Annotated in this window: 30 protein-coding genes, 3 tRNA genes, 1 other RNA gene and 1 pseudogene (2 of these 35 running past the window's edge); 11 read left to right on the top strand and 24 right to left on the bottom strand. The window is 28.8% G+C overall.

Going from position 1 to position 57,671, the window contains the following annotated elements:
- A protein-coding gene (gene larB / locus Q0984_RS00675; RefSeq protein ID WP_299522045.1) for a nickel pincer cofactor biosynthesis protein LarB crosses the window boundary here: on the bottom strand, window positions 1-279 show its 5' portion. 480 nt of this gene lie to the left of the window's left edge; the window shows 279 of its 759 coding nt (coding positions 1-279); it begins with the start codon at window positions 277-279; its stop codon lies beyond the left edge, outside the window.
- A 49-nt stretch (window positions 280-328) separates the two neighbouring features.
- Between larB and hypF the strand changes: the two genes are divergently transcribed.
- Entirely contained in the window at window positions 329-2,581 is a 2,253-nt protein-coding gene (gene hypF / locus Q0984_RS00670; protein ID WP_299522042.1) for a carbamoyltransferase HypF, read from the top strand.
- 31 nt (window positions 2,582-2,612) lie between these two features.
- Here hypF and Q0984_RS00665 read toward each other — a convergent pair whose 3' ends face one another.
- On the bottom strand, window positions 2,613-3,197 hold the full coding sequence (locus Q0984_RS00665; RefSeq protein WP_299522039.1) for an ArsR family transcriptional regulator: 585 nt from the start codon (window positions 3,195-3,197) through the stop codon (window positions 2,613-2,615).
- Between the two features lie 240 nt (window positions 3,198-3,437).
- Between Q0984_RS00665 and Q0984_RS00660 the strand changes: the two genes are divergently transcribed.
- The 3 genes from Q0984_RS00660 (at window position 3,438) to dnaJ (ending at window position 7,203) form a co-directional block, all read left to right on the top strand.
- Entirely contained in the window at window positions 3,438-3,995 is a 558-nt protein-coding gene (locus tag Q0984_RS00660; protein WP_299522036.1) for a nucleotide exchange factor GrpE, read from the top strand.
- 45 nt (window positions 3,996-4,040) lie between these two features.
- Entirely contained in the window at window positions 4,041-5,921 is a 1,881-nt protein-coding gene (gene dnaK, locus Q0984_RS00655) for a molecular chaperone DnaK (RefSeq protein ID WP_299522033.1), read from the top strand.
- 130 nt (window positions 5,922-6,051) lie between these two features.
- Window positions 6,052-7,203: a molecular chaperone DnaJ gene (dnaJ, locus tag Q0984_RS00650; RefSeq protein WP_299522031.1), complete on the top strand. Its 1,152-nt coding sequence runs from the start codon at window positions 6,052-6,054 to the stop codon at window positions 7,201-7,203.
- A gap of 206 nt (window positions 7,204-7,409) precedes the next feature.
- On the opposite strand, the gene Q0984_RS00645 is transcribed toward dnaJ, so the two are convergent.
- The 9 genes from Q0984_RS00645 to Q0984_RS00605 all read right to left on the bottom strand — a co-directional run bounded on the left by Q0984_RS00645 (window position 7,410) and on the right by Q0984_RS00605 (window position 36,992).
- Window positions 7,410-13,274 (bottom strand): S-layer family protein, encoded by a 5,865-nt coding sequence (locus Q0984_RS00645; RefSeq protein ID WP_299522028.1) that lies wholly within the window; start codon window positions 13,272-13,274, stop codon window positions 7,410-7,412.
- 184 nt (window positions 13,275-13,458) lie between these two features.
- The gene (locus Q0984_RS00640; protein ID WP_365906963.1) at window positions 13,459-19,746 is read right to left on the bottom strand and encodes an Ig-like domain repeat protein; all 6,288 of its coding nucleotides are present in this window, start codon (window positions 19,744-19,746) and stop codon (window positions 13,459-13,461) included.
- A gap of 153 nt (window positions 19,747-19,899) precedes the next feature.
- Window positions 19,900-25,596, bottom strand: coding sequence for a NosD domain-containing protein (locus tag Q0984_RS00635; RefSeq protein WP_299522341.1), 5,697 nt, complete (start codon window positions 25,594-25,596; stop codon window positions 19,900-19,902).
- A gap of 222 nt (window positions 25,597-25,818) precedes the next feature.
- On the bottom strand, window positions 25,819-30,294 hold the full coding sequence (locus tag Q0984_RS00630; protein ID WP_299522022.1) for a right-handed parallel beta-helix repeat-containing protein: 4,476 nt from the start codon (window positions 30,292-30,294) through the stop codon (window positions 25,819-25,821).
- Between the two features lie 159 nt (window positions 30,295-30,453).
- Window positions 30,454-35,190 (bottom strand): cobaltochelatase subunit CobN, encoded by a 4,737-nt coding sequence (locus Q0984_RS00625; protein WP_365906962.1) that lies wholly within the window; start codon window positions 35,188-35,190, stop codon window positions 30,454-30,456.
- Between the two features lie 397 nt (window positions 35,191-35,587).
- An RNA gene (gene rnpB, locus Q0984_RS00620) (RNase P RNA component) lies at window positions 35,588-35,869 on the bottom strand.
- Window positions 35,870-35,883: 14 nt separating this feature from the next.
- Window positions 35,884-35,958: transfer RNA gene (locus tag Q0984_RS00615), tRNA-Met, on the bottom strand.
- Between the two features lie 95 nt (window positions 35,959-36,053).
- Window positions 36,054-36,581: a hypothetical protein gene (locus Q0984_RS00610; protein ID WP_299522017.1), complete on the bottom strand. Its 528-nt coding sequence runs from the start codon at window positions 36,579-36,581 to the stop codon at window positions 36,054-36,056.
- A gap of 9 nt (window positions 36,582-36,590) precedes the next feature.
- Entirely contained in the window at window positions 36,591-36,992 is a 402-nt protein-coding gene (locus tag Q0984_RS00605) for a hypothetical protein (protein WP_299522014.1), read from the bottom strand.
- A gap of 92 nt (window positions 36,993-37,084) precedes the next feature.
- Here Q0984_RS00605 and map point away from each other — a divergent pair, with 92 nt between their 5' ends.
- A complete protein-coding gene (gene map / locus Q0984_RS00600) occupies window positions 37,085-38,005 on the top strand; it encodes a type II methionyl aminopeptidase (protein ID WP_299522011.1) in 921 nt (306 codons plus the stop codon).
- 26 nt (window positions 38,006-38,031) lie between these two features.
- On the opposite strand, the gene frhB is transcribed toward map, so the two are convergent.
- Genes frhB through frhA form a run of 4 tightly spaced genes read right to left on the bottom strand, consistent with a single transcriptional unit; the run spans window position 38,032 to window position 41,436 of the window.
- Window positions 38,032-38,889 carry a coenzyme F420 hydrogenase subunit beta gene (frhB, locus tag Q0984_RS00595; RefSeq protein ID WP_299522008.1) on the bottom strand — a complete coding sequence of 286 codons (858 nt, stop codon included), beginning with the start codon at window positions 38,887-38,889 and terminating at the stop codon, window positions 38,032-38,034.
- Window positions 38,890-38,901: 12 nt separating this feature from the next.
- Window positions 38,902-39,726: a coenzyme F420 hydrogenase subunit gamma gene (gene frhG / locus Q0984_RS00590; RefSeq protein WP_299522005.1), complete on the bottom strand. Its 825-nt coding sequence runs from the start codon at window positions 39,724-39,726 to the stop codon at window positions 38,902-38,904.
- Window positions 39,726-40,199 carry a coenzyme F420-reducing hydrogenase, FrhD protein gene (frhD, locus tag Q0984_RS00585; protein WP_299522003.1) on the bottom strand — a complete coding sequence of 158 codons (474 nt, stop codon included), beginning with the start codon at window positions 40,197-40,199 and terminating at the stop codon, window positions 39,726-39,728. Before frhD ends, frhG begins: the two co-directional genes overlap by 1 nt.
- Window positions 40,200-40,218: 19 nt before the next feature.
- Window positions 40,219-41,436: a coenzyme F420 hydrogenase subunit alpha gene (frhA, locus tag Q0984_RS00580; RefSeq protein WP_299522000.1), complete on the bottom strand. Its 1,218-nt coding sequence runs from the start codon at window positions 41,434-41,436 to the stop codon at window positions 40,219-40,221.
- Window positions 41,437-41,691: 255 nt separating this feature from the next.
- Between frhA and Q0984_RS00575 the strand changes: the two genes are divergently transcribed.
- The 5 genes from Q0984_RS00575 (at window position 41,692) to Q0984_RS00555 (ending at window position 44,988) form a co-directional block, all read left to right on the top strand.
- Window positions 41,692-42,231, top strand: a complete 540-nt coding sequence (locus tag Q0984_RS00575; protein ID WP_299521997.1) for an endoglucanase — start codon at window positions 41,692-41,694, stop codon at window positions 42,229-42,231.
- Between the two features lie 91 nt (window positions 42,232-42,322).
- Window positions 42,323-42,396 (top strand) — tRNA-Arg (locus Q0984_RS00570).
- Between the two features lie 58 nt (window positions 42,397-42,454).
- Window positions 42,455-42,528 (top strand) — tRNA-Arg (locus Q0984_RS00565).
- Window positions 42,529-42,635: 107 nt separating this feature from the next.
- Window positions 42,636-42,986, top strand: a complete 351-nt coding sequence (locus tag Q0984_RS00560; RefSeq protein WP_299521994.1) for a helix-turn-helix transcriptional regulator — start codon at window positions 42,636-42,638, stop codon at window positions 42,984-42,986.
- Window positions 42,976-44,988, top strand: a complete 2,013-nt coding sequence (locus Q0984_RS00555) for a cation-translocating P-type ATPase (RefSeq protein ID WP_299521991.1) — start codon at window positions 42,976-42,978, stop codon at window positions 44,986-44,988. The genes Q0984_RS00560 and Q0984_RS00555 overlap by 11 nt, the downstream gene beginning before the upstream one ends.
- 60 nt (window positions 44,989-45,048) lie before the next feature.
- Here the strand turns inward: Q0984_RS00555 and Q0984_RS00550 are convergent, their stop codons facing one another.
- The 9 genes and pseudogenes from Q0984_RS00550 to pcn all read right to left on the bottom strand — a co-directional run bounded on the left by Q0984_RS00550 (window position 45,049) and on the right by pcn (window position 51,097).
- Window positions 45,049-46,236 carry a TIGR00375 family protein gene (locus tag Q0984_RS00550; protein ID WP_299521988.1) on the bottom strand — a complete coding sequence of 396 codons (1,188 nt, stop codon included), beginning with the start codon at window positions 46,234-46,236 and terminating at the stop codon, window positions 45,049-45,051.
- A gap of 16 nt (window positions 46,237-46,252) precedes the next feature.
- A pseudogene (locus Q0984_RS00545) lies at window positions 46,253-46,853 on the bottom strand (DUF2112 family protein).
- A 63-nt stretch (window positions 46,854-46,916) separates the two neighbouring features.
- Entirely contained in the window at window positions 46,917-47,687 is a 771-nt protein-coding gene (locus tag Q0984_RS00540; protein WP_299521983.1) for a proteasome assembly chaperone family protein, read from the bottom strand.
- 4 nt (window positions 47,688-47,691) lie between these two features.
- Entirely contained in the window at window positions 47,692-47,865 is a 174-nt protein-coding gene (locus Q0984_RS00535) for an RNA-protein complex protein Nop10 (RefSeq protein WP_299521980.1), read from the bottom strand.
- Between the two features lie 6 nt (window positions 47,866-47,871).
- Complete coding sequence (locus Q0984_RS00530) at window positions 47,872-48,666, bottom strand: translation initiation factor IF-2 subunit alpha (RefSeq protein ID WP_299521977.1); 795 nt, start codon at window positions 48,664-48,666, stop codon at window positions 47,872-47,874.
- Window positions 48,667-48,745: 79 nt separating this feature from the next.
- Window positions 48,746-48,925: a 30S ribosomal protein S27e gene (locus tag Q0984_RS00525; protein WP_004032804.1), complete on the bottom strand. Its 180-nt coding sequence runs from the start codon at window positions 48,923-48,925 to the stop codon at window positions 48,746-48,748.
- 10 nt (window positions 48,926-48,935) lie between these two features.
- Window positions 48,936-49,214 (bottom strand): 50S ribosomal protein L44e, encoded by a 279-nt coding sequence (locus Q0984_RS00520; RefSeq protein WP_004032803.1) that lies wholly within the window; start codon window positions 49,212-49,214, stop codon window positions 48,936-48,938.
- 231 nt (window positions 49,215-49,445) lie between these two features.
- Window positions 49,446-50,303, bottom strand: a complete 858-nt coding sequence (locus tag Q0984_RS00515) for a hypothetical protein (RefSeq protein WP_299521973.1) — start codon at window positions 50,301-50,303, stop codon at window positions 49,446-49,448.
- Window positions 50,304-50,362: 59 nt separating this feature from the next.
- The gene (gene pcn, locus Q0984_RS00510) at window positions 50,363-51,097 is read right to left on the bottom strand and encodes a proliferating cell nuclear antigen (pcna) (RefSeq protein ID WP_299521969.1); all 735 of its coding nucleotides are present in this window, start codon (window positions 51,095-51,097) and stop codon (window positions 50,363-50,365) included.
- Window positions 51,098-51,598: 501 nt separating this feature from the next.
- Between pcn and Q0984_RS00505 the strand changes: the two genes are divergently transcribed.
- Window positions 51,599-57,671: the 5' portion of a transglutaminase domain-containing protein gene (locus Q0984_RS00505; RefSeq protein ID WP_299521966.1), read on the top strand. It continues 1,148 nt past the right edge of the window; only the first 6,073 of its 7,221 coding nucleotides appear in the window; it begins with the start codon at window positions 51,599-51,601; its stop codon lies off the right edge, out of view.

The raw sequence follows: 57,671 nt of genomic DNA, 5'->3' as shown, positions 1-57,671 counted from the left end.
TAAATCATCAACTAATTTTCCATATCTTTCACAAGATAATTTAGTTATAATTAGATTTTCAGGATTGTCTGAATTAAAATATTCCTGAACTATTAACAAAAGATCATCATAATCCTTACTTGGAGAAAAAACTGCTTCTGGAAAACCTGTCCTTGAAGAACGTGACTTATCAAATTTAGCAACTTCATCAAATTCTAAAATAGTATCTGCTTTTAAAAGTCTTTCACATTCTTCAAGACTAATTTCTTCTTTGATTAATTTTTCAAGAATTTCTCTCATATTATCATAACTATTTTATACAATAATTATATTTAAATATATATTGACTATGATAGCAAAAAAGATTTTAACTCAAGGAATTGTTCAGGGAGTAGGATTTAGACCTTACATTTATAGACTTGCAAAAGACTTAGATTTAAAAGGTTATGTTAGGAATCTGGGAAATGTGGTTGAAATTATCCTTGAGGGTGACAATATTAATTTATTTATTGATAGGTTGCCAAAAGAATTACCTCCAATAGCTAAAATAGAATCTATGAAAATAGAAGACATTCCAAATAAACATTATACTGATTTTACAATAATGGAAAGTTCTGATGAATTTTCAGGAGTATCTGTAATACCTCCAGACATAGCTATCTGTGATAAATGTCTTGATGAAATTAGAAATCCTACCAATAGACGTTATAAATATCCATTTAATGCTTGTACGGATTGTGGACCTAGGTTTACAGTTATTAATGAAGTTCCATATGATAGAATTAGAACATCAATGGAAGACTTTCCATTATGTGATAAATGTCTTGAAGAGTATAGAGAACCTTTAAACAGACGTTATCATGGGGAAGCTATTTGTTGTGGTGATTGTGGGCCTGAAATGAAAATATATAAAGGTTTAACTGAAATTACCACCAGAAATCCAATTAAAATAGGTGCAGGTAAATTAAAAGAAGGAAAAATATTAGCTATCAAGGGGATTGGAGGAACACATTTAGTAGTTGATGCATATAATGATAAAGCTATTAAAAAATTAAGAAAACGTTTAAATCGTGAAAATCAAGCTTTTGCAGTTATGAGTAAAGATTTAGATACTGTTAAAAATTATGCTAAATTAAGTGATAATGAAGTAGCTACAATCACATCTAACAAAAGACCCATTGTAGTTTTAAAGAAAAATAAAAATTATAATTTTCCAGAATCTTTAGCTCCAGGATTACATAATATTGGAGTTATGTTACCTTACTCCCCAATGCATTATCTGCTTTTTGATGAAGGCAATATTGATACTTATGTAATGACTTCAGCAAATACTCCAGGAGAACCTATGATGATTACAAATGAAGAAATATTAAATTTAAACAATATTTCAGATTACTCATTAATTCATAATCGCAGAATATTAAACAGATGTGATGACTCAGTTATCAGATTTAGAAATGGTAATCTTTCATTTATTCGCAGATCCAGAGGTTATACTCCAGAACCTTACAAAATCAATTATGAAGTAAATGATTTGAATGTGCTTTCATTAGGTCCTGAACTTGATGTGACTTTTGCAATAGCTAAAGATAACATGGTTTATCCTTCACAGCATATTGGAAATACAAATAAAATAAAAACTTTAGATTTCATGAAAGAAGCTATTGAAAATATGGAAAGAATCACTAAAATAAATGACTTTGACATGATTGCATGTGATTTACATCCACATTTCTTTACAACAAAACTAGCTCATGAATTTAGTGACAAATTTGACTGTGATGTAGTAGGTGTGCAGCATCATCATGCACATAGTGTTGCATTAGCTAATGATTATGGTCTTGATGAAATGATTGTAATTGCAGCAGACGGTGTGGGTTATGGAAGTGATGGTACAAGCTGGGGAGGAGAAATATTATACACCAACATTAATAATTTTGAAAGATTAGGTCATTTACAGCCACATAAAATGCCTGGTGGAGATATAGCAACAAAATATCCTATCAGAATGCTTTTAAGTATTATCGATGATGACGAGTTAATCAAAAACTATGTTAATTATTTCAAATATGGTGAAATTGAAATTAAAAACATTTATAAACAAATAGAAAAAGGAATTAATGTTGGTTTAACAACAAGTACTGGAAGAGTTTTAGATTCAATATCTGCTGCTTTAGAAATATGTAATGAACGAACATATGAAGGAGAATGTTCAATGAAATTAGAATCTGTTGCATATTACTCTAAAAATGACTTGGAAATTCCATTTGAAATTAAAAACAACATATTAAACACTCGTGAAATCCTTCGTGAAGTTGTTAGATTATATCAAAAAGGAGAAAATAAGTCAGATATTGCAAATGCAGCTCAAAAGACACTGGCTAGTGGACTTTCACAATTAGCTATTGAAAATGCAGATAAAAAAGGAGTTAATGTTATTGGAGCTACAGGTGGAGTATTCTACAATGAAGCAATAACAGATACATGTAAACATTACATTGAAGAAAATGGATACCAATTTATCCAACATAAAAATACTTGTGCTGGAGATGGTTCTGTTTCATTAGGTCAAGCCATTGTAGCTAAAACAAAAAAAGAATAAAAAAAAAGAATAGATACAAACAATAGCCAAGTTATTTGTTTTTAAGAGTTCTTTCTAAGATATATTCTGCTCTATCTTTAAGATTTTCATATAATCTTATTTGATTCATAAGTTCTGAAATAGCTTCTGTTTGACCATTATCAATTCTTTTTTCGATATCCAATAATTTAGACCATTCATCACCAGATGGCAATTGTGGAGTATTTAATATATCCTCATTAAAGTTTACATTAAATGTATTCTTATTAATAGTAATATGAATATTAACTTCATGATCCAAATCATAATATTTACGCGGTCTACCTCTAAGAATCTTTTTATATGAAGAACTTAATATTCCAATGTTTTCCATTGCTCTTAAGTGTTCTATAATCGCTTTTTGACCTATGTTAAGTTCATTAGAAATTTCACTTACAAACATAGGTTCTTCCCTTAAAAGATTTATAATATCTCTTCTTGTTTTACAACCCATTACGTCAAGTATATCCTCTTTATCAATTTCATAATCTGGATTTCCATAATCACCATTGATTTCAATGATAGATACTGAATTAGAGTAAGGACTACTTTTTTTAGAATTCCTTTTATTTTTTTCAATTTCGTTTGTATCTTCCATAAATATAAATTATACCGAAACCTTTATATAACTTTTTGTTACTATAATAAAATACGAGAAAGATAACTTTTTGTTACTTTAATATTTGGTGCAAAAAACTCTTAATAATAATCCTTGTTTTTTGAACCATTTTCCTATATGTCCATAAATTCCAAAATATCCGAATATTAAGTGCAAAAAATAAGAATTCTCTATACAAGGGTTATTATAGAGTTTTTAAAAATTCGAAAAGGTGAATGAATGGCTAATGATAACAAAGAAAGTAAGAAAAACGAAGAAACTAAAACTCTTCAAGAAAAATATGATGAACTTCTTGAAGAATTAGATTCAAAAAATGAAGAATTAGCTAAATTAAATGAAGACCTTGAAAAACAAAGCGAAGAAACTCAAGAGTATATTTCATTATCTCAAAGACTTCAAGCTGATTTCGAAAACTTCAAAAAAATTAATGAAAAACAAAATAAAGATATCATCAAATTTGCCAATGAAAATCTCATTAAAAATATTTTAGATAGTTATGAAGATTTAGAAAGAGCACTTGAAAATTCTAAAACTGAAAAAGAATTAAGAGATGGTGTTGAATTAATATACTCTAAAATAAAAGATATTTTAACTAAAGAAGGTTTAGAAGAAATTCCTGCTAAAGGAGAGAAATTTGATCCATTTAAACATGAAGCACTAATGGTTGCAAAAGATGAAAATGTAGAAAATGGATATATTATTGATGAATTGATGAAAGGATATACCTTAAAAGGTAAAGTTATCAAATACTCTAAAGTTAGAGTTTGTAAAAAATAATGTTTATTAAATTATATTATACAATCAAAATAAAGGTGATTAATTATGTCTGATACTAAAAAAGAAAAAATTATAGGTATTGATTTAGGAACAAGTAACTCTGCAGCATCTGTACTTGTTGGAGGTAAACCAACTGTTGTACCATCTGCAGAAGGTGCAAGTCAATATGGTAAAGCATTCCCAAGTTATGTTGCATTCACTGAAGATGGACAAATGTTAGTAGGAGAACCAGCTAGAAGACAAGCAGTAACTAACCCTGAAAATACCATCAGTGCAATTAAAAGAAGTATGGGTACTGATTATAAAGTTACTATTCACGGTAAAAAATATTCCCCACAAGAAATCTCTGCATTTATCTTACAAAAAATTAAAAAAGATGCAGAATCATTCTTAGGAGAACCTGTAGAAAAAGCAGTTATTACTGTACCTGCTTACTTTGACGACAACCAAAGGACTGCAACAAAAGATGCAGGAACTATTGCAGGTTTAGATGTAGTAAGACTTGTAAATGAACCTACTGCAGCTAGTTTAGCATATGGTATTGATAAACAAGAAGAGGATGATGTAAACATTATGGTATACGATTTAGGTGGAGGTACCTTAGATGTAACCATCATGGAATTCGGTGGAGGAATATTTGAAGTAAAATCCACTAGTGGAGACACCCAATTAGGTGGTACCGATATGGATAATGTTCTTTTAAAATATTTATCTGATGAATTCGAAAAAGAAAATGGCATTAACCTTATGGAAGATGATCAAGCTGTACAAAGATTAAGAGAAGCAGCTGAAAAAGCAAAAATCGAATTATCAACCACTTTAACCACTGAAGTAAACTTACCATTTATTACAATGGGTAAAGATGGATCTCCTAAAAACTTAATCATATCTCTTACAAGAGCTAAATTAGAAGAATTAGTAGATAGTATTGTTAAAAAATCTGGTAAACCAATGCAACAAGCATTAGATGATGCTAAAATGAGCAAATCAGATATTGATAAAATCATCCTTGTTGGTGGACCTACCAGAATGCCAATTGTACAAAAGTATGTAGAAAAATTCATTGGTAAAACTATTGAACGTGGTATTGACCCAATGGAATGTGTATCCATGGGAGCAGCTATCCAAGGAGGAGTTTTAGCTGGGGAAATTAAAGACTTAGTTCTTTTAGATGTAACTCCATTATCTTTAGGTATTGAAACCTTAGGTGGAGTATCAACCACATTAATCGAAAGAAACACAACAATTCCTACTAAAAAAAGTCAAATCTTTTCTACAGCTGCTGATAACCAACCATCTGTAGATATTAATGTTCTCCAAGGAGAAAGAAAAATGGCTGCAGACAACACTTCACTTGGAAGATTCCAACTTGTAGGAATCCCACCTGCACCAAGAGGAGTTCCTCAAATTGAAGTTACCTTTGATATTGATGCAAATGGTATAATTAATGTATCTGCAAAAGATAAAGGTACTGGTAAAGAACAAGCAATTACAATTACTTCCTCAACTAAATTATCTGATGAAGAAATCGAACAAAAAATCAAAGAAGCAGAAATGAATGCTGAAGCAGATAAACAAAAACAAGAAGAAATTGAAGTAAGAAACAATGCAGATTCTTTAATTTACACATCTGAAAAAGCTTTAGATGAATTAAAAGACAAAGTATCAGATGATGAAAAAGAAAAAGTTAATGGTCTTGTTGAAGAATTAAGAGAACTTGTAGCTGGTGACGATATTGCAGCTATTAAAGAAAAATCTGATGAATTATCCGAAGTAGTTCAAGGAATTAGTGCAAAAATCTACCAAGAAGCACAACAACAAGCACAAGCACAACAACAAGCTAATCCAAATGCAGGTGCTCAAGATAATTCAAAAGATGATGACGACGGAACAATTGACGCAGATTACGAAGTAAAAGATGATTAGATTAAATAATATATGTTTTATTATTTCTAAGTAGGTTACAAAATCAGAATCAAAATAAACTAACAATGAAATATAAAACAAATTATTTATTCTATTTTTTATTTTTTTAAATACTTAAAAAGGTGACTAAATGGCAGAAAAGCGAGATTATTATGATGTTCTAGGAGTAGATAAAAATGCTTCAGAAAAGGACATTAAAAAAGCTTATCGTAAACTAGCTATGAAATACCATCCAGACGTAAGTGAGGAAGAAGGAGCTGAAGAAAAATTTAAAGAAGTAAGTGAAGCTTATGCCGTCTTATCTGATGATGAAAAACGTCAAAGATATGATCAATTTGGTCATGCTGGTATGGATGGATTTAGTGCAGAAGACTTCTACCAAAATGTAAACTTCGAAGATATCTTCCAAGGTTTTGACATAGGCAATATATTTGACATGTTTGGATTTGGAGGTGGCGGTCAACGTGGACGTGGAGGTCCAAGTGGCCCTCAAAGAGGATCAGACATATATACTGAAGTTAAAATAACTTTAGAAGAAGCTTACAGTGGTGCAGAAAAAGAAGTAAAAATACGCAGAAGCAAAATCTGTCCAACATGTAACGGAAGTAAATCAAAACCAGGTGTTGAACCAAAAACTTGTCCAACATGTAACGGAACAGGACAAATAAAACAAGTAAGCAACACAATACTTGGTCAAATGATGAATGTAAGACCATGTAGAGAATGTGGTGGTACCGGTAAAATAATTACTGACCCATGTGAAGAATGTCATGGAAAAGGTAACATAAGAGAAAGTAAAACCATAAAAATTGAAATTCCTGCAGGTGTTGATGAAGGAGACCGTTTAAGAGTATCTGGTGAAGGTAACTGTGGAGACCAACCAGGATATGAAGGAGATCTTATAGCTAGTGTCCACATTAAAAGAAACAAAGAGTTCCAACGTGAAGGAGACCACCTTTACTACGAACAGCAAATTAGTTTCCCACAAGCAGCATTAGGAGATGTAATCCAGATACCAACTATTGAAGGTAAAAAGGTTGAGTTTAAAGTAACTCCAGGAACTCAAAGCGGAACGGTATTCAAACTTAAAGATCAAGGAATGACTTCAGTAAGACATAAAGGTAGGGGAAATCTTTATGTAACTGTAAAAGTTGTTGTTCCTAAAAAATTAAACAATAAACAGAAAAAATTATTAAAAGAATTCGACGAAGTAAGTGGAAATGAAATCCACCATGTTGAAAAAGGACTTTTTGACAAAGTCAAAGAAGTCATCAATAGTTAGTTAAATAATTTTAACTAATTATTCCCTCTCTTTTTTCTCATGAAAATTATTAAAAATATCCCAAAGTAAATAGTAATTTATTCTTCTTTTTTAAAAATTTAGATTAAACTTTTAATTAAAATCATACTTACTCTAAAAAATAAGATATATGAGTTAAGTAATCTACATGTAAAAATAAAAAAAGTTAAGAGAATATTTAAATTCCCTTAAATAATAGTAATTTTATTTCCAACTTGGAAGTCATTCCAGATTGAAGTAATGACGTATTCACCTGCAATTAAATTAATGTTTAAACTTGCAATACCATTAGCATCAGATACTTTATGGTAGAATACACCATTTACGTTGAATGTTACATTTTGATTAGCTAAAGGCTTACCTTGACCATCAACTGTTTTTGCAGTGAATTTACTGCCATCACGGAACTTCATAGAGAGATCCTTGGTTTCAAGAGTTGGTAAAACATTAACATTATTACCCATCTCTAATCCATCATACATAGTAGTAATAGTATAGTTTCCTGGTCTTAAGTTAATAGCTAAGCTAACTACACCTTTATCATTAGTAGTACGTTTATAGAACACACCATTAATGTTAAATGTAACTTCTTTGTTAACTGCAAGACTACCATCTTTGTTGTAAATAGTTGCTTCGAATTTAGAAGCATTCTGGAAGTACTTAGTTAAATCACCAGCTTCAATTAAACTTCTAACAGTAATATTGAAACCTTGTTCTTCACTGTTAACTGGGTTAATTGCAGTTAAAATGTATTTTCCAGGTCTTAAGTTAATTGCTAATCTTGCAACACCATCTTTATTGGTTTCACGAGTATAAAATACACCATTGATATTAAATGTAACATTAGTGTTAGATAACAAGTTTCCATTTTTGTCGAAGAATTTAGCAAAGAACTGAGTTCCATTCTGATACATTTTAATAATATCTACTGATTCAATAGTAGATCTAATAATTACAGTAGTGTTTTTAGCTACTTTACCATATTTATCAGTGCCATTGAATAAAACAGAAGCATTATAAATTCCTGCTTTTAAGTTTAAAGCCATAGAAGCACTACCATTAACATCAGTAATTCTAGCATATGTTACACCATTAATTACAAAGTAAATAGTAGCATTAGCTATTGGATTACCTTTATAATCAGTTAAAACAGCAACTAATCTAGTACCATCGTGGTAAAACATTACAATATTATTTACATCAATATTTACGTTTTTATTAATTTCTACTGTTAAATTAGTGTTGATTACTTGTTTTTCATAGTTTTTATCACCAGAATAAACAATATTGACATTGTAAAATCCGTCAGTTAAATCTTTTAAAGTTAAACTAGCCGATCCATTAACTAAAGCAACATTATAATTCTTATTATTAACACTTATTGTTATGTTTCCTGTTGCATCATTAGAGCCTGCAACGTTGATTATTACATCTTCACCTGCAACACCAGCAGATATATTAACTTTCATATTATTCTTAGCTTTGTTAATTATTAAAGATGATGAATTAGTAGTTTCAGATATTACTTTATCCCCACTTATGGAATAGTCTAAAGTGTAATTTCCAGGAGCTAATTGCTCAATCACGAAACTAGCAACACCATTCTCATCAGTGACAACATGATAAACCTTACCATTTACTCTCAAAGTCACATTAACATTAACTAAAGAATTACCTAAATCATCCCTCAATGTCGCATTAACAATTATAATCTCATTATAATCCATAACAACATCATTAACTTCAATAATAGCTTTTCCTAAATAAGCACTACCACTTAAAGTTACACTTTGACCATCAACAGTAGCTATAATAGTATAATCACCCTCATTAGCTTCAAAACCAGAAATAATAATATTTGTAATTGTACCATTAACCATACTCAAAGTACCGTTAACCATAGACATATTAAAATTACGTGCAGGTAAGCTACCAGTATAATCAGTTAAATTAGTTCCATTAAATACTTTAAATGCTAAAATAACCTCTTGAATTAAACCTGTTTTATTAGTAACATCTAAAGTTAAAACCAACCAGGTATTTGGAGTAGCATTAACTTTACTTACTTCATTTATAGATGGGTTCATTCCATTCACATATCTAATAACTGCTTCATAATAAGTTCCATTATTATTTCCCCACCAGTTATTATCTAAACTAATATTTAAATTAACATTAGCAACTTTACCAACTTTAGTTTCACCGAGAATAACAGAATTTTTAATAGTTAAAGAATCTCCAGCACCTGCAGTAATTACATCTACTAAATAATCAACATTATCAAAAATACATCCATCAAATATCCTTGTAGAGTTTATTTTAAGATAATATACATTTACAGATTTTAAATTAGCAAATGTAGAATTATATACATGAATATCTTTAGGAGTCTGGGATCTACCACCAGTTTCAACCCAACTGTTGAATCCACCAAAGACATAAGATCCAGAAGTAGTTGATCCGTTTCCATCAACAGTTACATTAATAAATATAACTTTTTCAGAACTTCCAATACCTAAACAGGTAACAGATCTATCTCCTTGATAAAGATTATCAGAACCAACAATATCCACTGGTGTCCTACCAGTTAATAAAATTTTAGTATTTTCAAGAGTGATATTTCCAACTTGACCTAAATTATAAGAAGCTATAACTCTTAAATCCATATTTAAACCAGGAGCAGAGATACTATCAATAATTTGAGAATTATTCATGTATAAATTACCTTGGTTTGCAATAGTTGAAGCTCTGGTTGCATGGTTTGCTTCAAAAGTAGTATTATCAATTCTTAAAGTACCACCATTATATATAGCTCCACCAGCAATTGCATTTTGACGTTTATCTGCATTTGCATAACCATTATTGAAGAAATATGAGTTTTTAATAGTTAAAATACCATCAGAGTAAATTGCTCCACCTAAATTACCTTTTCCATTAATAAATTCAACTGTATCAATAAGTACATGAACATTTTCTTCAATATATAACATAGAGTTTAAATAATCTCCAACTCTATCAATAGTCATATTAGCTATTTTAAGAGAACTTTTACCTTGTAATGCTTTAATAAAGTATTTAGCAGTAGCATCAGATATTATAGTTTTGTTTTCACCAGCACCAATAATTGAAATATCAATATTTACTTGAATATCCAAGTTAACATTAAGATTACCAGAATAGTTACCTTCCAACACATTAACAATAACAGTTCTAGATTTAGATTGAGCATATTCTAATGCTGCTCTAATTGATTTAAACGGTTTAGCTAAAGATCCATCTGCAGTACTATCATTACCTTTAGCATCAGATACATAAACAGTTATACTATCTAATATTCCACTAATAGCAACAGTAATAGTTCCATTTTTATATATGTAATTTTTACCATTTGCATTATAAGTTCCGCTTAAACTGTATTTACCATCTTCAAATCCAACATAATTATAAGTAGCTACACCATTAATTACATCACTAATTCCTGCATATTTACCACCAATAAAGAATGTAACTGTATTTCCACTAATAACTGCTCCACTAGCATGAGTTACTGATGCAGATAATTTATCTGCTAAAGCAGTGACATGTAAATCATTGAAAGTAATTGTAAGTCCAGTTACATTTGCAATACCTTCATTAGCAACAGGTGTTGAGATATATATATCTTTACCTTCAGGAGCATTATTATTTTCAAATGAAGAATCATCAGAAATAGTTAAATCTTGAATATTATTGTTTTTACCATTTGTTACAGGAACTAAGTAAATAGCTCCACCAATATCAGCATGATTATCTTTAAAAGTAACTTTATTAAATGTAGCGCCAGAAACAGCAGCTGCTCCACCTTTAGCTCCAGTATTGTTTATAAATTTAACATTTTCAAAGATTACAAGAGGGATAAAACTGTTACTACTTCCATAACTATATACTGCACCACCTTCACCAGCAGCACGGTTGTTTATAAAAGTATCATTTATAAATGTTGCTTTTTCACTACCAGATATATAAACAGCTCCACCTTTAGTTCCAGCATGATTTGAATCATAGATATTATTTATACTTATAATATCTTTAGCATAAATAGCTCCACCTTCAGCATTACTGTTTTTAGGATTAGTATTATTTATGAACTTAGAATTAGTAACAGTTAGAGAGTTAGTTCCCCTTATAACTCCACCAAGACTATTACCTACATTATTTGCAAAATAAGAATTATTTATTGTTGCATAACCTAACCACATATTACCATTGTTGTTAATATAAGTTAAATTATTAAAGACTAAATTTGAGTTTTGAGTATCTACATCATAAACTATATTACTAACAGAACTACAATTCATGATAATACAATCATTCATAGTCATTAAAGCACCATAAATAACTCCTCTATTCCAACCAATATTTCCTGCAAGACCATTAGCAAATGTTAAATTAGTCATAGTTACAATCATTTCTTTATTGAAAGAGAAGAAATAATTTTTATTTTGACCATCAATTATAGTGTTACCATGAGTTTCACCAATTAAACTTAAAATAGCTATTCTTTCATATTTTAAGTTAACATTACCTGTACCATTATATGTACCATCCATAATATGAATTGCAATATTTATAGATTTGTCTAAAGCTGCAGTTATTGCATGATCAATAGTATTAAATGGGTTTAATTTACTTCCATCACCAGTAGTATCATTACCTTTTGTAGAAACCCAAAATTCTACTAAAGTTCTATCAATATCAATATCAAGAGTTCCTTTATGATAAGTATTTAAATTACCAGAATATGCACCATCAATAATGTATTTACCATTGTCAAATAACTTAGAGACAGTTATTGATGCAATACCTTTATTTACAGTACTTTCACCTACTTTTTTACCACCCATATTAAATTCCACTTCATAAGGAGAAGATATGATATTTCCCATATCATCAGTTACAGTAGCATTTAAAGTAAAAGTAGTTTTAGTAGTTGATGTATTTGCAAATGTGACAATTGCATTCATAGCCCCATTATTATAAATTAATCCCATGTTAGAAGAAGAATTTATAAATTTATTACCTTTTAATAAATTAACACCCTTAATGTAAATTACACCATATTGAGCCCAATAACCAGTATCAGTATTGGTATTAGTACAATTAATAAATGTATTATATTCAATTTGACCATTACTACTATCAATTTGAAGTGCAGCATCATTATAATTAGCAGAAATATCTTTAAATGTATTTCCAGTTATTTTAGCATTTTTAGAAGAAGAAATATAAACAGATGCTCCACATGAATATCCTGTATTAACAGAGTTAGAAAATGTTGAATTAGTTATAACAACATCCCCATTATTATTATTGAAACATATATCCGGTCCTTGGTTTGAAGCAGTGTTATTTCTAAATATTGAATTTGTTACTTTAAGACTCATTCCTTTAGCAACAATAGTTCCTTGAGAACCAGTAGCATAATTGTTTTCAAATAAACAATTATTAATAGTTAAATTACCACCACAAGTAATCATGCTTCCTGAATTGGATTTACCATTAATAAAAGAAATATTTATTAAAGTTAAAGCAGTATCTCCACTGACAGATTTAATAAATGAACCTACTCCTTCACCATCAATTTTTGTTTTATCAGTTCCTTGACCAATAATAGTTAAAGAACCACCATATTTTCCATGAGCTAAATTAATATTTAACTCAGTATTATTATCTCCTGCGAATGTTCCTTCACTTAAATAAATAATTGTATTGTCAGAAGCATTTGCACTTGAAATACCTTTATTTATTGTAGCATAAGGACTTTTTTGACTACCAGCACCTGAATCATCACCAGTAGTATTCACATAAATTTCATTAGTATTTGCGACATTTCCTTCGGCAGTAATGATATCTGAATCTGAAAATGTAGTATACAAACCACTGAAATCAGGATTTGTAATAATATTACTAGAAGAGATATCACCTACTTCCAAATCTTCAGAAGCACTAACAGCTCCTAAAGCCAAAGTAGCTAGTAAAAAAATACTAACTAAAATTAATTTATTTAATTTCATTGAAAAATTCACCAAATTAACATGTACTTATTACATCTGAAAAATTATCAAATGTAACATAATAGTTTATGTTTAAAAATATATTTAAAATTTATCAAATAAATTTTATAAAAAAGAAAGATAAGAGAATGTTAAACTCCCTTAAACAAATGAAATTTACTTTTAATTTGAATTATAGAATAAATTATAATTTATTCACTAGAACCGTGTTGGATGTAGCATAATCATCATAAATAGACGTTATAATATATTTACCTACAATCAAGTTAATGTTTAAAGTAGCTATACCATTAGCATCAGTAACTCTATGATAAAAAACACCATTAATATTAAATGTTATAGTTTCATTAGCTAATGCACGACCAGTACCATCAACTAAACGAGCTTTGAATTTACTGCCATCATGATAGTTCATAGTTAAATCACTACCTTCCAATGTTGGATATACAGTAACCTTACTACCTACTTGAAGACCATTATGGTGGATAGCAGTTAAAATATAATCCCCAGGACGTAAATTAATAGTTAATTTAGCTACACCTTCCCAATTAGTTTGACGTGTGTAAAATACACCATTAATATTAAATTTAATATCAGTATTTGCTAATGGTTTACCAGAATCATCTAAAAATTTAGCATAGAATTGAGAATCATTATGATAATATTTAACTAAATCATTAGCTTCAACAGTTGATAAAACTGTAATATTAAATGCCCTTAATAAACCATCATATGGATTGTGTGCTGTTAAAATATATTTTCCAGGAAGTAAATTAATATTTAATCTAGCTATTCCTTCACTGTTAGTTTCACGAACATAAAATACTCCATTAATATTCATTGAAACATTAGTATTAGCTATAGGTTTACCTGCACCATCAATTATCTTAACATAAAATTGAGATCCGTTTCTATAATACTTAATCAAATTATCTGCTAAAATTGTTGGCAATACTTTCACCATAGCTTTTGAAAATGCATTATCAGATTCTGTTGGACCATAATATGCACATAACACTTCATATTCTCCAGGCTGAAGATTAATATTCATAGTTGCCCAACCATTTTCATCAGTAGTACGATTATAAGTTCTACCATTAATTGTTATAGCAATTGTACGATTAGCTAATGGTTTTGAATAAGAATCCAATAATTGTACATGGAATTGAGTTCCATTACGATAATTCTTAGTACAATTTAAAGCAAATAAATATGTTGAATTACCTGAAATAACCAATGTAGTTTTTACAGTTGATTTTTTGTATGTATCATCACCATCAAATATTGCTTTAATTTCATGGAATCCTGGAGATAAAATAACATCCAGATATGCTTTACCAAGATAATCTGTAAGTGTTTCATATGTTTCATTACCTATTACAAATTTAATGGTTTTTCCAGGCAAAATAGTTCCATTTTCGTCAATTAAAAGAACATAATAATCCTCACTATCTCCTAAAGATGAATCTCCTGCAATTAAGATTGTTTTTGTAGTGTTACTTACAGAATCTATACTTATATAATTAACTGTATAACTTCCAAGATAAGAATTACTTCCAGAATAATATGCTGAAACAATATATTTTCCATAATCTAAATTAAAGCTAAATACAACACGACCATCTTTTAAAGTGACTCCTTTATAAGTTCCAATAAATTCCCCATCAATAGTGGAAACATTAACTAAAACAGTTGCATAGCTTATTGGATTATCTAAAATATCACTTAAAATAAGTGTGAAATTCATAGATTCATTATCATATCCATTTACATCTTCACCTTTTAAATCTGTTGAAGTCTTATCTGAATCAACTACCAAAATATAAGATGAACCAGAAGATGGAATATAGTATGGACTATCTATATAATAAGTAACTAAATACTTACCTACACCAAGATCCAATAGTAAACGAGCCATACCCTCATTATTTGTAGTAGCATTATATTTTGTTCCATTTATATCAATCATCACTTGCATATTTTTAACAGGTGCATTTCTAGCATCAAGTATTTTAATTTCATAATATTTAGCTTCACCAACATTCATAATAACATCAGATGCAAGTATAGTAGTTGGCATACGGTAAACTGAAATAGTACTTGAATTCTTAGCAAACAATCCATAATACTGATTTGTATATTGATAAGTAATATTATACAAACCTGGAGCCAATGTAATTTGCAAACGGGCTAAACCATAAAGATCCGTGTATACAGTGTAAGTTTTTTGCCAAGAACCAGAAGAAATTGTAACTATAATTTCCTTACCATATAAACTGTATGCATTTGTATCATTAAATGAAATTACAAAGTACTTATCTTCACCATAAAACTGAATAAAATCAGTAGCATTAATTGAAACTTCACCTAATGCAGTTTTACTATCAACAACAATAGTTGCAGCACCAGTAGATTCAATATACCAGGTATTACCATCAAAATCAAATGTAGCTAAATAAGTTCCTTCACCCTGAGTAATACGGAAAGTTACTTCTCCATTACCATCTGTTACACCAGTATAAGTTTTCAATAAAGTACCCTGATACAAGTTTAATCTCACAGTTGCATTAGTAACCCTATGACCAAACATATCAGTTAAAACAACTGTATAAACACCATTTAATGGGATTTTAATATAATGGAAACCTGAAATAACAGTTAAAACTTTATTGACTACAATAGTTCCGTCACCACTTGCCGGACCATAAACATTATCTCCAGCATAAGTAGCATGGACTTTGTAAGTTCCAGGAAGATAATTAATAGTTAAACTAGCTACTCCATTTTCATCAGTTTGTAAAGTGAACGTATCAGACAAATTACCCCTACTTATAACTACCTTAATATATTCTCCACGAATTAATGTTCCGTGAGCATCTCTTAAAATGATTTGATATTCATTTCCAATACCATAAAAAATAACATCAGGGACATCGATTGTTGAATTAACTGGACGGATTTCAACATAAGACACAGAGGAACTTGGTAAATACCAACCATCTCCAGCGTATTCACATTTAATTGTGTATTTTCCAACATCCAAACTTAACACTGCATTTGCACGGCCTGTAGAGTCAGTTGTAAGAATAGCTACTCTTGAAGTTCCTTTGGAATCAATTATAGTAATCTTAATAAGTTGATTAGCAATACCTACCTGACCATTACTTAAAACTGCATAGAAATTAACATTCTTACCATAAAATGTGTAATTATAGCTAATTAAATAAGTAACAGATGGTTCAACAATAATTTTAGCAGAATTATTACATCCTTCAAAATAACCATTACCTGCATAATAAACATTAACAGTATATGTTCCAACTGGATATGTTACTTCAAACTTAGCACAACCTTTTTCATCAGTAACAACATTGAAAGATTCCTTTTTACCAGAAGGAGTTGTTATTTCCACCACTAAAGTCTGATTAAATATTCTATGACCATTTACATTGATTAAAGTGATTTCATAAATGTTATTGTTTCCATAAAATGTCACATTTTCCATCATTAATTGAGTGTTATTATTTCTAAGTGTTAAATCCAGAACTTGATTATCAATTTTTGCATAAACATTGAAATCAGCAGATGTTTCATTTTGAATAACATAAGCATCAAATTTATTATTTTTAAGAGAACCATTAGTTGGAGAAATTACACCATAATCAGAAGATAAATAAACATTTCTAGATGGAAGAATTTTATCAAAATTAACTATATTGCCATCATTATCTATTAATTTGTTTAAAGCAACAACAATATGTGTATTAGTAACAGCATCCAATGACATTATAACCCAATTATCAAGAGTTAAGGTACCAATATGAACAAAAACTCTATTTTCATCAGGTTTTTGATTAGAACCCCACCAGTTACTTGAATAATCTACTTCACCATTATATACAAAGATATCATCACCTTCATAAGTTGCAGAATTATTCAAAAATACAGAATAATGAATTATTTTAGTATCTGAAAGAGCACCACCATATGCTGCTTTGTTCCCAACAAATACAGAATAATAAACTTCATCAGCAGAAGCAACCCCCCTACTTGAATAAGTGGAAGAAGAAGATGAAACTGCATTATTCTTATTGTTGAAGAAATATGAATTATTAATTAATTTAGCATCTACAAAACAAATATCATTAGATTCAAATACAGAATTATTTACACGATTTCCTACAAATAATGTGCCTTTGTTTTTAATAAAAGAACAATTATTTACATATCCATCATTACCAGCATTTAATCCTACACGAGAACTGGAATAATAATCATCAGGCCTGAAATTATTTTCTATAAAATAACAACCATCAACATATACATAACCTTTATTAGTTAATGCACCTACCAAATCTCCATTTAAAATAGAAGATGAAGAATAAAAAGTAGGATTTAAGTTAACAATTCCAACAGTAATATCTTTAAATGTAGAATTTAAAATAGTAATAGAATTCCACACTGGGAAACATGCATTATATGCTTCATAACCTCTATATGTATAAATATTGCTACATTTTTCAGCTAAAATATTATTAATTGTAATATTAGCTCCACCTTGAATTAATGGACCTACAATGTTTTTAAAAGTAATATTATCAACATATATATTACCTTTATTTTGAATACCCTCACCTGACAAAACAATAGCTTCAGATCTAATATCATAGAAATTAGAATCAAAAATAGTTAAATTTCCACCTTTAACAACAATTAATTCATCGGAATATTGTTTCATGTTAACTGTAAAATTTAAATTTTTAAGTGTTAAACTACCCCATTCCTGAATTATGAATATATTACGAGCATTTTCTCTACTTAAAGTTACATTATTGCCTATTCCAACAATAGTTAAATTTTTAACAATATTTAAATTGGAATTCCAATTATTAGTGTAAATTCCACTTAATAAATAAATAGTATTACCATTTAATGCCTTGGATATTGTATACTCTAAAGTTTTATAAGGATTATCCTTACTTCCATCACCAAAACCATTATGTCCATCTGGTGAAACATACCAATCATAATTAGTTAAACCAGTACCAATAACAAGCCTTAATCTTTGAGAATTAATAACTGCATAAACTATAGAACTTTCATTGTTATTTTTTAAATAATTGGAAAATGTACCATTAACTAAAGTTCCACTGGAATATATAAACTTACCATTTTGAGATTCAAATTTAACAGTCATTTGAGGAAGTAAAGACGGATTATCTAATTTTGCCATGGATTCTCCATCAGTATATTTATTTAATGTTACCCTAAATTCAGCATCAGTACCTACACTAATTGGAGATTCATCACACTCAAAAGTCATTACAATCCAATATTTAGCATCTGATTTAACATATCTAATAAATGGTCCTTTATTTATACCCCACCAATTATAATTTGCTGAAACATTAGCTGCATAAATACCATTTCCATAAATTTCCCCCAATATAACGGAATAAGTTATATTAAGATTAGAACTACCCATATTAATACTGTTGTCGAAGTATGATGATTTGATAGTTGCATTAGAGTTAAATATAGAAGATATACCTGAATAACCACTAGTTCTAAAGTATACCCCAGTCATATTAACTACAGAGTTTTCTGCTCTAAAACCATCACTAGAAATTGTATTATTAACTATAAAAGTACCATTACTACATTTTAGTGCCCCAACTTGTGAGTTAATAACTATCATAGTAATGCTTTCAAAAACATCTGCATCAAAATCAGGATTTGAATAAATTCCAAAAGTTTGAGAGTTGTTTACAAACAAGTTATGGAAATTATAAATTGCAGGATATTTGTTTGAAGGATCTGCAATCAATTTACTATTAACAACACTACAATTTCCAAAATTCATAATTATATCAGCATAATTAGAGCTTAAACAATCAGAAAATTTAGAATTATAAACTTTTAAATCTCCTTCATTATAAATAACGCCCATAAAATTATTCATTTTTTTAAAATTAACATTATTTAAAGTTAGAATTCCTTTATTATAAATAACACCATAATAATTAGAATATGATGTGGTTTTACCATTGATAAAATTAATATTTTCTAAACTTAAATTTTTACCTTCAAAAATGTTAAAAAAGGAATTTTGACCTTTACCATCAATAGTTACATTCCCTGTTAATGATTTAATCACTAAATTTTTAGTTATTCCAATATCAACATCTTCAGGAGAACTATAAACACCATCCATAAGAATAATAGTAGAATTATCATCAGCATTATAAATTGCATCAGTTATTGAAGAATAAGGTTTATCTTGACTACCATCAGGAGTTACAGATATATTTGTTGAAGGATTAACATAAATCTCATCATTTAACCCATCCCCCACTGAATATTCACAATAGCTATTTTCAACTATAACATCATCAACAGAATTATATGTTGCATTAACATCACCATTAGCACTAACAAAAGTAATTGAAGATATTACAATTAAAATTAGCAGAATTATGAATGTATTTCTTTTAAATGAAATAATTAACACCTCTTAATTAAATTATATTTGGTTAAAAATCAACCATAATGTTATTAATTTAAATAAGAAGTACTATAAAAAAGTTTTTAAAGAACATGAAAAAAAGAAAAAAAGATGGTTTAATTATTCATTATCCTTATCTTTTCTGTGTTTGTAACCAATGAACAAACAGATTATAAGAACAATAATTAAACCAATAAATGTAAATATTGTGTTTGGATCATCTAATTGTTTATTGACATCTTTTTCATCAAGCTCATAAGATTTAGAACTATCACTAGATGAACTTGAACTGGAAGAACTTTGAGAACCACCAGCACCAGAAGAACTTGAACTAGCTGATGAAGCAGCATTTGCAGTTAAACCTACAGTAGCTAAATTTTGAGCATTAGCACTATTAATTTGGCTTAAACTATTAATATCTAAACTGCCATTAACTCCATGGTCCATGTTTGGAGTTCCTTCAGATTGACTGCTATTACCTTGAACACTATCTCCTTTAGGATCAGTACCATTTACTTCATGTCCACCAGCAGGACCATATATTCCACCATCGCCCGGACCTAGATTAGAACCATCACCTCCAGGCCCACCAGCAGGACCAGTAGGACCTTGACCACCCGGACCATTATGACCTGGCCTTCCAATATCCGGATTAGTACTCCAACTAGGTTTTGTATTGATAATTGAAGGTGGAGATACTGGATTATTATCATTACCAGGTTTAGATGGATTATCATCATTTGGATTATCTGGTTGGACAATAGTAGGCCACCATTTAATCATAGTTCTAGAAAATGGCTTCCATATAATTTTATCATTTAAATTCCAAACTGAATCATCAAGAACTCCAGGTTTAGAATGCTTTTTATCAATCCAAGATTCCCAATAATTATGTCTTGCATCAATATACAAATGAGAATCTCTAGCTTGGAAAGTAGAACCTTTAGGAGCATGATTATTCATAATATTGGAGTTATGAATTACAACATTAGCTGCACCTAATGAAAATGCACCACCTTCTTCCAATGCACTATTATCAGAAATAGTTGAATTAAAGATATTCAAATTATTCTGAGTATGACCATAATAAACATATGAACTATAACTAATAGCTCCACCATAAGTTGCTGAATTATTACTTATAATTGTATTAGTTATTAAGAAGTTATTAGAAATACATAATGCACCTCCAGAACCTCCTGCACGATTATGAGTAATTATAGAACCATCAATACGTCCATCATTTGCTTGAACATATAATGCTCCACCATCATTTACTGCTTTATTATAAGATAATGTGGAATCTTTAAATGTAAATTTATCAAAAGTTCCATAAATAGCTCCACCATCTGCATAATTCTTATATAAATAATTATTATTTAATGAAGAACCATCCACAAATGTTGAATTAGCTACATTATAAACAAAGAAACAGTTACTTATATATAATGAAGCTTTTGGTTTATATGTAGAATATTCTCCATAATTTGAAATACTTCCAATAGCTCCACCATTATATGCATTATTCTGGAAGAATACTGAATCAAAAATATTTAATGCTGTATTTTTATTAAAAATTGCACCACCAGAGCCTACAGAAACATCACATACTGATCTATACTCATAATTAGTACCAGCGTCAATAGACCATCCAGTTGAATATTTTTGAATATAACAATGAGTTAAATCAATAACAGCAAGATTACCGTAGAATAATGTGTTATAGATATTAAACTCATTAACTGAATCAGTATATATAGCTCCACCATGAACACCCTGATTATCATGAATAATAGATGAATCAATAATTGTTTTACCAAAATCAGCTATTGCTCCACCTTTATGACCATAATTACCGAATAATTCTGTAGAATTAATAATTAAATTACCATAATTTAATATAGCTCCACCCAATCCTGTATTTTTACAGTCTACAGTATACCAATACTCATTACCACGACTATCAACAGTTTTATTTACAAATACCGGATTACTATTATCAAAGTAAGAAGAAGAGTTACAGATTATGGAATTATTAATGTATAATGTACCATAATTAATAAACAATGATCCGCCAATAACATTATATCCATTAGCTACACATAATCCATTAATTGACAAAGTACCATTAGCTAATATAGTAAATAATTGATTATTATTTGCATCAATAGTTACTTTACCAGGATTAATAGCACAAATAGTGACATTTTTATCAATAATTAAATTATATTCTATAAATACACCATCACCTAAGTAAATTATACAATGATTTAAAGCTTTACTTAATGCAAAAGCTAATGAAGCATAAGGGTGTTCTTCACTACCATCTCCAGTAATATCACTACCATCAACAGTAACATAGATTTTAAAAGGAGTATTATCTATTACTAAATCATACAATGCATAAACTGCACCATTTGCACGTTTAGATCCATTACCACTAATAAGATAATTATTTATAACTTTATTAAATAAATTCTCATTAGCTATTATTATAACTGCATAATCATCCCCATTAACTGAGTAAGAAAATATATTGTTATGAGCTACAGTATTACTTGCAGAGTTACCAGTGAAATAAATAGCTGCCTGATTAGTAGTTTTTGCCATTCCAATAATATTGATATCATTATACAATATTGAATCAAATGCAGAGTTATCTCCATAATATCCGAATATAGAATATCCACTAATAGTTAAATTATTATGATTAAACTTAGTATAGCTTGAATCAATTGAATTAACAACATAATTAGCCATTCCAACAAGAATATTGTAAGCAATTTCTGAATCTTTAGAATTTTTAATAATTATGAGTGTTTTAACATTATTAAAAGTCATATTATTAGAAATTACATGTCCTAAAGAAGTATCAATTAATTTAATAAATGCATCACAATTTTCACCAGAAAAAGTATTATTAATTATATAATTATCACTACCACCAACAACATTTACAGTAGAATTTGTTAAATTATTATTTTTAACATAAACTTTAGAAACCTTGTTTAAAATTATTGTAGAGTTAATTAAAGTTAAATTAGTAATATTTGCTGATGAAGAACCACTATTAAGAATTATATTTACAATAGAAGTAACATTTTCTTTGTAACTTGTGATATTAATTGGAATATTAATTATTAAAGTTTGACCTTTAGTTAAGTTATTTAATAACAAAACATCATTATTACGAATAATATTAGAATTTATATTGTTATTAAAATATTTTCCATAATTATTATCATCAATAACATAGTATGTACTACCAAATTCAATAATAGAAGTATTATTCTCTATAAATATTGGAATTGTTACATTAGCATAAATTAAATTTCCAGAGATATTTGTATTATTTGTAAATTTAATTATTCCAATAGCTCCTTGTCCAATACCTAACACATCATGATTTTCAGTAATTTTAGATAAATCTTTTCCAAAGATATGAAAAGTGTTATTTATAATGGAAATGTTATCTGACATGTATATGCCAATACCATAAACACCATTAGAATTAGCATAAAGATAATTATTTACAAGAGTGACATTATAATTTATATGTAACTCAATAAGATATGCCATACCTTTAGAATGAATAACAATATTATTATTTGAAATGTTCAAATCATGAGGTTTTCCAATAACATTACAACTTGCAATACCATAAGCAGCACCATCAGAAATAATGTTAATATTATTCCCTGTAATTTCACTTTCAGTTAAAACATCACTATAAATACCCTCAGTTACACCAGTACCTATCATAATAATTGTGTTTCCAGTAATTTTAAATCCGGAAGACAATGCTTTATTATAATTCAATCTTGAAGGATTGTAAGCTGGTATACTAATAGCATAAGCATAAGATGCTTTTGAATTAACGTAAATATTATTATTTTTTATATTTATATTATTACATACATCAATAACAGAAATAGCTGAATTAACAGGACTTTTATCCTTTAATATCAAAGTTATATTATTATTAGAAAATGTAATATCATCTACACCATTTAAAATAATAGCTTCTTTATTCATATTATAGAAATTAAAGTCCCTAATTAATGATCCGCTAGCATCTCCACTAAATGAAAGAGTAACATTAAATAATAAATTATTTTGTTTGTTACTAATAACATTAATTTTCTCTACAAAGAAAACATCTTTATTAGATAAAAATGTGAAGAATATTACCTTAGTTTTATTTGCTTCAAAAGTATAATTTAAATAACCATTTTCATCAAAATAATGGTAAAAATTATCATCATTAATAACTAAAGCTGTTGAATCATAAATAACTCCATTAATCATATTATCAGAGTTATTATCTGCAATTTCATCAGTAATTTCTTTATAGATACCTACACTAGCATTAGTTTCAATTACATTACCAGATATTGTAGTCTTATAAATCAAACCTTTAATGAAAATACCATAGCTTTCACTACGTATAACATTATTCAAAATATTATTATAATAATATCTTTTTACATTAGATGTAGATGTTATAGATATACCTCTAGCATTTGTATCAATTATATTATTTGACATAGTATTGTTAGATCCAATAAATGTCATACCATCATCATGATTAACTTTAATTCTATTATCATGAACATAAGAACAAATATCTGTAATACTTATACCTATACCATAATTCTTAATATTAATAGTATTATTAAAAGCTTCAGTATAATTAGATACACCAATACCAAATACAAGATCAACAAAGGTAACATTATTATGAGCTACAATAGCTGAATAACCTTTTTCACCAGAAACTAAAATACCATGTACTTGACTAACACCAGATACATTATTATAAGTAACTGATATATCCTTACCCATTGCAGATATACCACCACTACTTTGAATAATTGTATTATTATATATTACTGCATTATCAGAATATAAATTAATACCATAACTACCTCTGATAATAGTATTATTAGCAATAGTTGTATTAACATGATTATCATAAACTAATTGTAAAACAATAGACATTGCACCATTACAAAAAGCTTTAAGATAATTGTATGAGATAGTATTACCTACACACAAAGGTGATCCACCATAATCAGCATGACCAAAAGGATTAAAGTAAATTAAATTACTAACTATCAAATCATTATAATCCAAAGTTTCCAATTTATTATGAGAAATTAAATTATAATGACATGAACCCATAACCATCACACAAGTAACATAAGTACTCATATCATTGTAAAGAATTTTATTATAACTAGACCATCCCATAGGCATTGCATAAACACCTGAAGCATTAGCTATCCTAATTGTATTGTTAAATATAGTATTATTATTAGACCTAGTTAACCAGATTCCCTGTAATTGACCTACATATATACCATTAATAGATAAAGAACCTTTAGTATTATTGATTGTGAGTCCTGAGACTGTAGATCCATCACTACCTTTAACTAAATGAATAAAACCATTTGAAATTTTAGAAGTGTCATCTAAAGGCATTAAAGTAAGCTGACGATCAATAACAAATCCTCTGTTAGATATATTACCTATTTTTAAAACATCACCAGATTCAATACCTGAATCTTCCTTAATATCACCAGTAAATTTGTAGAAATAATTATCATAATTGTTTTGATTAATTTCAACAACCTTACCTCCAATGACCGGACTTAAAATAATATTATTATTACTAATTACATTACTATTTTCATTAATTTCCTGACTAATAGCTACATTTTCATAGTTCAAATCAACAGTAGAATTATCCACATCAGATGCACTAACTGCACTTAATGATAAAATAAAGCAACATATTAATAATAAACCCCATATAGTTTGCTTTTTAATATTTTCACCTCCTTTCAAGTTATTAAATAAAGTATAGTCCAATAAAATAGAATAAAAATACGCTAAAATTGACTATGTTATAAATATATGACAACAATCCTATTTAAATATTTATACAACTTCAAAAAACAAGATTAGATAAAAATAAAAAATAATTAAAAAGTACATAAAAAAGAAAAAAAATAAGTGAATAAACAGATTATTCACTTAAGCAATTGTAATAGTGTTTGAAATAGCTGCACCATTAAATGTAGAAGTAATAATATACTTACCAGGTATTAAATTAATATTTAAACTTGCAATACCATTGGAATCAGTTAATCTATTATAAAATACACCATTAATGTTGAAAGTTACATTTTGATTAGCATAAGGTTTACCTTGTCCATCAAGTAATGTAGCTTTAAATTTACTGCCATCATGATATTTCATGCTTAAATCACTAGCAAATAAAATTGGTTTAACAGTGATTTTATTAGAAACCATACAATCTTTGTACATTGCAGTTATAATATAATTTCCAGGATTTAAATTAATTTTTAAAGTAGCATAACCATTAGCATCAGTAGTACGTTTATAAAAGACACCATTAATATTAAAGGTTACTTCTTCACCAGCACCTGCAACACTACCGTCTTGTTTAATTACTTTAACTTTGTATTGAGAATCATTTTTAAAGTATTTTACAAGATCATTATTTTCTTTAAATAAAGATAAGACAGTAATATTATTACCTACTTGTTCTCCATTAACAGAGTTAACAGCAGTAATAATGAAAGTACCCGGATTTAAATTAATGTTTAAACGAGCAGTACCTACAGCATTAGTTGTACGAGTATACCATACACCATTAATATTAAATCTAACATCCTGATTTTTTAATAAATTACCATTTGAATCACGGAAAACTGCAAAGTATTGAGTGTCATTTCTAAACATTTTAATAATATCCCTACTAGCAATAGTAGATTTAATTAAGACATTAGAATTAGCTTCACTTCCAGATTGTTTATTATTTGAATCAAATTTGACATATACTGAGTAATTACCTGCATTAAGATTAATTGCCATGGAAAATTTACCATTAGCATCAGTTACTCTACTATATTTTATTCCATTAATAGTTATAGATACAGTTGCTCCAGCAATTGCATGACCATCTAAATCTTTAAGAGTTCCTTCTAAACGGGTTCCATCACGATAATACATTATAATATCTTTAATTGAAATTACAGTGTAAACCATGTCCCCAATAGTTAATTTTGAAGCAATGGAACTGTCTAAATAACAATTATTTCCAGTTGCATTAGCTGATAATGCATATGAACCTTTAAATGAAGTTGGTATTTTGAAAATGAGTTTAGCTACCCCATTTTCATCAGTAACTGCTTTTCCAGCATATATTCCACTTCTATAGAATTCAACAGTGATTCCCTTTACAGCTTCACCTAAACTATTTTTAACAATAGCTGTGAAGTAAACTGAAGAACCTGCTTTTCCAACTACTTCATCAAATTTAATGTTTAATTTTCCTTTAGTTACTATTAAGTTAGCAGTTGCATTAACTGATTTATAATTGGTTTTAGATAATATTGCTGTAACTGAATAATATCCAGGAACATAAGATGCATTTAATTGATATTTTAAAGTAGCTACACCATTATTGAAAACAGCATCTCCAATTTTTACACCATTAATATAGAAAGTAGCTTTAGCAGCAACTCCTCCAGTGTATGGTAATTTAGCAGTTATCTTAATAGTTGCAGCATCTAAATAAGATACAGTTACATCTCCAAATACTATATCTTCAAAAGTATATCTGTAATTGTTAGATACAATATTGTTTTTACTATTATTTACTCCGTCGTTTCCACTACCTGCTTTTCCAACTAAGTAATTGTTAGTAACTGTGTTATTAATAGCTTTAGCATCAAAATCAACTGCATATCCAATATTAGACACTATTTCATTATTATCAATTACATTACCAGTTGAAATAGCTACAAAACGAATTCCTGCATTTCCTTCTTTGATTGAATCAAAGTTTTTAAATGAAATTGATTTACCATTACCATTTGAAGTTATTTTATTGTTAGAAATAATGTTGTTACATGATGCATAACCTGCAAATCCATAAACCATCTTTCCAGTTCCAGAGATAATATTTCCAGAAATTTTATTATTGTTAGAAGAATAAGCTTCTATTCCATAAATAACTTCTGCTTTGGAATTAATTCTATTATTTACAACATTAGAATATTGAGACATTTCTAAAGTAATACCATAAATTAAATTGTCTGCTGAAATCTCCACATCATTATTATGGATTAAAGTGTTTGCAGAATTATATCCTATAATGATACCAGTTGCAAAGTAACTACCAATGACTTTTACATCATTATCAAGGAATTTATTATTTGAAGAATGTTTAGATGATCCAGAACCAGTTTCAGCCCCAATTACGCCCATACCATATACATAATTATCTTTACCTTCAACAAGAATGTTGTTTCCAGAAATTATATTGTTACTTGAATCAAAGTAGAAATCAATACCAACTAAAGAGTTAGTGGAGAAATTACCATTAACAGTAGCTCTGGATTGATTTACTAAAGATTTAACAGTTACATTATTATTTAATACTTCATTATCAGAAGAGTAAAGCATTAAAATACCATAAGTTCTGAAAATTTCTTTAACATCATTTTTACCATCAATACATTTTGATGATTCATATAAATGTAATATTCCAGTTCCTAAAGTATTAATTACATTTCCAGAAATAACACAATTTTCAGCACCATAACCAAGTAAAGTGTAAGTTAAATAATCCCCATGAGAGTAAAGAGTGTTATTTACTACTTCAACATTTCCTGACCTATACATATAAATTGCATATGCTGCATTTGGATCAATAACACTAATATTATTATTTAAAATCATAACTTGATTAGTATCAACAACATTAATTCCCCACCTATTAGTAGAAGATGATTTTTTATTATTGATAGTTATATTTTCAATCCATACATGAGATGCAGTTACTTTAAACATAGAGTTATTGAAAACAGCATTTTTACCAACAATTTTAATACCTTCAGTAATAAGCATTATTTTATCATTGAAAGTTCCAACAAAGTTTAAAGTGTCTCTCATTTTAATATTTGAATTTAAATTACCATTTTCATCAAAGAAATTATTATAATTATCTACAGTTACAGTATAAACTGTACCATTAAATACATATGCTGGTTTTGATGGGTCAACAACACCCTCAGGAGTTAAAATTTTAGAACCATGACAATTATTGTTTTTAATTGTGTAAGTAGATTTATCTGCTTCAGCAGCATCAACTGCATATTGATTAGAAGTAGTTATATTATTATCTGTAATAACAACATTTGCAGGGAATTTTGTACTAGATTGTTTTTTAAGTAAAATACCAACACCAGTATTAGAAACTATATTGTTATTAGTAACTGTTAAATAATCATATTGTCCCATTTGATAAATACCTGCAGAATTATTAGTTTTTATATCATTATTTTTAATTAAAACATAATTACCTTCTGCTTGAACACCATAAGCTTTACCATGAACATCAATAACATTATCAGTTACATTAGAGTATTCCCCTACACATATTCCTGCACCATTAAGTAATGCATTTTGAATAATATTATTGGAAACTACGGAATAATTACTAACCACAATAGCATAATCTCCACCTACAGTTTTATTAGTATTGTGATCTTTACCTGTAGCATTAATAATTTTATTATTAATTACAGTAGTTCCAACACCAGTAGATGAAACTGATCTGAAAGTACCAATAATAGTGTTAGAGTCTGCAGTATTATAATTACCCATTAACTGAATAGCATAATTCCATGAAGTTGGAATAATATTTGCTTTTATAGTGTTATTGAAAATAACATTATAATTAGATATAGCTCCAACAAAACTTCCACCACCATAAGAAGATAAATAAATTGCATTTGCATCTTCAGTTACTAAATAATTATTAGCTATATAATTATGATGAGCACCACCAAGCACAATTAAAGAAGTAGATCTAGTACCATGACCATAAGTTGCTCCATAACTAGCAAGTATATTATTAGTAATATTATTATAAGTAGAACCTGGATTTACAGCTATTGGGAAACAACTTGGTCCAGTATTATTTATTTTGTTATTAAAAATATTACATTTAGTAACTTCATTAAGAAATATTCCTTGAAGATCATAACCATTATTTTCAATGTTTAAATGAGATACTGAACTCCCAGAAGCTTCTTTTAAAAGAACAACACTACAGTCATACATTTTATTAGATGAAGTACCTACAATGTTAAGTTCTTTATTTAAAATAAATTTTTTATCATTAAATGTTCCATCTAAATTTAAAGTATCCCCATTTTGAACTGAAGAACCTTTAAGATAGCCTTCATCATCAAAATAAGTATCATAATTAGAGGAACTTACTTTATGAGACATAGATTGAGTTATAATATCACTATCAGAAAAGCGATCATAACTAATTGGCTCATAAGATATCATACCGTCAGTAATTATATTATCATCAACAGTTGCATTAACATCTTCAGCAGCATTAACTGCACTTAAAGATACAAAAATTAATAATAATAAAATTAAAGAAAATTTAATATTTTTCACCATTTTACCACATTAGTATTATTATATTTAAATATAAATTAAGCAAAGTTAAATAAAATGTACCTTGCAAAAAATACATTATAATTTTATTTATGGTAAGAAAAAATATTTAAAAATTACTACAAAAATAAAAAAAATTAAAAAAAAAGAAAAGATAATAACTTAATATTCGTCATCATCATTATTATTTTTGTTTCTAGCATACCCAACAACAAATATTGCAATTAAACATATTACTGCAATAATAAGTATAATAGGAGTACTAGACTGACCAGCTGCAGATTTAGATGTAGAACTTTTAGAAACTTCATAAGCATTAGATGAAGATTTACCCTTAGAATCTGATTGAGATGAATCACCTTTAGATTGAGATGAAGGAGACTTAGCATCACTAGGATTTATAGAAGTATCTAATCCTGCCGCAGTTGCACCACCAGATTCACCATTACTATCCTGCTCATTATTATCAGTTCCATTAATTAACACTTGATTATCATCTTTAGTATCATTATTTGATTCATCTGATTTTGAATCATCTGGATTATTAGTAGATGAATCATCAACGAAGATTGGATCAGTTAACGTAGCTTCAGCTAATATTTGAGAGTACTTAGCTTTTTCAGAAGCAGATAATGAACTGGATTGTATAAGCTTCATGTTGAAGTCTAAATTTTTACAAGTGTGGTGACAACAAGCAACACCATACTGAATAGCCATTTTAATCATATTATCTGCTAATTTAGTAACTAACTCTGGACTTGCATCCCATTTACCTTGATAATTTAAATACATCATCCAAGCAGCCATAGATTGCCAAGCAGCTGCTTGAACAACATTATTTACCCTATCTGCAAGACCAATATATGTATTAGCAATATCATTACCTAACTGAGTATTTAACTTAATATTAGCTACAATTAAACCACCATATAAATTTTGCATTTTAGCAGCATAAGATAATTGTCCAGCATTAGTATTAAATAATGAATTAATAAATAATGGATTTAACATAGTACTACGAATTTCAAATTCAAGTTCATCTTCATAAGTCCTAACAATATACTCATTTTTATTCCTTATATCTACAAATCCTGTATCTGGATTAGCACCCAATTGTTTAGCTGCATTGTATAAACCACCAAACCAATCATAGTAATCATCAGAATCCAAGAATCTCCATGTACTATCAAAGTTTTGAGTAATTAAATCTACTTTACCTAACAAGTATTCATAGTTTGCTCTTTCATTATTAATAACAATATTACCTTTTTCATCAAGAGTCCATGAATATGAAACCCTATTAAGATAAATTTCTGCTAAATCAGCATTAATTGTTGTAATATTCCAATTTGCAGTATTAGGTATAAGAGAATTCATACCAGTACCCTCTAAAACAGCACCCGGAAGACCAAACAACCTATCAGTCATTGGATTTTCTGCATAATGTTTTTTCAAGAAATTATTTGAAATATCATCATCTTTTGAGTTTAAAGCTAAATTAACAGCATTTAACATTAAGCTAATCCATTTGGTGTTACTTGTAACCATACTTGCAAATACATCAACCCTAGGCCTATTTATCACTAAACCATTACTTAATTTTACAGTTAATTCATTAATTGGAATTAACTCAACACCAGTAATATTTCCAGATCTAGACCAAATTGGTTTACAACCAAGGAAATACATAAATTCTGCAACACCAATACCTTCAGTTCTTAATATTTCAGTACCCCATAATACTAAAGCTGTAAGCTCAGGCCATTCACCATGTTGTTCATAATAATTTGCAAGAAGCAAATCCACAATCTTTACAGCAGACTCATAAGCTGCTTCAGAAGGCATTTTAGAAGCATCAGAACTGTAACCAAGATGCCCAGTAGGTATTGAATCACTGTAAGCAGGATCTGCAAATAATCCTGCAGTAATATAACTACCAGATAATGCACCTAATATTGCATCCCATTCATTATTGTTTTGTATTTGAGAAATAACTTTTGAAGCAAATACTAAAGATTCATACAACTCAGAAGAAGTATCATAAACTTTAAATTCATTCATTGCAGCTAATTGTTTAACACTACCTTCACCATTTACAAGTTTTTCAACAAATAACTTAAACCAATTCATTACAGCTAATTTTTGACCTTCATACTGACGATTACCTTTAATATCATCATAGAAATCCTTATTTTTTAATTCAGGATAAAGATGATGCAATATTTGAGTGTAAACTTCAGTTCTTGAAGTTGTTATTGTTATAACTTCTTCAATAAGCTCAGTACCATTTAAAACTTTACCAATAGTATGTAACCCAAAAGTGTTGAAATCATCTTCTAAACTATCTAAGTAATTATGTAAACCTTCAAGCCAGTTATCAAAACTTTGACCATCAACAGGTTTATCAAAACCTAAAGTTGGAGCTAATTCTATGATCAATTTCTTATATTCTTCAGCATTAGCTGAAACATTATTTTTCACTTGTTCATTATAGTGATCAATGTAATTAGATAATGTAGTATAATTACCATATAATGCAGAAATTACCATAGCTGGAGTCATGTGAGTAATCATCATAGAACCTATTCTATCTCTAGCTACCATAGCTTCCCCAGGGTTAGATACAATATATGGATATATAGTGGGAGTTAATGTTAACTCAAATGTCCAATCACCTTCATGAACACCAACATTCCTACCAGGTAACCATTCTACAGTACCGTGAGTACCTAAGTTAATAATTGCATCACAATCAATAGTCTTATCTAACCATTTATAAAATGTAACATACTGTTGATGAGGCGGTAAAGTCAAATCGTGATAATTTTGAACTTCCTCCCAACCTCTACTTGGTTGGAAAGTGATAAAGATATTACCAAACCACATACCTGGAATTACAATATATGTATCATTATACACCATTATTTCTCCAAGTCCAGAACCCCAACGATCAACCATTTGTTTAAATAATGTTTTGTTCATATCAGAAGTCAACTTATTAAACTCATCTAATGAAATTAATTGATTATGTTCTTTTAATTGATTCCAGTATTTTTCAACATATTTATTTAATAGACCTTGAGCCCAAGTACCTTTGTTACCCATTTCTACAATTAAATCAGATAAATCATCAACAGAAGGAATATCTGATTTAGCCATTCCAATATCATATCCTGAATCATATAATTTTACAAGTAAATCATGAACACTTTGGAAAATATCTAAATAAGATGCACCAATCTCTGCTTTACCTGGTGGATAATTATACAATACAATGGAAATAACTTTAGAAGAATTATCCATATCTTTTAAATCAGCCCATCCAGTAGTCATTTTAACCATTTTTTCTATACCAGACTGCACAACATGTACTTTACCCATATTATCTTTATATGATAAAATAACAGGACCAAAGACTCCTTCAAAACTAGGAACAGAAACTGAATATGTCCACTCCATTTGAGCCCCAACTTCACTATCGAAACTAGTTTGAGAAATATCCACTAAACCTTTAACAACTGTTAAATTAATTTTAGACAAATCATCTTCTGCAGAACCGTTACCATAAGCCAAAGACCAACTGTATAAAGAAGCTATTCCAGATATGCCTATTTGGGAAGTTTGAGTTATACTTAATAATATTGAAGACATAGATGGAGTAGTACCAGTTTTAAATACATTAAAAGCTGCTCTTCCACTTGCTTCATAAGCTCTAATTAAAGCATCCACAACATCCCCACCACAGTAATATGATGCAATAGCTATAAATTTAGTTTCTGGATTCTTAAGATTCATATATTTATTTTCAAATTGTCTGAATAATTCTGTAGGATTTATTTCACCATTCACCCAATTTTGATATTCTTTAGTCATCCAATTTAAACTTCCCTTATTATCATCATTATATCCTGGATTTGATAAAATCCAATGATTAATTTCACTAGCAGTTGGAACTACTGAGAACATTCCTATATCAGGATGATAAAATCCACATTCAGGACTTATTTGAGGAGCTCCATCTTCTTTAAGTGTAGGATTAGTGTATTTTTGAGGATTAATTAAATAATAAACATATTTTAAATAATTCTCCATATTTGATTTTAAAACCAAAGAATTAGCAATATCATGAGCTTGGAAATAAGAACCAATATATGTATTTTCAATAGTGTTAAAAGAATTATTAGATTCACTTGCTCCTACAAAATGAATACCTATATTTTTAAATATTTCCTTAGTATAAACACCAAAAGTATAAGCAACATTATAATTTGCATTCGCTGGTGAAGAACTTAATAAATCTTTTAATACCTGAGAAGTGAAAACACTATAACCTTCAGCAAACATATCTACATGAATAAAGTTAGCATACTCTAATAACCATTCTCTAGTCTTGTCATAATCAGTTGTACTTATATATGCAACCCTTTTAGATAAATTCATTAAATAATCTACCTTTTCTGAGTGAGCATTATATGATACTAGAAGCATGATATCTGGAACAAACATATAATCAACTAAAACAGAAGCATGACTACCAAGATGTACATTTTCTGTATGAGTCTCATAAGTAGAATAACTAAGTTGAACCTTATAGTTACCTGGAGCTAAGCTACCTATAGAATAAGCTCCACCAGCACCAGTTTTACCAACAAATACAATATTATTTGAAGAATCTAAAACTTTAATATCAACATCTGATAAATCTACCCCATTTTCAACCCAAGTTTTTGTATCTGGATTGTAGGAATCTTTAGTGTGAATATCAATACTACTGTCCCCACCACTATATGAAACTATATCAGTGAAATAAATATTGTTAACTTGATTCATATCAACACTATAAGTTTCAGCTGTTGTTGATTCAGTATTATTCAAATCAGTTGCAGATACCATACCCATTGTAATAATAAACATTATTAATAGACAAAAAATAAACAATGCTCTTCTATTTACTATTTTAATCTTTTCACCCCCTGTTCCCATAAATTATTTCAAAGACATAGCAATATTTTTAGATATTTACTATAATTGTAAATAATACTTTACAATATATAAAACTTGCTAAAGTTTGACATAACTAAAACACAAAAAAATCAGATTAAATTAAACAAGTGTAAAAATTTAATAAAAAATATTAGTAAATTGTGGTAAAAATATGAAAGATATTTAAAATAACAATAATATTATAGGCAATAGATAATTGCTAAAAAAATAGTCAAAAACTGCAGTTACATGTAGATAAAATACTAAATATTTACTTTATTATTAAAGTACACATATTAAATAATAAATAATGGCATGTTAAGAGTAACCCGCCTTCTGTTTAACAGCATTCATCTTAGCGAACTACTTTTGCCTCTTACAGTAATCATCAGCACTCTTTGTTCTTGCATCCTATGGAATGGCCGTTTCACCGATTCTTTCAATGTCCTCAATTAAATATCATAGTCAACCATTAAAAGACGTGTCGTTTCTGCTCCAGAGTCATACTTCTCAGTATACGTTTTTCAACGCCATAGTCTGTAATGATGGGCGGAGTTTCCTTAGTTAAAAAAACCAGTAGCTGTCTTTAACTTGCCATATTATAAAAAGTAGCAGGGCCTAGATTTGAACTAGGGATCTCGGGGTTATGAGCCCCGCGGGATCACCAGACTACCCCACCCTGCTATACAAATAAAAAAGATAGTAATTTAAAACTACAGTATATATTATATGAAACACACTATATAAATGTTTCTATAAAAGTAAAAGGAAGATAATGATTAATTATCTTCTAAACTTTCAATTCTTTTATCAATTTCTTCTAATTTTTTCTCAGTCTCTTTTTGGAAAGCTTTAGAAGATTTTTTGAATTTTTTAAAGCTTTTTTCCAAATCATCAACAGATTGTGTTGTTTTATCAAATCTGTCTTCAAGCTCTTTTAAATCATTAGTAGTAGCTAATGCCCAACTTTGAATTAATTCTTCACTTTTTTCATCTAAAAAAGCATCAATTTTATTAGAAAATGCATCAGTATTTAATCCTGACATGTCAATATCACTTAATTTGATTTTAATTCTTTTACTCATTGATTCTTCCTCTTTAGATTCTTCAACTGTATCTTTTTCCATAGATAAGTCATCATAGTTAGATTCATTATGTAATAATTCCCCTATGTGAGCATCTGCACTAGTTGGAACATATGTACGTAATTTTTGAACAGATGTAGGATTACTTTGTAAGTAAAAATACATTAAAATTAAAATAGCTACTATTAAAATTACAATTGCAACAACATCCATAGGATTCATAATATCACCTTATTGTTTTTTAAGTTTGGCTTCTTTAGCTTCTATTTCTTTAAGCATTTTTTCTAATTTTTTCTGTTCAGTTTGTGCTTCTAAACGAGCTAAACGTTCATTAATTTCATTATGTAAATAACCAACTTCACTTCTTACTTGTGTTGTAGATTGTCTTATAGCTGAAAGGCTGTCTTGTTGCTCTTGAGGTAATGGAATAGGATTATCCATTAAACGTTTAGATTCTATGTCTTTTTCAATCATTGACATTTTCTTAAGCTCAATTTCTTTTTCAAGAACAGCTATGGAAGATTTAGATTTAGCAACACTTTTCCATTGAGCAGCAACAATAATCACAACAAGAGCAATTATAATTAAAATAATTAAAATGAAAAGTTGATCAGGTATTGTTGGAATATCCATAATTGCCTCCATTATTAATTTAGTATATTAATAATTAATATAAAATAAAGTATATAAATATTATTATAATTAATTAAGAAAGGTTTGTTAAAATGATTGATTCTTATTTAAAAGCAGGTAAAATTCTCTCCCATATAAGAGAAGAAGCCTCAAAAATGATTAAAGAAGGAACATTAGTACTTGACCTAGTTGAATTTGTAGAAAATGAAACTATCAAACAAGGAGCAGGCATTTCATTTCCATGTAATGTATCAATAAATGAAGTAGCAGCACACTACACCTCCCCATTAAATGATGAAACAAAAATCTATGCCGGAGATTTAGTTAAATTAGATTTAGGTACCGAAATCGATGGATACATTGCAGATTCTGCGATTACAGTAATGGCTACTGGTAAAAATTTAGATGAAAGATTTAGTCAAGATGAAATAAATTTAAGGCAGGACATTATTGAAGCATCAGCAGCAGGATTAGATGCTGCAATGAGTACAGTTAGAGCAGGAGTCACTGTAGGTAAAATTGGAGCTGCTGTTGAAGAAGCAATTAATGAATATAAATTAAATCCAATAGCTAATCTTACAGGACATAGTTTAGAAAGATACAATTTACATGCAGGAATCTCTATTCCAAATATTGATAATCATGATGAAACTGTTTTAGAAGAAGGGCAAGCTGTAGCTATTGAACCATTTGCAACTAATGGAATTGGATTTGTAAATGATGCTCCAGGAACATATATTTATTCATTTTTAGCTAACAAACCGTTTAGATTAAAACACACTAAAAATGTATTAACCCATATAAAAAATAATTATCCAAGTTTACCATTTTCTGGAAGATGGTTAACCGAAGAATTTAAAGAAAACAGATTAAATGCATCATTAAAACAATTATCTGAAGCAATGGCTATTTACCCATACCATCCACTTAAAGAAAAATCAGGATGTCTTGTAAGTCAAAAAGAGCACACAGTAATTGTTGAAAAAGAAGGTTGTACAATTACAACTTTATAAAAAAATTAAAAAAATAAAAAGAAGAATTAGTAATATGTAGGAGTCATAACTCCCATTTTAGCTCTTCTTTCTACTTCTTTTTTACCTTTGTCTTTTTTACCTTTAGCTAATTTTTCAAGTAAACCAAGACCAGGTTTTACATCATCTATTGGTTTTGTTTCAATTAAACCAGCATCAACAGCTGCAGAAAATATATCTACACCTGCATCAGTTCTAGTTAATACAGTTGACCATCCATCTGGAGCACCAACAGAGCCAGTTGAAATATCTGCAAATTCACAAACATAATCATTACAGACATTACATGCAGCTTGCTCATATCCATGAGTAGATTTAATTGGAATTCCTTTAGGTTCATCTTCCCCTTCAACATATATCCAGAATTTTCCTTTTCCAATATCCATTTTTGTAACTTTATCTAAGTCAACATCCATTAAACCTTTAGTAAAAGTATCTATGGAAGCCATTGGGAAGTTTTCCATACAGAAAATACCAACTAACAATTTAATTTTATCAGCAATAAATCTTGTAGAAAATGGATAAGCTTGCATTTTTCTAATACCTTGCATTTGACAAGGAGTAACAACAGTTCCAATTGATTCAATACCATATTGACGTGCTGCTTCTTTTATTCCCCATACATTAGGAGACATAGAATATTTAGTTCCAGCAGCTGCAAGAACTTCTTCAGCAGTTGTAGCTATTTCAGGAACAGGAACCCAGTCATCACCAGGATCTCCAGCTACAACAGCACCTTCAATAATATTATTTTCCAATGCATAAATAAGTAATGCAGAAGCAATACCACCATCTTGAGCTACTTTTTGAACTCTTGAATCAGTTGATCTAGCTGCTACAGCTTCTTTATAAGTACCTAATACCATAATCAAATCCCCCTAAAGTCCTGTATCCTTTTTAATTTGTGTTAAAGGTAACCATGATCTTGGACACATTGCATAACAAGAACCACATTTTATACATCTAGCATTGTTAATATTTGGTCTACCTTCTACCATATCAATAGCTCTTGTTTGACATGCAAGAGCACAAGTTCCACATCCAGAACATAATCCTTGACGGATAATGTTATTTAATACATCACAACCACATGCAGTAGAGCAAGTTGCTAAATCAATAGCTGGTTGTAAGTATTCCATATCACCATTACATAATGCAACAATAGTTTTTGCAATCATTTCCGGAGATACTGGACAACCTGGGAGAGCTACATCAACTTTTACTAATGAGTTGATTGGTAAGAAAGATTCATGTTTAGGTTGAGCTTGTTGTCCACCACGTGCAAATGTTGTGAAACAACCATTAATTGCGCAAGAACCAAATGCACAAATCAATTCAGATTTTTCCCTAGCTTCTAAAAGTTCCTTTACACTGTGTTCATCTTGTAAACAAACAGAACCTTCAATTAAACATAAATCCATTTCTGGCATTTCCCATAAGTCAACTAAAGTTTGACCATATACAATATCCACCATTTCAGTAAGTACAGTATCTAAAATGTCATAATTTTCAGTTAAAGACATTCCATCACCAGTACAACCACTTAAGTGAATATAACCTATACGTGGTTTATTAGTTGCTGTTTCTTTTTTGGTTTCTGCTGCAGGAGCTGCTGTTTTTTCAACTTCAGGAGCAGATTCTACTTTTTTAGTTTCTGTAGGTTTCTTGGAACCACCGAAAGCTTTTTTAATTTTATCAAACATTATTTTACCCCGATTTCTTTTAAAATAATATCCATAGCTTCAGGAATTGCCTTTTCAACAGGTTCAGTTAAACCCATTTCAACATCAGGAGAGGAAATCTCTTGAGGTTTGCATCCAACAATAACTACCTCACAATCTTTAGCAAGCTCATGAAGAGGCTCTTCAACAGGCCAAGAATGAACATTTTCATATTTTCCTCTAGGCATATCATAAGGGCTAAATATTTTTACAGTCCCCGGTTCAGCATCAAACTCAACAACATCAATAACAATAACTTTTTTCCAATATTCATCAGGAAGAGAAAAAATAAAGTGTGTTGCTCCTGTTCCCGCATCAATAAACATAACTTCATCAGGCATTTCTTTGTCTTCGAAATATTCTTCTAATTTATGAATCACAACTGGTCCAAAACCATCATCCTTAAATAAAATATTTCCGCATCCTACTACGATTGTCTCTGCATGATAAGGCATATAACTTCCCCCTAGCTCCTTATATTCTCACCATATCATTTTTAAGTATGCTTTTATCCTCATCATCAACTACCATTACGTGAGTTGCACATGATAAACATGGGTCGTAAGCTCTGATAACATCTGCACCAAATTTGTGGTGGAATCCTTCAGTAGCTGGTCCCATTGTTGGAATATTCCAAGTAGTTGGTACAACAGCAGAGTAAAATTGAGTTTTACCATCTTTAACAGTTGCCATGTGGATATTAGTACCTCTTGGTGCTTCAACTACACCAATACCTAATTTACCAGTTCCTCTATCATCATAATCTGCTCTAGCAGGAGCAGAAGTATCAATTTCTTCAAGAAGTTCAATAGCTAAATCATAATTAAGTATCATTTCTTCAGCTCTAGCTAAATGTTGAGCAACTACACCTTTACCTTTAAATCCATTGAATTTTTCCATCCTTGCTCTAGGACCGGTTTCAACGTTTTTACCATTAAGTAATGGTATAGTAGTACATGCTTTTTTACCCATTTCTGGATCATCATACCAAGCTTCAGGTAAAACTTCTGAGAAATTATCATAATCAAATTCATCAAGACTACCATATGATGGGCTAGATGCTAAAAGTGGTACATTTACTTCACCTAAACCTTCAGGTAATTCTCTTGCAAGAATAAATTCTTTCATTAATTCAACATGTTTTTCAAGATCTGGTTTAAATGCTTTTAATCTATCAATTAATTTAGCTTTTGTAGCAGAAGTAATATTCCTAGCCATACCACCAATTCTAATATCAGCAGGGTGAATACCTTCACCTGCAAGCATATCTACCACATATTGAGTGTTTTTCCTAACAGCAGATACACTTTTAACAGCAGTTGTAAAATCTGCTTCAGGAACAAAATCAGGTGCAATTAAGAAATGATGAATTGCAGCACTATTAACACTGTGTGCAGCTAAAGTAGCTTCTCTTAATAATCTTCCTGCTTTAGGAACTTCGATATCTAAAGAATGGTCTATTGCTTCTACAGAAGCTAAAGTATGTGGTATTGGGCAGACACCACAAATTCTTTGACATAATACAGGTGCCGTTTCAGGATTTTTACCTGCGACCATTTTTTCTAAACCCCTAACTGGAGTTATACTTAAATATCTACCTTTTGTAACAATCCCATCATCATCGACTTCCATGACAAGTTCCGCATGTCCCTCTTGACGAGATGTTGGGGATATAACTATTTTGTCTTTCAAATGTGTCACCTCTCTTTTTCAAAAATAATTAGAAACTAACATATAATATTTAAGAAAATGTTCATATATATAATATGGTTTAGATAATAAATAGAAAAATATAAATATAATAAATTAAAATTTTTATTAAATTATTATATAATAATTAATACTTAGATTAACTTTATAAGTTATATAAATCTAATAATATATTATTGTAAAAAAAATAGTACAAATTACTATTATTTAAAATAGAATTAAAATGGAGGTAATACCTTGGAAAAATCAAATATAATAATTTCCATTATAGTTGTTATATGTATTGCTGCAGGAGTTGCTGCTTACGGAATAACAAATAGTGAAAATCCAGTTTTCAGTAACTTACACGGTATAGATTCCGGTAGTGGTGATTCTGGCAATGGTATTGGAAATAACACAACACATCACAATTCTCAAAGTACCAACAGTCATGGAAGTGGAAATGGAGGAACCGGAACAGGTAGTGGCAGTGGTGTTAGCTCTGGTTCAGGATCCGGTTCCGGCTCAGGACACGGAAATGGTGGAGGTAGCTCAAAAAATCCTTCTCCAAACCCAAGCCCTAGTCCTAAACCTAGTCCTTCTCCAAGCCCTAGTCCTATTCCATCTAGTCAAGCTAAATCAATAGCATCAGGATGTATTGGAGTATCTGGATGGTATGCTGGAGAACCATCATTATCTGGTAGATATTACTATGTACCCATATATGACCAAGATAATTCAGTAGTAGATAGTATCCAAATAGATGCTTATACTGGTGACATTATTGGAAGAGGATAATTAATTATCCATTTTATTTTTTTAATTTTCAATGAAAATATAGATAACTATAAATACTAAAACATACAAAATTTAGTATTGTTGTATATAAGGGCCCGTAGCCTAGCTGGATAGGGCGTCGGACTTCTAATCCGAAGACCCCGGGTTCAAATCCCGGCGGGTCCGTATCCTTATAAAAACTTTTTTTAAAATATATTTTATTTATTAAACAATATTTTAACATGGGCTTGTAGCCTAGTCTGGAAGGGCGTAAGACTCCTAATCTTAAGATCGAGGGTTCAAATCCCTCCAAGTCCGCTGTTTTTCATTATTTTTAAAATTTTTTATTTATAATTAGCTATAGCTTTCGTCAAATTTTAAGGTGGGCAAAAACTTTATATATGTTCATATGAATATATGTTCATATGAGTTCAAAAGATATATGTGAAATCAAAAGTATCAGAACTGATATTGTTGATGATATTGCTCATAAAATGAAAGAAGATGACATTATTCAAAAAACATGCAGTCTCTTTAAAATATTAGGAGATGCAAATAGGGTAAAAATAATTTTAGCTCTACAATATTGTGAACTATGTGTTTGTGAATTATCATTACTTCTTGATATGAGCCAATCTAGTATATCACATCAATTAAGACATTTAAGGAATAGTGACATTGTTAAATTCAGAAAAGAAAATAAACAAATATTCTATTCTTTAATTGATGAGAAAATACTCAATATCCTTAAAGAAGGCGAAGAATATGCAAACTAAACATAATGAACATCATCATGACCATGAAGATGATGACTGTTGTGGGCATAATCATACCCATGAACATCACCACCATCATCACGATGATGACTGTTGTGGACATGATCATGGACCAGGATGTGCTTGTGAAGCTGATTTATTAGAAAATATTGACAAAGAAGTAGATGTAGAACAATCTAAAAAACCATTAGGAATTTTTGCAATTGGAATCATACTTTTAGCATTTGGTTATGCTCTTGAAATGTTTAAAATTGTTGATCCTATTATAAGTCAAATAATCTTTTTAATAGCTGTAATATATGTAGGTCGCTATATTATAATAGAAGGAATTGAACATTTATTTGAAGGAAAAGTTAAAATTGAACTATTAATTACAATAGCTACCTTTGGAGCATTTCTTCTTCAATCTGGAGAAGAAGGTGCAATGTTAATGATTCTTTTCTATTTAGGTGAATATTTAGAACATTACTCATTAAACAAATCTAAAAGCTCATTAATCGAACTTGTTAAATTAACTCCAGATACAGCTATGGTAAAACATGGTGATCACGAACATGAAAAAGCAGTAGCTGATATTGCAATTGGTGATGTTGTTGTTGTAAGACCTGGAGATAAAATCCCAGTTGATGGAATTATTGTTGAAGGAACAACCTCTGTTAATCAAGCTTCAATTACTGGTGAAAGTTTAGCAGTAAGTAAAAGTATTGGAGATGAAGTTTATGCATCTACAATAAATGAAGAAGGTTACATAGAAATTGAAGTAAATAAAGACAATGATGATACAATATTTGCTAAAATCATTGAATTAATTAAAAATTCAGAACAAAACAAAGCACATATCGATGTATTTATTGATAAATTTGCAGAGTATTACACTCCAATTGTTGTAATATTAGCTATTTTAGTAGCTATTTTACCTCCAATATTATATGGTGCTTCAATAACTGACTGGACTTATAGAGCATTAACTTTATTAGTTATTTCCTGTCCTTGTGCATTAGTAATATCCACTCCTGTATCTATAGTATCTGCCATTACTAAAGGTACTAAAAATGGTATTATCATCAAAGGTGGAGAATATGTTGAAGAATTAGCTAGAATTAAAGAAGTGTTATTCGATAAAACAGGTACTTTAACTGAAGGAAAACTTGAAATTAATGAAGTTAAAACTTATGAAGAACACTCAAAAGAAGAATTACTTAAAATAGCCTGTTCAATTGAAGCTAAATCCAAACACCCTATTGCACATACATTTGTTCAATATAAAAAAGATAATGATATTGAATTAGAAGAAGTAACTAACTTTGAATCAATAGCTGGGAAAGGTTTAAAAGGAGATATAAATGGTATTACTTACTTTGTAGGTAAACAAACACTATTTAATCAAGATATAACTGTTGATAATAATGGAATGAGCACAACAGTAATTATTGGAACTGAAAATGAAATTTACGGTTTAATTACATTAAAAGACAAAATTAGAGATGAAACCCCATCTACAATAGCTGATCTTAATGCAAAAGGAATTAAAACCACAATGATTACTGGTGATAACCGTGAAACTGCTAAATTAGTAGCTGATGAAATCGGATTAAGTGATTTCCATGCAGATTTACTTCCTCAAGATAAAGTTAAAATAGTTTCCAATGCAGTTTCAAAACAACATGATGTAGCTATGGTTGGAGATGGTGTAAATGATACTCCTTCACTTGCTCGTGCAAATGTAGGAATAGCTATGGGTCTTGAAGGTGCAGATGTAGCTATTGAAACAGCAGATATTGTTTTACTTGAAGACAAATTATCAAAAATTAATTTACTTGTTGATTTATCTAAAAAAACAATGGGTAAAATTAAATTTAATGTTGCATTTTGTTTAATCGTAAAAGTAATATTGATGATTCTTGGTATTGCCGGATATATCAGCCTATGGCAAGCAGTTCTTATTGGAGATATGGGAGTTACATTACTTGTAGTAGGTAACTCTTTATTACTTGCAAAATAGATAAAATTTATCTATTTCCCATATTTTTTATTGATTTTAAAAAAAAAGTTAGATAATTTCTTAAAAATTATCTAAAGTTGTTAAATTTTCTTTTTCTTGTTTTTTTAATGGTTTATCAAAAGAAATTTCACCATATTTTCCCCCACCACCAGGAATAATATGTATTGTTTTATTTCTAAAAGCTTCAATAGCTGGAGAGATTGTTGAATCAATTTTTGATATATCTTCAATTGGTGTATTAATTAAAATATCAATTTCTGTTCCAAAATTATCAATTAAATTTTGCCATTTACCCTGTACTGTTTTTGTTGTAACTCCTTTATCATAAACAGTTGAAATTAATTCTGCAAGAGGCATTAAATGAACATATTTAGGTCTAAAATCTGGATGTTTTGGTTTGGTATAATCAGCTATTTCACTTATTCTGAAATCCACACCTTTTTTAATGGTTCCACCACAACTACATTTCATTTTATTTTCTTTAGCTATTAAAGGATCAACTAATTTATGACATTTAGTACATGCAGTCATATGGTATTTTCCAAGATTTGGCACTAACCCATAATTTGCTTTAATATCCTTATTTTTAATTGCTTTTTTTATTGATGAATATGATATATCTTCAAGTTCTATTTGATTAAACTCTCTACCTAATCTATGTGGCCATGGAGAATGTGCATCAGAATTAGTAAGAAATGGAAAATCTTTAAGTTCAGCTACCCTATCTGCCATAAATGTATCTGCAGAAAGTCCAAGTTCCACAAAATCAGGAGCTTTCTCATAACAATCATAAATACTATCAAAAGATTTATACATCCCAGTCCATGGAGTAAATGCATGAGCTGGACCTATTAAACAATCATATTCCTTAACCATTTCTAAAAGTTCTGCTCCAGTATATTTTGTCCTAGGTCTACCATCAGATTCCTTATTTTTAGAAACTAGTTTTTCAGATAGCTCTCTTGCAATATCAATATCAGGAATTATAATTAAATGATGAATCCTGTTTTTTCCTTCAACTTCAGTTGTTAAAACAAAATCCATATCATCTGAAGTATAAATTCCATCTCCTTTATATGTGGTACTTTCTTCAATAATATTTAACCAACCAGGATGAAATGCATCACCAGTTCCTAAAAGTTGCAATCCTTTAAGCTTAGATTTAGGAGCCATATTTTTTATTAACATATCCTTAGATGAAGCCATTGAAAAACAACTATGAACATGAAAATCAGCATTAATTAACATAAATAATAATTAGCTACTAATAATATATTAAATCACCTGAATATTTCCTTAAAAATATCATAATCCAATTTAGATTCAGACCTTTCTAAATCAACATCCAAATTATCATCATTAATAATCCCATCAATATTATCCAAATTTCTTAAAAAATCATTAGTTCTATTAATTACATTAATTAACTCATTTCTAGTAGTCGGATAAGCTAATTCTAAAATAGGAACATTTTTATTTTTAACTAAACTTATAACTATTTTATGTTCATTAGCACAACCACATCCACCAAATAAAATCAACTCATTTAACATATTATACATTTTTTTATAATTCTTTGGTCTTTTTCCAAGAATAATAAATGCATCAGCCAGTTCTAAAACTCTGGAAAATAGTGTTAAACGACCTTTAATACCTGAAGGTAATTCATTTGAAAAATAAGGACTACTTTGCAAAATATTATTTCTATTTAATGTATATGGAGCTTGTGTCTCATCAATTTCACCATTACAAACATCCATATTATTATACTTTGAGAAATTTGTTGGTGAAATATATTCATGGCCATTTTTTTCAATTAAAGGAACTACAATCATAGCGCCATCAGGTATAACCGCTACTTTCATAATTATTACCCCAATTTTATTAAAACAGCCAAATTTTAAAAAAAAAGTAAAAAAATTGATATATTATCCAATATATCTTAAATCATCATTACTGCTAGCATTAGCTTTGTTAAGCATATCTTGCTCCATTTGTTGAGCTTTAGCTAACATTTCCCTAGTTTCTTCAGCCCTTTCTTCTAATTTATCTGTGTCAATTTCAAAATTAAGTAAAATAGCTAATTTATTTAAAATAGCTTCAGCTGATTCTGCATCGATGAAATAACCCGGAGTTTGACCCATTAAACAAATACCATTCATTTCCTGACGAACTCCTAATCCTAAAAACAATCCAGAAGCTCCAACAATACCCCCATCATTAGATCTGATTTCAACTTCTGCTTCTTTTAAAAGTTCAATATTTTCTTCACTGGTAGCAGCACCAAAAACCTTAGCTTCTTCAACAGGTTGACCAGTAGCCATTCCACCTAATGTGAAAATTTTAGAAACACCTTTATCTTTAACAAAGTTTAAAATGTCTTGACACATACAATATTGTCCTTCTGGAGATAATGCTTGAGTATTTCCAACAAGAATAATAAGGTCTAAATTATCTTCTCCAACATCTTTAACATAATATAATTCATTAATCATGTTTTCAATTATTCCATCTTCCCCAACAAAAACCTGTGGAGGGAAACTTGGAGAATAAATTTCAGCAAATTTAGTAGCATTTAACTCATCAATCATGTGATCAGCAGCTAGTTTACCTACATGACCAATACCAGGTAATGCTTCTATAAAAATAGGATTAGTTAAATTAACATCTTCCAAAGTAGTAATTTCTGTGATTTCCATCTAATCACCCTTTTTTATTCATAGCTTCTTTTTTTAATATACGGCGATATTTCCCATATTTATCCTCAATAGAAAATTTAGGAGGATAAATAACCTTTAACTCGCCACCACAATTAGGACAAGCATCCTCCATAGTATAAATTCCACATTTTGGACATTTATTCATTTTCATATTCATAGAAATCTAATCTAACTCTCTTAAGAAAGAACCATTTCCTTCAGAAGCTTCAACTACCTCAATACATCTATCAGCTGCTGCTTTAAGAGCTTTTTCAGCTAAAATGTAATCAGTAGATCTAACAGTTATTCTATATCTTGGTGCACCAACACACTGAACCTTAATTTCTTCCTCAGCATCACCGTTATCTTCAGCTGCTTTAAGAGCTTCAATAATAACGTCAACACCATTTGGGACAAAAGTTTCAATATCAACATAACCACTAATATGAACTTCAGGAGGAGTAATATTTTTACTAGCTATTTCAGTTATAGCATCAGCCCACTCTTGAGAAATACCTTCATCAGTAAGAGATTTTGCACCATCATCAGCTGCTGTTTCAAAAGCACCGTAAACATCACCAAAAATATCCATAAGTTCATAACCTACTTCATCATAAGCATCATTTAATGATTTATTTAATGATTTAGCAGATAATTCTAAGAATTTTTCAGCTTTCTGTTCAATCTTCCAATGCTGGATTTTTTTAGTTCTTTGGTCTTCCCTAATTCTTTTTAAAGAAGCATCAACATGTCCTTTTTTAGGATTTACTCTAAGAACACGACAAACTATTTTTTGATTTTCTCTTACATGGTCTCTAATATTTTTTACCCAACCAGAAGATACCTCAGAAATATGAATAAAAGCTTCTTTACCATGGTATTCTTCTAATTTTGCGAAAGCCCCATAGTTAAGAACTTTATAAACAGTCCCAATAATAAGTTCTCCTTCATCAGGCCATTCTTGACTTTTTCTTACCATATAATCACCAAAAATAAAATAAAAATTTAAAAAAAAATAGAAAAAATAATAAGCTAGATTAAAAAAATTTTAATTAAATCTAGTTTAAAACTTTATCAATATGTGCCATAATTTTAGCTTTAGCACCACGAGATTTGACAAGTGTTTTACCACAAATGATACATTTTACATCTGATGCAGCACGATCAAAGATGATTTGTTCATTGTCACAATCTAAACATTTTACTTTTAAAAAGTTTCCTCTACCTTTACTAACCATGTTAACCACCTTATTTAGCTACAAATTCTGCTTTACCTGTTCTGAATGATTTTTTAATTTGGGATTTACCACATTCTTTACATTTAAGTCTTAAATCTAATTTCTTAACTGGTTTGTTTCCAGCAGGTAAAGGCCTTGGGTAACCTCTATATCCAGCAGTTACACGTCTAAATTGTCTTTGTCCCCATTTTAACTCACTTGCTTTTCTTTTTTTAGCAGTGTGTACTTCATGCATTGTGTGTTTTTTACAATGTGGACAGTAAGTTCTTTTTTCTTTTGGTATTTTCATATTTCCACCATTAAATTTTACACTAAAAAGTGTCCGATTAATTAAATTATTATAAATCTAAATGAGAATTTTATCTAGTCTGAAAAATCATATCTAAGATCTAGAGGATTAAAACTGTACTGTAACATATCCCGTTTACACAAAGCAAAAATCCAAATTATATAAAATATAATTTCTTATTATCACAAATAGATACGATTTGTATTTATATTCCTTACAATATTTAAAGGTTTAGATTTTAACAAAACGAGCCTTATGATTTTTAACAAAAATCCGAGCATTGATTTTAGGTAAAACCACTAAATCCTGAGGTCTGAATGGACCATAAATCTTCTCATCAACACCAACAATTGAATCAACATCATCAAACACAAGCATAGTAACCAATTCAGAATCCTTAGCTATTTTCCTAGATTCCAAATCAATAAACTGATCATTATCTTTTGCCAATTCAGAAATATCATCTTCAACATTACGCTGTGATTTTTGAATTTGTTTCTCAATTGGCTCTACCTTCTCATCAGTAATTACTTTAGCATTAGCAATTTGATCAATTCTATTTAAAACATCATCATCTGGAGATTTAACTTCATCACGAGTAATTTTAACTTCATCATCCAAAGTAGCATTATTTTGAACTTCCTTAGGTTTTGGAGTCTCTTCAACTGTAACTTCATCATCCTTATCATCAGAAGATAATTTTTCAAGAGAAATGCTTTTTCTATGATTTGTTAAAGTATCAATTAAAGAAAAATAAAATTTTTCCTCTTCAGGAGTTAAATTAAGAGGAGTTGTATCAATTAAATCAAATTGAGGTTTACCTGCAAATAAATGATAAGACCTATGAATATTCATAACTGCAGCATCAGTAATCTTATGCTCACGTCTTTCACAAATCTCAGTAGCTATTCTTTGAGTATCTTTCAAAAGATATTGCTCAGCAGCAAATGGATCATTACCAATATGGGTTCTTAACTCATCTAAATAATTATGAATATCCTTATAAAAAGATTCTTCTACACGAGCTAACGTACCATTACTACGCTCTTTTTTTTGAATTTTACGCAATTGTTGAAAGAATTGATCCACTTAATACCATCTCTTAAGGAATTTAATATAAAAATAAAAAAAAGTTTTTAGATGAAAAATTATTCATCAGACTCTAACCTTGGAGCAAGTAAGAAACTAAGTTTACCATCACCAGTAACCATATTAAGAGTTAACCTTAATGGCATATCAGTACCTAAACCAATTTCAGCTTCTTCAGAGAATTTATCTGCCTTAAGCATTTCCCTAATTTTGTCCAAGGAAAATAAAGATTTTTCCTGAGTATCAATATTTTCACCATGAAGATACTTAACACTAGCATCACCAAATTCACCATCAGCAGATGCTCTGAAGTAATCCTCATCAACTTGTAATGCAATCTTATCTGAGAAAATATCAATATCATTAATTGCATCTTTTAAAATTGCAAAATGAACTTTGAAAGATGCAGGATGTTCAAGATCAGGTGGAGTAGGATTATCATATTCAATATCGATTAATCTTATTTTGAAAGTTCTTGTAGCATCACCTTCAAAAGTAATAATGAAATTACCTTCATCTAAAGACATAATAACTCTATCTTGAGATTTTGCACGTTTAAGAACACTCATGAATTCCCCAGTATCAATATTAATCTTTTCAGGAACATCACAAACATACTCATCAAATAAACTTGCTTTTAATTCTAAATGTACAAATGTTATATGACTACGGTCTAAGGCATCTAACCTCATACCTTCACTATCAGTTTGAATTTGCACTTCATCCACAATTGATGAAATAGCATCAAAACTGGTTTTTAATATACTAGAATCACTTAATTCCGCTTTGAACATATATAATCCTCTAATAAGAATTTATTAATTATTAATAAATATTTATATTTTTATTTTTCTTACTTATAAAATGTTAGGTTAGTATGTTCTTAGATGATAAATAATTCGAAAGTTTTTATTAACAAATAATTATTTTGATTTGAAATATTACTTTAACATGCTTAAAAATCATTAATATTATTTAATATACTTTAAAAAAAAACTTTATTCCACCAACAGTGAAAATAACCATGATTTAATACATTTAACTCTCCAAATTACAAACAAACTAAAAATTTATAATTCTAATATTTATATCATGTATTTTAAAATAACTATATTTGAATAATTTATAAAAATAGACTATCCATTTTATACCCGTGTTTTAAAAACACATTGTCATTTTGTGAAACTGGCTATTTTTTGTTATTTTAATTAGATAACTGTTGAGCGATTTAAATAGAAAGTTTTATATATTTTTTTATATTATTTTTAATCATGAAGTAATAGGAGAGGATAATAATGATGTGTAAGACCATATCGTCAAAAGTATTTAAAATACTGATTTTATCATTGATTTTATTTACTTTAATAAATACTACATATGCTACTGAGATAAATGCTACAAATGATGAAAATATACAAATAGACAATGATGTAGAGATTAAGATAACTGAAGAATTAGACATTGATACTGATGACTCTGATTATTATATGAATGATTCGCAAGATATTGATAAAATTAAAATTGATCGACCTTTTTTTAATAAAACTATAACAGATATTAACTTTACAACTTTTGAAGACTTTTTAAATAGTAATAACCTTAAACTATCATCACAAGATGGATGTTATTTTGTTTCGCAAGATTTTGTTTTAAATCATAAAGGATTACCGTTTGTTGTTAGATTGATGGATAACTATGGAAATCCACTAGAAGGTGAAACAGTAATTTTTAACATAAATGGAGTTAATTATAATCGGATAGTAGATAGTGACGGTTATGCTCGGCTAAATATAAACCTGAACAATGGAGTTTACACAATAACATTTACTTTCAAAGGAAATTCTTATTATTCATCAACATCTGGAACAAGAACCATCAGTATGGTTTCAGGTAAATTAAACCCAAATTTATCATCTAATGGTTTAGTTAAATATTATGGAGATACAACACCTCTTAAAATTTACTTAAAAGACAATAACCACCAAGCCATGACCAACAAAGATGTAACCATATCCATCAATGGAGCCACATACACTCGCACAAGTGACAGTAATGGTATTGTATCATTGAATATTAATTTACTTGCAGGAACTTTCCAAGCAACCATACATTATCCTGGTGATACATACTATAATCCAATAACCATAACCACCCAAGTAACTGTGAATAAAAAAACTGCTGTGTTGAGTGCAAATAATTTAGTTAAATATCATGGTGCTAGTGATCAGTTTAGTGCTCGTTTAACTTATAATAATCAGGGTTTAAAAGATAAAACTTTAAAACTCACAATAAATGGTGTGACATACAATAAAATAACTGACAATAATGGTTATGTATATTTAAATGTTAATCTTGAAATTGGAACTTACACTATCAATGTAGTCTACGATGGTGATAATTATTATAAAAGCACATCTATTTCTAAAACCGTAACCGTTAAAGACTGGTTAACCACAACACTAAGCGCAGATAATCTGGTTAAATATTATGGTGACAGTACTAGTTTTAATGCTAAATTAACCTCCAATAACAATGTTTTAATTGGTAAAAATGTTAACTTTAAAGTAAATGGTGTTAATTATGTTAGAGTTACTGATAGCGATGGTTATGCAAAATTAAATGTTAACTTACTTGCAGGCACATACACCATAGTCGTTTCATTTAATAGTGAACTACCATATAAAAGCTCCACCATCACAAGAACCATAACTGTAAATAAAAAAACAAGTAGTTTAACAGCAAATGACCTAACTAAATATTACAATGCAACTGACCAATTCATTGCTCGTTTAGTATCTAATGGAAACCCATTAACCAACAAAAACATAAAACTAACAATCAATGGTGTAACATACGATAAAATAACCGATAACAATGGTTATGTATATTTAAATATTAATCTTGAAGTGGGAACATATAACATTAATGTGGTCTATGATGGGGATGACTACTATAAAAGCACATCCATTTCTAAAACTGTAACTATAAAAGAGCATTTAGCAACAACATTAACTGGAGAAAATTTAATTAAATATTATGGTGATTCTAACAATTTTAAAGTTAAATTAACAAGTGGAAATACTGTTTTAACAGGTAAAACTATTAATTTTAAAGTAAATGGAGTAACGTATAATAGTGTTACCAATAGTGAAGGTTATGCGTTTTTAAGTGGTGATTTTAAAGCAGGAACATATACAATCACTTGTTCATTTGATGGGGATTTGGATTATTTAAGTTCAACTATAACTAGAACTTTAACAATTAATAAAAAAACAACAAATATAATTGCAAATAATCTAGTAATTCCACCACAATCAAGTATAATGTATAATATATCTTTAAAATCAAATAACAATCCATTAAAAGATAAAACTGTAAAATTTACAGTAAATGGAGTTACTTACACTAAAACAACAAACAATAATGGTTTAGCAACATTAAATAATATTAACTTAAATCCTGGAACATATACCATCACTATTGTTTTTGACGGAGATGATTATTATAGTAATAGTTCTGTTTCAAAAACAATCATAATCAAAGAACAATCCAATACAATATTAATAATAAATGAATTAACAAAGTTCTATGGAAGTAATGAATCATTAAATATAATTTTAAAAGATGAATTCAATAATGTACTTTCAAATCAAAACATAATTTTTGAGATAAATAACAAAAATTATACAAGAACAACCAACAATCAAGGAATAGCTTCTATAAATATTAATTTACTTCCAGGAACCTATTCAGTTGGTGTTTATTATGAGGAAACTACAAATCATAAAAATACTAATGCAACCACTAACGTAATTGTTAAAACAACGATACAAAGTAATGATATTGTTAAAATGTATTTAAACGACACACAATTTAATGTACTATTCTTAAATACACAAGGAGCTCCTTTAGCAAATACTGAAGTTTCATTTAACATAAATGGTATAATTTATAAAAGAACAACTAACAATAATGGTGTGGCAAAATTAAATATAAATTTAGATCCTGGAAAATATATAATTACAAACATGAATCCAATCACTGGTGAGGCAAAAGGAAACAACATCACAGTTAACAGCCCAATAATTGAAAACCATGATTTAATTAAATATCATGGAAACTCATCAAGATTCATAGTAAGAATTATTGGAAGTGATGGAAATCCTGTAAAAGCTGGAGAAAATGTAACATTTAATATTAATGGCATATTATACACAAGACAAACTGATAATCAAGGTTATTGTAGCATAGCAATTAATCTAATACCTGGAGATCATATTATAACTACAATGTATAATGGTTATGCAATTGGAAACAATATTAATGTATTATCAAGAATAATAACAAATGATTTAACATCAAATAAAACCAAGAATTGTATTTTCCCTACACGATTAGTAGATAATCAAGGAAATTCACTTTCAAATGAAACATTAACATATAATATTAATGGTGTATTTTACCATGAGACAACAGATAATCAGGGAATGGCCTATTTGAATCTAAATTTAAATGTTGGAGAATATATTGTAACTATCCAATATGGAGGATTAGAAATATCAAATAAAATTACAATTACAAATCAAAGCACAATATTTTCTAACAATATTTGCTTTAACAAATCACATATAGTATCATTTAAAAATATTATAAATTCAGCTATAGATTTAAAAAATCATGTTAACAATTATTTGATTTTACCAGATAAAATTAATGTTTCTGGAAAACAATTGACTATATTTGAATTTTCATATTTGATGGCGAATATTATTAATAATATCAATAATGGAATAAATGAATCCAATTTACAAGTTCCACATTTATCAAAAAATATAGTATATGAAGATCATTATTCTAATCTTGAGTTAAGCCAATATACTTACACAAGCATGTTTAATTCTATTGTACTGTTTGCTAATATAAATGGATATATGCCTAATAATATGACATTAATGGATAATGTAATAGACTTTAAAACATACACATATGCATGTGCAAAAATATTAAGTTTTTATAACTTAACAAATACATTCCCTTCACAATGTAACTTCACATCAGCAGTCTTAAACTACAGTTATATTAATTTTGATGATTTAAGTGAAATTACTCAGTTTGGTAAAGGACTGAATGAATATAATTATGATACTAATTTAGAATTATATTTAGCTAATGATACTGATTGTGAAATTACACAAAGAATAGAAAACTTAGCGAATAACTTAGTAAATCACATGAGCTCCACCTTAGATAAAACTATAGCATTATATGTTTATGTTCAAAACATACCTTATGAAGGTTATTATCCTATTAAACGAGGTGTAGATTATGTTTTAGATAATAATAAAGGAAATTATGTTGATAAAACTAATTTGTTTGTTGCACTTTGTAGAGCATGTAATATACCAGTTAAATATAATTCAGGAAAAGTCCAATTTTCTTCAGCAAACTTTAATCATGTATGGAGTCAAGTTTTAATAGGTGATTGGTGGTACGTTGCAGACACATCCAGTTATAGAAATTCATTTGGATTTGTAAATAATTGGAAAACAAATACTATAACTGAATTTTCCCAAGGAAATTTATATTCCAACTTAACAAGCACTAGTTTAACTTATAATGGGCCAATTAAACAATATCCAATACAATACATAAATTTCACATTTAATTACTTAAATTCTGGTAGTGCAGATATTATGAATCCTAATTTCACTTCTAATTCTCACGTTGAACTTGAATTTACAAATATTAATCAAAATTATGGTTATTCGACCATTTCTCTAAAACTAACTGATAATCAAGGTTTCGGATTGTTCAATAAAACTGTTTTCTTGTCTGTTTTAGGAAAACTTTACACTGGAAAAACTGATTTATGGGGATATGTTGATTTTGATGTTAAGTTAATATTGGGAACATATAAAATAACTGCAACATTTAAAAATGAGGGGAAATATTCTGCAATAGAAAAAAATCAAATGTTAAATGTAAACAAGACACAACCAATCATAATTACAAGTAATGTAATTTCTGAAGGAAATCCTTTTAAATTATATCTAAAAGATCACTATGAAAATCCACTTCCAAACCAAATAATCCTATTAAAAATAAATAATAAACAATACAATTTAAAAACAAACAATGCTGGTTTTGTATCAATTAATCTTAACTTAACAAATGGAAAATATAATGTTGTTTGTATTTTTAATGGAAATAAATATTATAATTCAGTAATAAGCAATGCAGAATTATTTATTAAAAATAAAACAAAAATAACTGGAAATGACTTGATAATAAATAGTGGAGAAAATTTCACAATCACGTTATCATCAAATAACAAAGTATTATCTAATAAATTAGTTCAATTTAAGATATTGGATTCTCACTTTAATCTTATAAAAACATTTGAAAAAACAACAAACAACAAAGGAATTATCAGTACAATTATTAATTTAAATCCAGGACTATACAAAATATTCTATCAATTTAAAGATGATAACGAATATTTAGATAGTTATGGTTCATCTACTATTTATGTAGTATCCAATAATATTAGCACAGATATTGAAGTACTAGACACTGTAGTTCATGAAAAAGGAGAATATTTAACATGTATTCTTAGAGATAGTATTAGAAATCCAATTGCTAATGCTACATGCCATATACAAGTTAATGGTGTAACATATACTAAGACAACAGACAACAATGGAGTGTTTAAACTAAAAATAAATTTAGATAAAGGAAAATATAATGTTTTTTGTAATTTTAATAATGATAATAAATATGATTCTTGTTTGAAATATTTATTGTTAAATGTTTCATATAGTCCAAATATTATTTATACTGTAAACATGTCTTTGAAAACTTCCATAAGACATAATAATAAAGATTATTTAGTACCTTATGGTCGAGAAATAGGAATATACAAAAATAACCAAATATACAAATTTGGCTATGATTATACTGCTACAGAAGTTACTAAACTAGATTATAATAAATTATATTTCATTTCATTAACCAATACTAATTCCATTCAAATTATTAACTCTGATTCTGAAGTTAATTGTAGTGGATTTTCATTGTTCAGTGATGGAAGGTATGTTTTAATTAAATATTATGGTTATAAAAAGAATAATATAACACGTTTTGATGCAATATATGATGGTAAAAAATACTTCAGTAAACAAATAGAAAATGTAACATTGATGCAAAATGAAATTTCTGTTGCTACATTTTATTTTACATCAGAGTTAACAACTCAAACTACAAAAACATTCTTAACTAATTTAGGGTTTAATTCTAATTATAAATTCTATAATAGCATAACTACAGACTTAACTATCATAAATCCAGGATATTGGAGTAAAATAAATT

The organism is uncultured Methanobrevibacter sp. (assembly GCF_934746965.1).
GTDB lineage: Archaea > Methanobacteriota > Methanobacteria > Methanobacteriales > Methanobacteriaceae > Methanocatella.
Note: the sequence above shows the minus strand (reverse complement) of the source record. Positions and strands in the feature narration are given on the sequence as shown.

Coding starts and splice junctions, on each gene's coding strand:
- Q0984_RS00660 (WP_299522036.1), top strand. CDS start 3,438: ATGGCTAATGATAACAAAGAAAGTAAGAAAAACGAAGAAACTAAAACT.
- frhG (WP_299522005.1), bottom strand. CDS start 39,726: ATGTTTGATAAAATTAAAAAAGCTTTCGGTGGTTCCAAGAAACCTACA.
- Q0984_RS00605 (WP_299522014.1), bottom strand. CDS start 36,992: ATGGATATTCCAACAATACCTGATCAACTTTTCATTTTAATTATTTTA.
- Q0984_RS00560 (WP_299521994.1), top strand. CDS start 42,636: ATGAGTTCAAAAGATATATGTGAAATCAAAAGTATCAGAACTGATATT.
- Q0984_RS00535 (WP_299521980.1), bottom strand. CDS start 47,865: ATGAATATGAAAATGAATAAATGTCCAAAATGTGGAATTTATACTATG.
- dnaJ (WP_299522031.1), top strand. CDS start 6,052: ATGGCAGAAAAGCGAGATTATTATGATGTTCTAGGAGTAGATAAAAAT.
- pcn (WP_299521969.1), bottom strand. CDS start 51,097: ATGTTCAAAGCGGAATTAAGTGATTCTAGTATATTAAAAACCAGTTTT.
- hypF (WP_299522042.1), top strand. CDS start 329: ATGATAGCAAAAAAGATTTTAACTCAAGGAATTGTTCAGGGAGTAGGA.
- Q0984_RS00520 (WP_004032803.1), bottom strand. CDS start 49,214: ATGAAAATACCAAAAGAAAAAAGAACTTACTGTCCACATTGTAAAAAA.
- map (WP_299522011.1), top strand. CDS start 37,085: ATGATTGATTCTTATTTAAAAGCAGGTAAAATTCTCTCCCATATAAGA.
- Q0984_RS00665 (WP_299522039.1), bottom strand. CDS start 3,197: ATGGAAGATACAAACGAAATTGAAAAAAATAAAAGGAATTCTAAAAAA.
- Q0984_RS00625 (WP_365906962.1), bottom strand. CDS start 35,190: ATGGGTATGGTATCTGCAACTGATTTGAATAATACTGAATCAACAACA.
- Q0984_RS00530 (WP_299521977.1), bottom strand. CDS start 48,666: ATGGTAAGAAAAAGTCAAGAATGGCCTGATGAAGGAGAACTTATTATT.
- dnaK (WP_299522033.1), top strand. CDS start 4,041: ATGTCTGATACTAAAAAAGAAAAAATTATAGGTATTGATTTAGGAACA.
- frhB (WP_299522008.1), bottom strand. CDS start 38,889: ATGGTATTAGGTACTTATAAAGAAGCTGTAGCAGCTAGATCAACTGAT.
- Q0984_RS00525 (WP_004032804.1), bottom strand. CDS start 48,925: ATGGTTAGTAAAGGTAGAGGAAACTTTTTAAAAGTAAAATGTTTAGAT.
- Q0984_RS00610 (WP_299522017.1), bottom strand. CDS start 36,581: ATGAATCCTATGGATGTTGTTGCAATTGTAATTTTAATAGTAGCTATT.
- Q0984_RS00550 (WP_299521988.1), bottom strand. CDS start 46,236: ATGTTAATTAATGCTGATTTTCATGTTCATAGTTGTTTTTCAATGGCT.
- frhD (WP_299522003.1), bottom strand. CDS start 40,199: ATGCCTTATCATGCAGAGACAATCGTAGTAGGATGCGGAAATATTTTA.
- Q0984_RS00630 (WP_299522022.1), bottom strand. CDS start 30,294: ATGGTGAAAAATATTAAATTTTCTTTAATTTTATTATTATTAATTTTT.
- Q0984_RS00645 (WP_299522028.1), bottom strand. CDS start 13,274: ATGAAATTAAATAAATTAATTTTAGTTAGTATTTTTTTACTAGCTACT.
- Q0984_RS00555 (WP_299521991.1), top strand. CDS start 42,976: ATGCAAACTAAACATAATGAACATCATCATGACCATGAAGATGATGAC.
- Q0984_RS00540 (WP_299521983.1), bottom strand. CDS start 47,687: ATGGAAATCACAGAAATTACTACTTTGGAAGATGTTAATTTAACTAAT.